The organism is Streptomyces sp. NPDC015144 (assembly GCF_043079735.1).
Lineage (GTDB): Bacteria > Actinomycetota > Actinomycetes > Streptomycetales > Streptomycetaceae > Streptomyces.
This window is the reverse complement of record NZ_JBIBUU010000010.1, coordinates 228,455-270,554: the sequence shown is the minus strand read 5'-3', so window position 1 is coordinate 270,554 and position 42,100 is coordinate 228,455. Positions and strand designations below refer to the sequence as shown.

32 protein-coding genes (1 of these 32 only partly in view) are annotated in these 42,100 nt (G+C 72.6%); 12 read left to right on the top strand and 20 right to left on the bottom strand.

Translation table 11 applies throughout. From position 1 onward, the window contains the following. Nucleotides 1-594 (top strand): ketol-acid reductoisomerase (ilvC, locus tag ACF08W_RS19590; RefSeq protein ID WP_392279968.1); only part of this gene is annotated, 594 nt, incomplete at its 5' end. 45 nt (nucleotides 595-639) lie between these two features. Here the strand turns inward: ilvC and ACF08W_RS19585 are convergent. The 6 genes from ACF08W_RS19585 to ACF08W_RS19560 form a co-directional block, all read right to left on the bottom strand. Continuing rightward, nucleotides 640-4,014: a pyruvate carboxylase gene (locus ACF08W_RS19585; RefSeq protein ID WP_392279967.1), complete on the bottom strand. Its 3,375-nt coding sequence runs from the start codon at nucleotides 4,012-4,014 to the stop codon at nucleotides 640-642. Nucleotides 4,015-4,138: 124 nt separating this feature from the next. After that, a complete protein-coding gene (locus ACF08W_RS19580) occupies nucleotides 4,139-4,927 on the bottom strand; it encodes an SDR family oxidoreductase (protein WP_392279966.1) in 789 nt (262 codons plus the stop codon). Between the two features lie 62 nt (nucleotides 4,928-4,989). Then, the gene (locus tag ACF08W_RS19575) at nucleotides 4,990-6,060 is read right to left on the bottom strand and encodes an acyl-CoA dehydrogenase family protein (protein WP_392279965.1); all 1,071 of its coding nucleotides are present in this window, start codon (nucleotides 6,058-6,060) and stop codon (nucleotides 4,990-4,992) included. 24 nt (nucleotides 6,061-6,084) lie between these two features. Further along, nucleotides 6,085-7,074, bottom strand: a complete 990-nt coding sequence (locus ACF08W_RS19570; RefSeq protein WP_392279964.1) for an acyl-CoA dehydrogenase family protein — start codon at nucleotides 7,072-7,074, stop codon at nucleotides 6,085-6,087. Next, on the bottom strand, nucleotides 7,074-8,243 hold the full coding sequence (locus tag ACF08W_RS19565) for an acyl-CoA dehydrogenase family protein (RefSeq protein WP_385216623.1): 1,170 nt from the start codon (nucleotides 8,241-8,243) through the stop codon (nucleotides 7,074-7,076). Before ACF08W_RS19565 ends, ACF08W_RS19570 begins: the two co-directional genes overlap by 1 nt. Further along, nucleotides 8,243-9,091, bottom strand: a complete 849-nt coding sequence (locus ACF08W_RS19560; RefSeq protein ID WP_352274247.1) for an enoyl-CoA hydratase — start codon at nucleotides 9,089-9,091, stop codon at nucleotides 8,243-8,245. Before ACF08W_RS19560 ends, ACF08W_RS19565 begins: the two co-directional genes overlap by 1 nt. Before the next feature lie 46 nt (nucleotides 9,092-9,137). Here ACF08W_RS19560 and ACF08W_RS19555 point away from each other — a divergent pair, with 46 nt between their 5' ends. The 3 genes from ACF08W_RS19555 (at nucleotide 9,138) to ACF08W_RS19545 (ending at nucleotide 12,305) form a co-directional block, all read left to right on the top strand. Continuing rightward, nucleotides 9,138-10,304 (top strand): acyl-CoA dehydrogenase family protein, encoded by a 1,167-nt coding sequence (locus tag ACF08W_RS19555; RefSeq protein WP_385216619.1) that lies wholly within the window; start codon nucleotides 9,138-9,140, stop codon nucleotides 10,302-10,304. Next, complete coding sequence (locus ACF08W_RS19550; protein WP_385216616.1) at nucleotides 10,301-11,086, top strand: SDR family oxidoreductase; 786 nt, start codon at nucleotides 10,301-10,303, stop codon at nucleotides 11,084-11,086. Before ACF08W_RS19555 ends, ACF08W_RS19550 begins: the two co-directional genes overlap by 4 nt. Before the next feature lie 61 nt (nucleotides 11,087-11,147). Beyond that, nucleotides 11,148-12,305, top strand: a complete 1,158-nt coding sequence (locus tag ACF08W_RS19545; RefSeq protein WP_392279963.1) for an acetyl-CoA C-acetyltransferase — start codon at nucleotides 11,148-11,150, stop codon at nucleotides 12,303-12,305. Nucleotides 12,306-12,345: 40 nt separating this feature from the next. On the opposite strand, the gene ACF08W_RS19540 is transcribed toward ACF08W_RS19545, so the two are convergent. Genes ACF08W_RS19540 through ACF08W_RS19525 form a run of 4 tightly spaced genes read right to left on the bottom strand, consistent with a single transcriptional unit; the run spans nucleotide 12,346 to nucleotide 15,795 of the window. After that, the gene (locus ACF08W_RS19540; protein WP_392279971.1) at nucleotides 12,346-13,392 is read right to left on the bottom strand and encodes an NAD(P)H-dependent flavin oxidoreductase; all 1,047 of its coding nucleotides are present in this window, start codon (nucleotides 13,390-13,392) and stop codon (nucleotides 12,346-12,348) included. A gap of 14 nt (nucleotides 13,393-13,406) precedes the next feature. Beyond that, nucleotides 13,407-14,174 (bottom strand): CoA-transferase subunit beta, encoded by a 768-nt coding sequence (locus ACF08W_RS19535; RefSeq protein ID WP_385216609.1) that lies wholly within the window; start codon nucleotides 14,172-14,174, stop codon nucleotides 13,407-13,409. After that, complete coding sequence (locus ACF08W_RS19530) at nucleotides 14,171-15,019, bottom strand: CoA transferase subunit A (protein WP_392279970.1); 849 nt, start codon at nucleotides 15,017-15,019, stop codon at nucleotides 14,171-14,173. Before ACF08W_RS19530 ends, ACF08W_RS19535 begins: the two co-directional genes overlap by 4 nt. A gap of 14 nt (nucleotides 15,020-15,033) precedes the next feature. After that, nucleotides 15,034-15,795, bottom strand: coding sequence for an enoyl-CoA hydratase family protein (locus tag ACF08W_RS19525; protein ID WP_392279962.1), 762 nt, complete (start codon nucleotides 15,793-15,795; stop codon nucleotides 15,034-15,036). A gap of 138 nt (nucleotides 15,796-15,933) precedes the next feature. On the opposite strand from ACF08W_RS19525, the gene ACF08W_RS19520 reads away from it, so the two are divergent. After that, entirely contained in the window at nucleotides 15,934-16,854 is a 921-nt protein-coding gene (locus ACF08W_RS19520) for an SDR family oxidoreductase (protein ID WP_392279961.1), read from the top strand. A 43-nt stretch (nucleotides 16,855-16,897) separates the two neighbouring features. Next, complete coding sequence (locus ACF08W_RS19515) at nucleotides 16,898-18,124, top strand: NADH:flavin oxidoreductase (RefSeq protein WP_392279960.1); 1,227 nt, start codon at nucleotides 16,898-16,900, stop codon at nucleotides 18,122-18,124. Here the strand turns inward: ACF08W_RS19515 and ACF08W_RS19510 are convergent. Then, entirely contained in the window at nucleotides 18,112-19,620 is a 1,509-nt protein-coding gene (locus tag ACF08W_RS19510; RefSeq protein ID WP_392279959.1) for an amidase, read from the bottom strand. The genes ACF08W_RS19515 and ACF08W_RS19510 overlap by 13 nt on opposite strands. 542 nt (nucleotides 19,621-20,162) lie before the next feature. Beyond that, on the bottom strand, nucleotides 20,163-21,371 hold the full coding sequence (locus ACF08W_RS19505) for an MFS transporter (RefSeq protein ID WP_392279958.1): 1,209 nt from the start codon (nucleotides 21,369-21,371) through the stop codon (nucleotides 20,163-20,165). 59 nt (nucleotides 21,372-21,430) lie between these two features. On the opposite strand from ACF08W_RS19505, the gene ACF08W_RS19500 reads away from it, so the two are divergent. Next, nucleotides 21,431-22,117, top strand: coding sequence for an FCD domain-containing protein (locus ACF08W_RS19500; protein WP_352274258.1), 687 nt, complete (start codon nucleotides 21,431-21,433; stop codon nucleotides 22,115-22,117). Between the two features lie 234 nt (nucleotides 22,118-22,351). Here ACF08W_RS19500 and ACF08W_RS19495 read toward each other — a convergent pair whose 3' ends face one another. The 4 genes from ACF08W_RS19495 to ACF08W_RS19480 all read right to left on the bottom strand — a co-directional run bounded on the left by ACF08W_RS19495 (nucleotide 22,352) and on the right by ACF08W_RS19480 (nucleotide 25,813). Continuing rightward, the gene (locus ACF08W_RS19495; RefSeq protein WP_385217786.1) at nucleotides 22,352-23,071 is read right to left on the bottom strand and encodes an anti-sigma factor family protein; all 720 of its coding nucleotides are present in this window, start codon (nucleotides 23,069-23,071) and stop codon (nucleotides 22,352-22,354) included. Next, on the bottom strand, nucleotides 23,068-23,640 hold the full coding sequence (locus ACF08W_RS19490; RefSeq protein WP_352274260.1) for a sigma-70 family RNA polymerase sigma factor: 573 nt from the start codon (nucleotides 23,638-23,640) through the stop codon (nucleotides 23,068-23,070). The genes ACF08W_RS19495 and ACF08W_RS19490 overlap by 4 nt, the downstream gene beginning before the upstream one ends. Nucleotides 23,641-23,761: 121 nt before the next feature. Then, nucleotides 23,762-24,760 (bottom strand): DUF1996 domain-containing protein, encoded by a 999-nt coding sequence (locus ACF08W_RS19485; protein ID WP_385217783.1) that lies wholly within the window; start codon nucleotides 24,758-24,760, stop codon nucleotides 23,762-23,764. A gap of 87 nt (nucleotides 24,761-24,847) precedes the next feature. Further along, nucleotides 24,848-25,813, bottom strand: a complete 966-nt coding sequence (locus ACF08W_RS19480) for a CHRD domain-containing protein (protein WP_392279957.1) — start codon at nucleotides 25,811-25,813, stop codon at nucleotides 24,848-24,850. Between the two features lie 203 nt (nucleotides 25,814-26,016). Here ACF08W_RS19480 and ACF08W_RS19475 point away from each other — a divergent pair, with 203 nt between their 5' ends. From ACF08W_RS19475 to ACF08W_RS19465, 3 genes are all read left to right on the top strand, one after another. After that, entirely contained in the window at nucleotides 26,017-26,487 is a 471-nt protein-coding gene (locus ACF08W_RS19475; RefSeq protein WP_392279956.1) for a hypothetical protein, read from the top strand. A gap of 141 nt (nucleotides 26,488-26,628) precedes the next feature. After that, nucleotides 26,629-26,964 (top strand): hypothetical protein, encoded by a 336-nt coding sequence (locus ACF08W_RS19470; protein WP_352274264.1) that lies wholly within the window; start codon nucleotides 26,629-26,631, stop codon nucleotides 26,962-26,964. A gap of 79 nt (nucleotides 26,965-27,043) precedes the next feature. Further along, nucleotides 27,044-27,670, top strand: a complete 627-nt coding sequence (locus tag ACF08W_RS19465) for a hypothetical protein (protein WP_392279955.1) — start codon at nucleotides 27,044-27,046, stop codon at nucleotides 27,668-27,670. Between the two features lie 181 nt (nucleotides 27,671-27,851). On the opposite strand, the gene ACF08W_RS19460 is transcribed toward ACF08W_RS19465, so the two are convergent. The 3 genes from ACF08W_RS19460 to ACF08W_RS19450 form a co-directional block, all read right to left on the bottom strand. Then, on the bottom strand, nucleotides 27,852-32,240 hold the full coding sequence (locus ACF08W_RS19460) for an FtsK/SpoIIIE domain-containing protein (RefSeq protein ID WP_392279954.1): 4,389 nt from the start codon (nucleotides 32,238-32,240) through the stop codon (nucleotides 27,852-27,854). A gap of 102 nt (nucleotides 32,241-32,342) precedes the next feature. Beyond that, nucleotides 32,343-32,639, bottom strand: coding sequence for a hypothetical protein (locus tag ACF08W_RS19455; protein WP_382300325.1), 297 nt, complete (start codon nucleotides 32,637-32,639; stop codon nucleotides 32,343-32,345). Nucleotides 32,640-32,737: 98 nt separating this feature from the next. Further along, nucleotides 32,738-38,821: a hypothetical protein gene (locus ACF08W_RS19450; protein ID WP_392279953.1), complete on the bottom strand. Its 6,084-nt coding sequence runs from the start codon at nucleotides 38,819-38,821 to the stop codon at nucleotides 32,738-32,740. Between the two features lie 158 nt (nucleotides 38,822-38,979). Between ACF08W_RS19450 and ACF08W_RS19445 the strand changes: the two genes are divergently transcribed. Next, a complete protein-coding gene (locus tag ACF08W_RS19445; RefSeq protein ID WP_392279952.1) occupies nucleotides 38,980-40,557 on the top strand; it encodes a hypothetical protein in 1,578 nt (525 codons plus the stop codon). A gap of 339 nt (nucleotides 40,558-40,896) precedes the next feature. Continuing rightward, entirely contained in the window at nucleotides 40,897-41,775 is an 879-nt protein-coding gene (locus ACF08W_RS19440; RefSeq protein ID WP_392279951.1) for an SCO0930 family lipoprotein, read from the top strand. A gap of 276 nt (nucleotides 41,776-42,051) precedes the next feature. On the opposite strand, the gene ACF08W_RS19435 is transcribed toward ACF08W_RS19440, so the two are convergent. Then, nucleotides 42,052-42,100: the end of a hypothetical protein gene (locus ACF08W_RS19435; RefSeq protein WP_385217753.1), read on the bottom strand. It continues 179 nt past the right edge of the window; the window shows 49 of its 228 coding nt (coding positions 180-228); its start codon lies beyond the right edge, outside the window; it ends in the stop codon at nucleotides 42,052-42,054.

Sequence of the window (42,100 nt, the reverse complement as noted above, 5' to 3'; positions counted from 1 at the left end):
GTGCGGCGTCAGTACGAGGAGGGGCGCGGGGTTCCGTGCATCGTGGCGGTCGAGCAGGACCCCACGGGCAACGGACTGGCGCTGGCGCTGTCGTACGCGAAGGCGATCGGCGGGACGCGGGCCGGGGTCATCAAGACCACGTTCACCGAGGAGACCGAGACCGACCTGTTCGGTGAGCAGGCCGTTCTCTGCGGTGGTACGGCGGCGCTGGTGAAGGCCGGTTTCGAGACGCTGACCGAGGCGGGTTACCAGCCGGAGATCGCGTACTTCGAGTGCCTCCACGAGCTGAAGCTCATCGTGGACCTGATGTACGAGGGCGGTCTGGAGAAGATGCGCTGGTCGATCTCGGAGACCGCCGAGTGGGGCGACTACGTGACCGGGCCGCGGATCATCACGGACGCGACCAAGGCCGAGATGAAGAAGGTCCTCGCGGAGATCCAGGACGGCACCTTCGCGAAGAACTGGATGGCCGAGTACCACAACGGCCTGCCCAAGTACAACGAGTACAAGAAGGCCGACAGCGACCACCTCCTGGAGACCACCGGCCGCGAGCTGCGCAAGCTCATGAGCTGGGTCAACGACGAGGACGCGTAACACCCACGCCCCGGGGGCGGGCCCACCCGCCCGCCCCCCGGCCGCTCAGCCGATCTCCAGCAGGAGATCGCCCGCCTCGACCTGCTGGACGGAGCCGATCGCCAGCCGCCGCACGGTCCCGGCGGTCTGGGCGGTGATCGACGCCTCCATCTTCATCGCCTCGATGGTGGCCACGGTCTGACCGGCCGCCACCTGCGCCCCCTGCTCCACCTGGAGGGTGACGACCCCGGCGAACGGCGCCGCGACCTGTCCCGCGTCGCCCCGGTCCGCCTTCTCCGCCGCCTTCACCTCCGTGGCGACCGACCGGTCCCGCACCGACACCGGCCGCAACTGCCCGTTGAGCGTGGCCAGAACGCTCCGGAACCCGCGCTCGTCCGGCTCGGAGACGGCCTCCAGCTCGATCAGCAGCGTCACCCCCGGCTCCAGGGTCACGGTGTGCTCGGTCTCCGGCTCCAGCCCGTACAGGAAATCCCGGGTCGGCAGCACCGACGTGTCGCCGTACGCCTCCCGGTGCGCCTCGAACTCCTTGGTCGGGCCCGGGAAGAGCAGCCGGTTCAGCGTCGCGCGTGGCGACTTCCGCAGCCCCTCGCGGTCCTCCTCGGACAGCCGGGCCAACCGCTCCTTCGCCGGACGGCCCCGCAGCGCCCGGGTCCGGAACGGCTCGGGCCAGCCGCCGGGCGGATCGCCCAGCTCCCCGTGGAGGAAGCCGATCACGGAGTCCGGAACGTCGAACCGGCCCGGGTCGGCCTCGAAGTCCGCCGCCGTCACCCCCGCGCCCACCAGGTGCAGCGCCAGATCGCCCACCACCTTCGACGAGGGCGTCACCTTCACCAGCCGGCCGAGCATCCGGTCCGCCGCCGCGTAGCAGTCCTCGATCAGCTCGAACCGGTCGCCCAGACCGAGCGCGATGGCCTGCTGACGCAGATTGGACAGCTGCCCGCCGGGGATCTCGTGGCGGTAGATCCGGCCGGTCGGCGAGGTGAGCCCGGACTCGAACGGGGCGTACACCTTGCGGGTCGCCTCCCAGTACGGTTCCAGGTCGTTGACCGCCGCCAGCGACAGGCCCGTGGCCCGCTCGGTGTGGTCGGTGGCGGCCACCAGCGCCGACAGCGGGGGCTGACTGGTCGTCCCGGCCATCGAGGCGACCGCCGCGTCGACCGCGTCCACCCCCGCGTCGATCGCGGCGACCAGCGTGCCGAGCTGCCCGCCCGCGGTGTCGTGGGTGTGCAGATGGACCGGCAGGTCGAACCGCTCGCGCAACGCCGTGACCAGGGTGCGGGCGGCCGGCGGGCGCAGCAGCCCCGCCATGTCCTTGATGGCCAGCACATGGGCGCCCGCGTCCACGATCCGCTCGGCCAGCCGCAGGTAGTAGTCCAGGGTGTACAGGGTCTCGCCCGGGTCGGAGAGATCGGCGGTGTAGCAGAGCGCCACCTCGGCGAGCGAGGTGCCGGTGGCGCGCACCGCGTCGATCGCCGGGCGCATCTGGTCCACGTCGTTGAGGGCGTCGAAGATCCGGAAGATGTCCATCCCGCCCGCCGCGGCCTCGGCGACGAACGCCTCGGTGACCTCGGTGGGGTAGGGGGTGTAGCCGACCGTGTTGCGGCCGCGCAGCAGCATCTGGGTGCAGATGTTGGGCACCGCCTCCCGGAGCTTCACCAGCCGCTCCCACGGGTCCTCGGCCAGGAAGCGCAGTGCCACGTCGTAGGTGGCGCCGCCCCAGCATTCGAGGCTGAGCAGCTCCGGCGCGGTCCGCGCGACGTACGGTGCGACGGTCAGCAGGTCCCGGGTGCGCACCCGGGTGGCCAGCAGCGACTGGTGGGCGTCGCGGAACGTCGTGTCGGTTACGGCGAGGGCGGTCTGTGCGCGCAGCTCGGCGGCGAACGCCTCCGGGCCCAGGGCCGCGAGCCGCTGCCGGGAGCCGGCCGGCGGGGTGCCCGGCGGCAGCGGGGGCAGCTTGTCCGCCGGGTCGATCACGGCGGGGCGGGGCCCGTACGGGCGGTTGACGGTGGTCTCGGCGAGGTAGCCCAGCATGCGGCTGCCCCGGTCGGCCGACGGTCGGGCCCGGATCAGCTCCGGGTGCGCGTCGATGAAGCCGGTCGTGACGTGCCCCGCCCGGAAGTCGGGATGGTCCAGCACGGCGCCCAGGAACGGCAGGTTGGTCGCCACGCCCCGGATGCGGAACTCCGCGATGGCCCGCCGGGCCCGGCGGGCCGCGTTGGCGAAGTCGTGCCCGTGGCAGGTGAGCTTGACCAGCATCGAGTCGAAGTGCGCGGAGACCTCCGCACCGGTGTGGACGGTGCCGCCGTCCAGCCGGACCCCCGGGCCGCCGGGGGAGCGGTACGCGGAGATGGTGCCGGTGTCCGGCCGGAAGCCGTTCGCCGGGTCCTCCGTGGTGATCCGGCACTGGAGCGCCGTGCCGGTGAGGGTGATGTCGTCCTGGGTGAGGCGCAGTTGGGGCAGGGTCATGCCGGCGGCGATGCGCAGCTGGGCGATGACCAGGTCGCGCCCGGTGACCTGCTCGGTCACGGTGTGCTCCACCTGGATGCGCGGGTTCATCTCGATGAAGACGTGATGGCCGTCGCGGTCCACCAGGAACTCGACGGTGCCCGCGTTCACGTACCCGATGTGGCGGGCGAAGGCGACGGCATCGGCGCAGATCCGCTCCCGCAGCGCCGGGTCGAGGTGCGGGGCGGGCGCGATCTCGACGACCTTCTGGTGGCGGCGCTGCAACGAGCAGTCCCGCTCGTACAGATGCACCACGTTTCCCTCGGCGTCGGCGAGGATCTGCACCTCGATGTGGCGGGGGTCGATCACCGCCTGTTCCAGGAAGACCGTCGCGTCGCCGAACGCGGAGCGCGCCTCGCGCATGGCCGCGTCGATGGCCTCCCGCAGCTCCGCCGGTTCGGCGACCCGGCGCATGCCGCGCCCGCCGCCGCCCGCGACGGCCTTCACGAAGACCGGGAAGCCGATGCCGTCCGCCGCCGCCACGAGCGCGTCCACGTCCGTGGAGGGCTCGGAGGACTTCAGGACGGGCACCCCGGCCTCCCGGGCCGCCGCGACCGCCCGGGACTTGTTCCCGGTCAGGTGCAGCACCGGGGCGGGCGGGCCGACGAAGGTGATCCCGGCCTCCGTGCACGCCGCCGCGAGGTCCGGGTTCTCCGACAGGAAGCCGTAGCCGGGGTAGACCGCGTCGGCCCCCGCCCGGCGGGCCGCGCCGATCACCTCGTCCACCGAGAGGTAGGCGCGTACGGGATGGCCGCGCTCCCCGATCAGATAGGCCTCGTCGGCCTTGGCCCGGTGGAGCGAGTTGCGGTCCTCGTAGGGGAACACGGCGACGGTGGAGACGCCGAGCTCGAACGCCGCGCGAAAGGCGCGGATCGCGATCTCGCCACGGTTGGCGACCAGTACCTTCTCGAACATCGGACTCCCCAGTCGTGTCACGGGTGTGGCGTCAGGACGGGCGATGCGGTTCTCGGGCGCGAAGCGTTCGCCACCGTACCGGAGTCCCGCCCCGTTGATCGCGGACGCCTGCGTGACGTCGGCCTCACACCGCCCCGTCGGCCGCCCGCACCGCCAGGTAGCGGGCGGGGAACTCGCCGCCGCCGTGCACCGCCAGGTCCGCCCCGCTCACATGGCCGGACAGGCCGCTGGCGAGGAACAGGCAGGCCCGCGCCACGTCGTCCGGCTCGGCCAGCCGCCGCGTCGCGATCACCGCCGCCACCGCCGCCACCCCCTCCGCGCCGTAGACCGCCGCCGCGTCCGGGGTGCGGACCGGGCCCGTCGTGATGTGGTTCACCCGGACCGCGGGCGCCCACTCCAGCGCCAGCGCCCGGGTGAGGGCCAGCAGCCCCGCCTTGGCCGCCGAGTAGGCGGCGGTGCCGGGCTGCGGGTCGTGGGCGGAGACGCTGCCGATGTTGACGATCGCGCCCCCGCCCTCCTGGGCCCGCATGACGCGGCACGCCGCCTGCGACACGTAGAACGGAGCCAGCAGGTTGAGCGCGACGACCTTCTCCACGAACCGGGGCGAGACGGTGGCCGCGTCGGCGTCCGGCGAGCCGCCCGCGTTGTTGACCAGCACGTCGAGCCGGCCGTACCGCTCCACCGCCGCCGTCACCGGGGCCCCCGCCGCCACCGGGTCGCGTACGTCGGCCGGGACGAAGACCGCGGAGCGCCCCCCGGCCGACGGCGGGGCCCCGGGCGCGCTCCGGCCGCAGACCACCACCTCGGCCCCGGCGCCGAGGAACGCCTCCGCGATGGCAGCCCCGATGCCCCTGGTACCGCCGGTGACCAGCACCACCCGCCCCGTGAAGTCCCATCCGTCACCGGTGTCCATGCCGTGCGCCTCCTGCCCGAAAATACGCCGTCAGCCCGTCAGCCCGTCAGCCCGTCAGCCCGTCAGCCCGTCAGCCCGAGCCCGGCGGCGAGCCGCGCCCGGTGGTGCGCGGGCGCGCCGAACAGCTCGCCCGCTCCGTGCGCCCGCTTGAAGTAGCGGTGCGCATCGTGCTCCCAGGTGATCCCGATCCCGCCGTGCAGCTGGATCGTCTCGCCCGCCACCGCCGAGAACGCCTCGGAGCAGACGGACTTGGCGACGGCGGCCGCCCTCGGCAGCGCCGCCGGGTCGGTGTCGGCGGCGTACGCGGCCCCGAGCGCCGCCGAACGCGCCGACTCCACCAGGACGTAGGCGTCCGCCAGCCGGTGCTTCACCGCCTGGAACGAGCCGATGGGCCGCCCGAACTGGACCCGGTCACGGGCATGGGCGACGGTGAGCTCCAGACAGCGCGCGGCCGCGCCCGCCTGCTCCGCGGCGAGGGCCGCGCACGCCAGGTCCCGCACCCGCTCCAGGCACCGGCCGCCGTCGCCGTCCGCGCCCAGCAACCGCCCCTCGGCGCCGGTGAGCACCCATCGGGCCTGGGCCCGGGTGGTGTCCATCGTCACCACGGGCTCCCGGCGCACCCCGGCGGCGCCGGGCGCCACCTCGAAGAGCGAGAGCCCCGCCCCGGTCCGGGCAGCGACGACCAGGACGTCGATCTCCGGCCAGTCCAGGACGTGCTCCTTGACCCCGGTGAGCCGCCAGCCGTCTCCCGGGCCCGGCACCGCCGCCGCGCGGACCGCCGCCCCGTCCCAGGATCCGCCCTCGGCCCAGGCCAGGGCGCCCACCGAGGTGCCCTCGGCGAACCCGGGGAGCAGCCGCCCGCAGGCCGCCCGGTCACCGGTGGCCAGCAGCGCCCCGGCGGTGAGCACCGCCGAGCCGAGGAACGGTACCGGGCTCAGACACCCGCCCAGCTCCTCCATCACCACGTGGACGTCCCGGGCACCGCCGCCCAGCCCGCCGTGCTCCTCCGGAACGGTCAGCCCGGCCACGCCGATCTGCCCGGTCAACGGGGTCCACGCCGCGTCGCCCTGATGCTTCGTCAGCAGCGTGGCCACCGCCGACCTCAGCTGCTCCTGCTCCTCGGTCGGCCTCATCGGACCGCTCCTCCCCGCATCCGGTCAGGCACCTTCCAGGACCCGGGCCCGGCAGGCGGCCGGTGTGCCCCAGGCGTCGCGCAGCGGCCGGGCCTTGCGGATCCACAGCGACAGGTCCAGCTCGTCGGTGTAGCCCACCGCCCCGTGCAGTTGGAGGGCGGTGCGGGCCGCCCCGTACGCGGCCTCGCCCGCCGCGACCTTGGCCGCGGCGATCTCCCGGGCCGCCGCACCGTCGTCGGCGGCCAGCGCCAGCGCGGCGCCGTGCACCAGCGGCTCGGCGAACTCCAGGGCCAGCAGGGTGTCGGCCAGCCGGTGCTTGACCGCCTGGAAGGACCCGATCGCCGCCCCGAACTGGGTGCGCTGCTGGGCGTAGGCGACGGTACGGGTCAGCAGGGTGCGGCCGACCCCGAGCGCCTGGGCCGCCGTGAGGAGCGCCGCCACCCCGGCCGCGTACCCGGCGGCCCGGGTCACCGCCGGGCCCCGGGCCAGGACGGTCCCGCCCGTGGGCCGGGCCAGACGCCGCGCCGGATCGGCCGAGGGCTGCACGGGCCCCGCCCCGGCCGCGAGGCCCAACGCGTCGCCGTTTACCACGAGGACCGCCTCCGCCGCGTCGGCGTCCAGGGCGTACGGGCTCAGCACGGTCAGACAGAGCGACAGCTCCGACGCCCCCGAGGCGACCCGGGGCAGCCACTCGGCGGCCGGCCCCTCGTCGCCGAGCCGGCCGAGCAGGGCCGCCGCCGCGACCGTCTCGACCAGCGGCCCGGGTACGGCGTGCCGCCCCAGCACCTCGAAGGCGACGGCCAGCTCCAGCGGCAGCGGGCCGAGCCCGTCGTGCTCGGGCGCCACCGCCAGCGCGAACAGCCCGGCCTCGGCGAGCCCGTCCCGCAGCTCCCGCCCCGGTTTGTGGTCCCCGGCCGCCCAGGACCGGACCGCGGCCGGGACGTCGCCGGAGGCGAGCCGCGCATCGAGGGAGCGGGCGAACTCCCGCTGCTCGGCGTCGAGGAGGAAGCGCATCAGCGGCGTCCCTTCGGCAGGCCGAGCAGCCGCTCGGCGACGATGTCGCGCTGGATCTCGTTGGTGCCCGCGTAGACCGGACCGGCCAGCGAGAAGGTGTACCCCTCCGCCCAGCCGCCGGGCGGGGCGTCCGCCGCGTGGTCGGCGAGTTCGCCGTACGGGCCCAGCAGGTCGAGCGCCGTCTCGTGGAGCGCGATGTCCAGCTCGGACCAGTAGAGCTTGTTGAGGCTGGAGGCTGCGGCCGGGGCGTCCTCGCCGTGCAGCACCCGGGAGGCGCCCGCGTAGGAGAACAGCCGGTAGGCGCGGGCCGCGATCACCGCGTCGGCGACCCGGTCGCGCAGCGCCGTGTCCCCGGGGTCGCCGTGGGCCCGCCACAGCGCGGTCAGCCGTTCGGCGGCGGCCGTGAACCGGCCGGGGCTGCGCAGGGTCAGCCCGCGCTCGTTGCCGGTGGTGCTCATCGCCACCCGCCAGCCCTGCCCCGGCTCGCCGATCACGTCCGCGTCCGGGACGAACACCCCGTCCAGGAAGAGCTCGGCGAAGGCGGGCTTCCCGTCGAGCCGCCCGATGGGCCGCACCGTGACCCCCTCCGCGTCCAGCGGGAACATCAGATACGTCAGCCCCCGGTGCGGCCGGTCCGCGTCCGGGTCGCTGCGGAAGAGGCCGAACGCCCGGTCGGCGAAGGCGGCCCGGGAGGACCAGGTCTTCTGGCCGTGGAGCAGCCAGCCGCCGTCGGCCCGTACGGCCGTCGAGCGCAGCGAGGCCAGGTCCGAGCCGGCCTCCGGCTCCGACCACGCCTGCGCCCAGACGAGTTCGCCGCTCGCCGTCGGGGGCAGCAGCCGGGCCCGCTGCTCGTCGGTGCCGTACTCGAAGAGGGTGGGGGCCAGCAGATTGATCCCGTTCTGGCCGACCCGGCCGGGCGCCCCGGCCGCGTAGTACTCCTCCTCGAAGAGCAGCCAGCGCAGCAGCGAGGCGCCGCGCCCGCCGTACTCCTCGGGCCAGGAGACCACCGACCAGCGGTCCGCGGCCAGTACGGCCTCCCACTCCCGGTGGGCGGCGAAGCCCTCGGCGGTCTCCAGGGACGGCAGGGGGACGGCGGGGACGTGCGCGGCCAGCCAGGCGCGGGCCTCGTCGCGGAACGCCTCGTCGGCGGCGTCGAGAGCGAGGTCCATCAGGAGCCCGCCTTCTTCATCGCCCGGATGTCCATGCCGCCGAGCGCGTCGGAGGCGGTTTCGGCGTTGTGGGCGTGGGCCAGGTGGTGCAGGCCGAACACCGAGTCCATCCCGGTGTGCATCCCCTGGAGGTCCTCGGCCTGGTTGACGGCGCGCTTGGTCAGGGCCAGGCCCATCCGCGGCATCTCGGCGATGCGCAGCGCCAGCTCCCTCGTGCGCTCGGCCAGTTCCTCCCGGGGCACGACCCGGTTGACCATGCCGACCTCGTACGCCCGTTGCGCGCTCATCCGGTCGCCGGTGAAGAGGAACTCCTTGGCGATCCTCGGCGGCATCACCCAGGGGTGGGCGAAGTACTCGACCCCGGGGATGCCCATCCGGACCACCGGGTCGGCGAAGAAGGCGTCCTCGCTCGCCACGATCAGGTCGCAGATCCAGGCGAGCATCAGCCCCCCGGCCACACACGCGCCCTGCACCGAGGCGACGACCGGCTTCGGCAGCTCCCGCCAGCGGCGGCACATGCCCAGGTACACCTCGGACTCGCGGGCGAAGCGGCTCTCCGCGCCCGCCTTGTCCGAGTGGTCCCACCAGAGCCCGGCCCGGCGCTCGAAGGGGAGGTGCGCGTCCCGCTCGGGGGTGCCGATGTCGTGCCCGGCGGAGAAGTGCCTGCCCGCCCCGGCCAGGACGACGGCCTTCACCTCGTCGTCCTCCGCCGCGCGGTAGAACGCCCGGTCCAGGGCGTAGGTCATCGCGGAGTTCTGGGCGTTGCGGTAGTCGGGCCGGTTCATGGTCACCGTGGCGACCGGGCCCCGCGTCTCGTAGCGCACCGGCTCGTCGTGGGCAGTGGACATCCGCCCCTCCTTCCCTAACAAGTGTTTGGTAGATTAACGTACCGTCATGAGCAGCGTCGAGGCGTTCCGCACCGAGATCCGCGGCTGGCTGGCCGCCAACCTCACCGGTTCCTTCGCGGACCTGCGCGGCCGCGGCGGACCCGGGCGCGAGCACGAGGCGTTCGACGAACGCCTGGGCTGGGAGCGGCACATGGCGGCCGCCGGCTGGACGTGCGTGGGCTGGCCCGAGGAGTACGGCGGGCGCGGCGCGAGCATCGAGCAGCAGATCGCCTTCCACGAGGAGTACGCCCTGGCCGACGCCCCGGCCCGGGTCAACCACATCGGCGAGCAACTGCTCGGGCCGACGCTGGTGGCCTTCGGCACCCCCGCGCAGCGGGCCAGGTTCCTGCCGCCGATCGCCGCCGTCCAGGAGCTGTGGTGCCAGGGTTACAGCGAGCCGGACGCCGGCTCCGACCTGGCGAACGTACGGACCAGGGCCGAGCGGGACGGCCCCGACTGGGTCGTCACCGGACAGAAGATCTGGACGTCGATGGCCCACGAGGCCCAGTGGTGCTTCGTGGTCGCCCGCACCGAGCCCGGCTCGACGCGCCACCACGGCCTGTCCTACCTGCTGGTCCCGCTGGACGGCCCCGGGGTGGAGATCCGGCCGATCACCCAGCTCACCGGCGACCACGAGTTCAACGAGGTCTTCTTCGACGGCGCCCGCACGCGCGCCGAGCACGTCGTGGGGGAGCCGGGCGACGGCTGGCGCGTCGCCATGGCCACTCTCGGCTTCGAGCGCGGCGTCTCCACCCTGGGCCAGCAGGTCGGCTTCCGGCGCGAACTGGAGGCCCTCGTCGCCCTGGCCCGGCGCAACGGCGCGGCGAAGGACCCGCTCGTCCGCGACCGGCTCGCCCGCGCCTGGACCGGGCTGGAGACCATCCGCTGGAACGCCCTGCGGATGCTCGACGGCGTCGCGGCCGGCGCGCCCGGCCCCGAGGCGTCCATCGGCAAGATCTTCTGGGCCACCTGGCACCGGGAACTGGGCGAACTCGCCATGGCCGTCCTGGGCGCCGGAGGCATGACCGCCGCCGAGGCCCCGTACGGACTCGACCGGTGGCAGCGGCTGTTCCTCTTCTCCCGCGCCGACACCATCTACGCCGGGTCCAACGAGATCCAGCGGAACATCATCGCCGAGCGCGTCCTCGGCCTGCCGAAGGAGCCCCGCCCGTGACCCACCGGCCGACCTACGTACCGGGCCACTCCCTCCTGGACGGCCGCACCGCGGTGATCACCGCCGCCGCGGGCGCCGGGATCGGCGGCGCGACCGCCCGCCGGTTCCTGGAGGAGGGGGCGAGGATCGTCATCGGCGACGCCCACGAGCGCCGCCTGGCCGAGAGCGCCGCCGCGCTCGCCGGGGAGTTCGGCGCGGACCGGGTCGCCGCCCTGCCCTGCGACGTCACCGACCAGGACCAGGTCGACGCCCTCTTCGCGTACGCCGCCGAACGCCACGGCGGCCTCGACGTCGTCGTCAACAACGCGGGCCTCGGCGGCACCGCCGATCTCGTCGACATGACCGACGAGCAGTGGACGAAGGTCCTCGACGTCACCCTGGGCGGCACCTTCCGCTGCACCCGCACCGCCCTGCGCCACCTCAGGGACGGCGGCAACGGCGGGGTCGTCGTCAACAACGCCTCGGTCGTCGGCTGGCGCGCCCAGCGCGGCCAGGCCCACTACGCCGCCGCCAAGGCCGGGGTCATGGCCCTCACCCGGTGCGCCGCCCTGGAGGCCGCCGACTTCGGGGTACGCGTCAACGCCGTCGCCCCGAGCCTGGCCATGCACCCGCACCTGGTGAAGGTCACCACCCCGGAACTGCTCGCCGAACTCACCGGGCGCGAGGCGTACGGCCGGTACGCCGAGCCCTGGGAGGTCGCCAACGTCATCGTCTTCCTGGCCAGCGGCTACTCCGCGTACATGACCGGGGAGACCGTCTCCGTCAGCAGCCAGCGGGCGTGAAGCCCAGGGCGGGTCCGCCCGTTACCCGACACACCACCCACTCTCCCGTGGAGGAGCAGTCATGGCCGAGGCCTACATCGTCGAAGCGGTACGCACCCCGGTCGGCCGCCGCAGGGGCGGACTCGCCGCCGTCCACCCCGCCGACCTCGGCGCCCACGTCCTCAAGGCGCTGGTGGAGCGCGCCGGCGTCGACCCGGCCGCCGTCGACGACGTCGTGTTCGGCTGCCTGGACACCGTCGGCCCGCAGGCCGGGAACATCGCCCGCACCGCCTGGCTCGCCGCGGGCCTCCCCGAGGAGGTGCCCGGCACCACCGTCGACCGGCAGTGCGGCTCCTCCCAGCAGGCCGCCCACTTCGCCGCCCAGGGCGTCCTCTCCGGCACCCAGGACCTGGTCGCCGCGGGCGGCACCCAGAACATGTCCATGATCCCCATCGCCTTCGCCTCCCGCCAGGCCGCCGACCCCCTCGGGCTCACCGAGGGCCCCTACGCGGGCTCCGAGGGCTGGCGCGCCCGCTACGGCGACGCACCCGTCAACCAGTTCCACGGCGCCGAACTCATCGCCCGGAAGTGGGACATCACCCGCGAGGCCATGGAGGAGTTCGCCCTGCGCTCGCACCAGCGGGCGGCGCGCGCCATCGACGAGGGCCGCTTCGACCGGGAGACCGTCCCGTACGGCGAGGTGACGGTGGACGAGGGGCCGCGCCGGGACACCACCGTCGAGAAGATGGCCGCCCTGAAACCGGTGGTCGAGGGCGGTCTGCTCACCGCCGCCGTCTCCTCGCAGGTCTCCGACGGCGCCTCCGCGCTGCTCATCGCGTCGGAACGGGCCGTCGCGGAGCACGGACTGACCCCCCGGGCCCGCGTCCACCACCTCTCGGTGCGCGGCGAGGACCCGATCCGGATGCTCTCCGCGCCCATCCCGGCGACCGCGCACGCCCTGAAGAAGACCGGCATGTCCATCCACGACATGGACCTGGTTGAGATCAACGAGGCGTTCGCCCCGGTCGTCCTGGCCTGGCTGAAGGAGACCGGCGCCGACCCGGACCGGGTCAACGTCAACGGCGGCGCCATCGCGCTCGGCCACCCGCTCGGCGCCACCGGCACCCGGCTGATGACCACCCTGCTGCACGAACTGGAGCGCACCGGCGGCCGCTACGGCCTCCAGACCATGTGCGAGGGCGGCGGCCTCGCCAACGTCACCGTCATCGAACGCCTCTGACCGCTCCGGCGCCCTCGGGGAACGCCGGAGCGGGCCGTTCTCAGAGGGCGCCGAGCTCCTTCAGCGCCGCCCGCGCCTCCGCCATGATCCGCTCGACCAGCTCCGCGCAGGACGGCAGGTCCCCGATCACCCCCGCCACCTGACCCGAGGCCATCACCCCGAGATCGGTACGCCCCTCGACCAGGGCGGCCTTGAGCAGCATCGGGGTGTTGGCGGCCAGCAGCACCTGGCTCCAGGTCAGCTCCTTGCCGTGCTTCATCGCCAGCCCGTCCCGGACCAGCCGGGGCCAGCTCGTCCCCGACTCCCTGCGGAAGGCGGCCGCGTGCCGCACCGCCCGCAGCAGCGAGGCCGCCCGGCCCGAGCGCTCCAGGGCGTCGACCATGGGGGTGCGCAGCATCCGGTGCGGCAGCCCGTCGAGCCGGTCCGTCACCGTGACGTCCTTGACCGAGGCGGCCAGGTAACGCGCCTTGACCGGGTCCGGGACGGTGCTGTCGGAGGTGAGCAGGAAGCGCGTGCCCATCCCGATCCCGGCCGCCCGGTAGGCGAGCGCGGCGACCAGCCCCCGGCCGTCGTGGAAACCGCCCGCCGCGACGACCGGGATGTCCACGGCGTCCACGACCTGGGGGAGCAGCACGGTGGTGGCCACGTTCCCGGTGTGTCCGCCGCCCTCCCCGCCCTGCACCATCACCGCGTCGGCCCCCCACGCGGCGACCTTCTCCGCGTGCCGCCGGGCCCCCACGGACGGCATGACGACGACCCCCGCGTCCTTGAGCCGGGCGATCAGCTCCTTCGACGGGGCGAGCGCGAACGACGCCACCCGGACCCCCTCGTCGATCATGATCCGGACCCGCTCGGCGGCGTCCCCCGCGTCCGCCCGCAGATTGACGCCGAACGGCGCGTCCGTGCGGGACTTCACCTCCCGGACCGCGGCGCGCAACTGCTCGACGGTCATCGTCGCCGAGGCCAGGATGCCGAGCGCGCCCGCGTTCGCGGTGGCGGAGACCAGCCGGGGACCGGCCACCCAGCCCATCCCCGTCTGCACGATCGGGTACCGCACCCCGGTCAGCTCGGTGAGCGCGGTCGGCAGCGGCGCGGGCCCGGTCATGCCGGCACCTCGCGCCCGCGCAGCCCGTCCGGGTCGAGGACCTCCCGGATCAGCCGCAGCTCCGCCCCGGTGGGCTCCCGGGTGAACGGGACCTCGGCGGGGACCGTGAGGGCGAAGCCGGTGGCGGCGGCGACCTGTTCGACGCTCACCCCCGGGTGCAGGGAGCGCAGCCGCATCGTCCGGTCGGGCGTCTCGAAGTCGAAGACCCCCAGATCGCTGATGACCTCGGGGATGCGGTGGTACCGGCTCGCGGCCGGACCGGCTTGCGCGGCCCGGTCGTAGCCGACCCCGCTGACCATGTCGACCCGCTCCACGAAGACCCGCGGCGAATGCCTCGGGATCCAGTAACTCGTCGGGTTGTTCAGGGTGTTGACGGGGGCGCCGCGCACCCCGAGCAGTTGCCGCGCGGGCCGGGCCCAGTCGCCGATGCAGGAGATGTTCTGGTTGCCGTACCGGTCGATCTGGCTGGCGCCCATCATCACGTGGCGCCGCCCGGTGGCGGTGAGCGTCAGATGCTGTCGGAACGGCAGCCACCCCTCGACGCTCCCCGGGGCCGTCCCCATCGCCGGGGTGTCGCCCATCAGCAGCGCCTCCCCGTCGGTCAGCAGCAGCGCGGGGGAGAAGGTGAGCCGCGCCAGCCGCGCCCCGATGGCCGGGACGGTGCCCATCGGGCTGGCGAGGACCTCGCCCGCGCCGCGCCACGCCTCGGCGCAGGCCACCACGCAGTACTCCGCCCGGCTCGGCGGTGCGACGACGGTGCTCATGCTTCCTCCTGGTGGAACGCGGCGACGGCGGACTGGTAGGCGGCCTCGTCCCCGGACAGGAACCGTGCGACGAAGGCGGGCCACGCCTCCGGATCGCGGGCGGCCCGGACGTAGGCGCGCTGGAAGGCCTCGTCCCGGTCGTGGTCGGGCACGCAGGAGGTGAAGTGCGCACCGTTCGGCGTCTCGATCACCCCGGTCACGAACGGCCGCTTGACCAGCAGGGTCTGCGGGCCGTGCTCCTTCAGCAGCTCCGAGGTCTCCACGATCCGCTCGCAGGAGACGTACGCCTGGTCGGCGGCCTCGCAGAACAGGTCGTCGAAGTACGGATCGGGGCCCAGGTACTGCCCGTTGCCCTGGGCGTCCGCCCGGTTGAGGTGGACCAGCGCCGCGTCCATCCGCAGCGCGGGCGCCGCGACCAGCACCTCCCCGTCGTCGTACGGCGAGGTGACCGTGCGCAGCGCCGGGTTGACCTTCATCAGGTCCGAGCCCAGCCCCGCCCGTACCGGCATGAACGGCAACCGCTGCGCGCCCGCCGTCAGCCCCCACATCAGCATCGCCTCGTCCAGCTCGGCCATCTCGAACGCGCCGCGCTGGCGGGCCGCCGTGAAGTGCGGCTCCAGCGGGACCGAGTCCAGCGTCCCGAACGCCGTGACCAGTTTCCGGATCCGGCCCGCCGCGGCCAGCAGCCCGACATCGGGACCGCCGTACGACACCACGGTCAGGTCCGTGACGTCCGACCGCAGCAGCGCCCGGACCAGCGCCATCGGCTTGCGGCGCGAACCCCAGCCGCCGATGCCGACCGTCATGCCGCTCTCCAGCCGGCCGGCCACCTCGTCGGCCGTCATCCTCTTGTCCTGGCTCACGCGCCCCGCTCCTTGTCCGCGTCCGTGCCGAAGGTGTCGCGCACCCGCCCGGCGACACCGCTGAGGTTGGCCTCGAAGGTGAAGCCCTGTTCGAAGCGGTAGCTGCGGCGTACGTCGACCGGGTCGATGCCGTTGATGGCGGCCTTGGCCAGCCGGATCAGCGAGCCGTCCTTCGCGGCGATCTCCCGGGCCAGCTCCAGGGCGGCCCCGGCCAGCCGTTCGCGCGGGACGACGCGCCACACCGAACCGTGCCCGTGCAGCTCCCGGGCCGTCACGGTGCGCGAGGTGTAGTACAGGGCCCGCATCAGGTGCGCCGGGACCAGCCGGGCCAGATGGGTGGCCGCGCCGAGCGCGCCCCGGTCCAGCTCCGGCAGCCCGAAGACCGCGTCCTCGCTGGCCACGATCGCGTCCGCGTTGCCCACCAGGCCGATGCCGCCGCCGAGGCAGAAGCCGTGCACGGCGGCGACCACCGGGACCTCGCACTCGTAGACCGCGGCGAACGCCTCGAAGCATCCCCGGTTGGCCCCGAGGAGCGCGTCGTGCCCCTCCGCGCGCTGCATCTCCTTGATGTCCACGCCCGCGTTGAAGCCGCGTCCCTGGGCGCCGAGGACCACGCACCGGATCTGCGGATCGGCCCCGGCGGCGCGCACCGCGGCGGCGAGGTCGTACCAGCCGCGTACCGGCAGGGCGTTGACCGGAGGGAAGTCGACGGTGACGACGGCGACGCCCTCTTCCGGGGCGGAGGTGGAGACACCCATGAGCAGATCAGCTACCTTTCCACCTAACGTTTGTTTGGTTCAACGTAGCAGTGATACGGACACCGCGGGAGGGCACCGCCCGCTTCGGCGGGCGCCCGCTCCGGCCGCCGGACCCCGCCCAGCGAAAGGACCTCCGCCATGAGCTCACCGACCGCCCTGTGCGCCGGACGCGTCGCCGTCGTCACCGGCGCGGGCCGCGGACTCGGCCGCGCCCACGCCCTGGCCCTCGCCGCCGAGGGCGCCCGGGTCGTGGTCAACGACCTCGGCGTCGGCCTCGACGGTTCGGGCGGCGCCACCGCACCCGCCCAGCAGGTCGTCGAGGAGATCCGCGCGGCCGGCGGCGAGGCCGTCGCACACTGCGCGGACATCGCCACCGCCGAGGGCGCCGCCTCCCTCGTCGCGACCGCGCTCGACGCCTTCGGCGGGCTCGACACCCTGGTCAACAACGCCGGCTTCCTCCGCGACCGGATGCTGGTCAACCTGGACGAGGACGACTGGGACGCGGTGACCCGGGTCCATCTCAGGGGCCACTTCCTGCCGCTCAAACACGCCGCGGCGCACTGGCGGTCGGAGGCGAAGGCGGGCCGGGTGCCCGAGGCCCGGGTCGTCAACACCTCGTCCGGGGCCGGGCTGCTGGGCAGCGTCGGCCAGGTCTGCTACTCCGCCGCCAAGGCCGGGATCGTCGCCCTGACCCTGGTGGCCGCCGCCGAACTCGGCCGCTACGGGGTCCAGGTCAACGCGATCGCCCCGGCCGCCCGCACCCGGATGACCGAGGAGACCTTCGCCGCGACCATGGCGGCGCCCGCCGCGGGCGCGTTCGACGCGATGGCCCCGGAGAACGTCTCGCCGCTCGTCGCCTGGCTCGGCTCGGCCGCCAGCGCCGGGGTCAGCGGCCGGGTCTTCGAGGCCGAGGCCGGACGGATCACGGTGATGGAGGGCTGGCGCCCCGGCCCCACCGCGGACAAGGGCGCCCGGTGGAGCCCGGCCGAGGCGGGGGAGGCCGCCACCGCACTGCTCGCCCGGGCCGAACCGCCGCAGCCGGTGTACGGGGCGCGCTGAAACGTATCCCCGTACGTCCCGACGCACCGAGGAGGAACCGTCCATGACCACCACCGAGGTACCCGACGTCCTGGCCCCCGCCCGGCTGGGCCCGGTCCGGCTCCGCAACCGGGTCATCAAGGCAGCCACCTACGAGGGTCTCGGCCACCGCTCCCTGGTCACCCGGGACCTGGTCGACTTCCACGTCGCCTACGCGCGCGGCGGCGTCGGCATGACCACCGTCGCCTACTGCGCCGTCAGCCGGGACGGGCGCACCGACCGGCACCAGATCCACTGGACCGACGAGGCCCTGCCCGGACTGCGCGCCCTCACCGAAGCCGTGCACGCCGAAGGCGCCGCCGTCGCCGCGCAGATCGGCCACGCCGGCCCCGTCGCCGGAGCCCGCGCCAACCGGGCCCCCGCCCTCGCCCCGTCCGCCTTCTTCCACACCACCGCCTTCACCCGGGCCCGGGAGGCGTCCCCCGACGACATCCGGCGCATCACCGAGGCGCACGCCGAGGCCGCCCGCCGCGCCGCCGCCACGGGCTTCGACGCCGTCGAGGTCCACCTGGGCCACAACTACCTGGCCAGCTCCTTCCTCAGCCCCCGCATCAACCGCCGCACCGACCGCTACGGCGGCAGTCTGGAGAACCGGGCCAGATTCGCCCGGGAGATCATGCGCGCCATCCACGACGCGGTCGGCGGCCGGATCGCCGTCCTCGCCAAGATGAACATGGACGACGGAGTGCCCGGCGGCTTCTGGCTCGACGAGGCCATCGCGGTGGCCCGGTGGCTGGAGGAGGACGGCACCGTCGACGCCCTGGAGATGACCGCGGGCAGCTCCCTGCTCAACCCGATGTACCTCTTCAAGGGCGACGCCCCGCTCCACGAGTTCGCCGCGGTCATGCCCCAACCCGCCCGGCTCGGGGTGAAGGCGGTCGGCGGCCGGTTCCTGCGCAGCTACCCCTACCGGGACGCCTACCTGCTGGAGGACGCCCGGCAGATCCGCGCCGCCGTGAAGCTGCCGATGATCCTGCTCGGCGGTATCACCACGAAACCGGTCATGGACCGGGCGATGCGCGAGGGCTTCGGATTCGTGGCCATGGCCCGCGCCCTGCTCCGCGAACCCGACCTGGTCAACCGGCTCCGCGAGGACGCCGCCACCCCGTCCCTCTGCATCCACTGCAACAAGTGCATGCCCACCAACTTCACCGGCACCCGCTGCGTCCTCGTCGACCGCACCACCACCCGCGGCGCCACCTGGGGCAGCCCCGAGGGCTACGTGGGCTGACCGGCACCCGACGCCCCCCGGGCTCCGGCACGGGCCTCCGGGCCCTGTTCCGGTGCCCGGAAGCCACCGATCTCCCGCTCCAGCAGCTCGGCCAGCCGCAGCGGAGTGCGGTCCTCGAACATCGGACCGATGATCTGCACTCCCACCGGCAGCCCCTCCGGCGACCGGCCCGCCGGCACGGCGGTGGCGGGCAGACCGGGCATCGTGGCCAGCCCGGCCCAGACGAACTGGTCGACGTACGGGTACGCGACGCCGTCGATGTCGAGCCGACGCTTCAGCAGGTCGGGTTCGTGGTCGTGCGGGAACGCGGGAGTGGGCGTGACGGGGCACACCACGGCGTCGAACTCGGCGAACAGCCGCCGCCAGCCGTGGCGGTGGAGCTCGCGCAGACCGTTCAGCTCGAGCCAGTCGCTGTGGCTGAGCACCATGCCGCGCAGCCGCGCCGCGTCGAGGCTCTCGTCGTCCGCGCCCAACCGGGCTGCGCGGGCCCGCAGTTGTTCGTACGCCTCGACGGGAAAACGCGCGACGGAACCCGAGAACAGGAACTTCGTGTAGAGCACCGCGGCCTCGGCCAGACCGGGCAGCAGCGGACTGTCCCGCTCGACGCGGGCACCGCCACCCGCCAGCGCGTCGGCCACCCGGCCCACGGCCGCCCGCACGGCGGCCCCGGTCGGGATGAGCGGATGCTCCTCCAGGACCAGGACCCGGAAGTCGCCGAGCCGTTCATGGCGCGCGGGCGGCAGCGACAGACCGTACGCCGCGCCGAGCGTCAGCGGGTCCGGCCCGGCCATGACGTCGAGCAGGAGCGCGAGATCGCGGGCGCTGCGCGCCATAGGGCCGACGACGGCGAGGTCGTGCTCGACCGGCAGCGCCGGACCGGGCGGCGGGACCATGCCACGGGCCGCCACCAGCCCGAGCGTCGGCTTGTGCGCGTAGACGCCGCAGAAGTGCGCGGGGGTGCGCAGCGAACCGGCGAGGTCGGAGCCGATGGACAGCGCACCGAATCCGGACGCCAGGGCCGCCGCCGAGCCGCCGGAGGAGCCGCCCGACGTACGGCGGTGGTCCCACGGGTTGGTGGTGGTGCCGTAGATCTCGTTGAAGGTCTGGATGTCCTGCAGCCCGACGGGCACGTTGGTCTTGCCGAGCACCACCGCGCCCGCGGCCCTGAGCCGGGACACCTGCACCGCGTCCTCGGCCGGTACGAAGTCCCGGTGCTGCGGCAGGCCCCAGGTCGTGGGCAGCCCCGCGATGTCGTACGACTCCTTGACCGTCACCGGGATGCCCAGCAGCGGCCGGTCCTCACCGCGGGCCCGCGCCCGGTCGGCGTCGCACGCGGCGGCCCGCGCCCGGGCGAAGTCCGGCACACAGATCGCGTTGACCACCTCGTCGTCCCGTTCGATACGGGCGATCGCCTCGTCGGTCAGCTCCGCCGACGTCACGTCACCGGCCCGCAGGGCAGCCGTGAGTTGTCCCGCCGTCAAAAGATTCAGCTCCATGAATCCGACCGTAGGGGCAGGGGGGAGGGGGCACGAAACGCCGCTTTCCACAACGCAGCCCGTCGGCCAGTCCTTGCTTCTCTCCTCACGCGTGCGGCGCCGACCGGATCCGCGGCGGAGTACGCCCACGGCGGTGGACGGGGGCATCGTCCGACGACACCGCCGTCCACGGCCGGTACCGGCCGCTCGACCCGCCGTTCACGCGCTCGCGCGAAGGCCGCCGCCCCTGCCCCGGCCCCCGACGGACGGTGCGGCGCGCGGATGGCGGGGGAACGGCCCGGTATCCGCCTCGCGCGGCGGTGCCATGGGCCCGTCGCCCCGTCGCCCCGTCGGACCATGGCCGGATCCCGCCCGGATGAACAGGGCGGATTCCGAAGGAGAGACATGAAGGCTGCACGGTTCCACGGCAAGGAAGACCTCCGTATCCCCGCGAGTTCCCGGCGGCGCCCGGCGCCCGCCGCGCGACCCGGGCGGGTAGGAGCGGGACGACGACGCAGGCGGAGAGGGCGGGGCGGCTCACCGCCGGCTCCGTGCCGGGACGGTCAGTGCCGCTGGGCGGTAAGAGCCATTCCCACGGCAAGTTGCGCGGCAGCCGTGACGAGCAGCGCTGCCATCGGCACGGTCCAGCCGCCGGAGGCGCTGCGCAGCAGGCCGATGGCGAAGGGGCCGGCGGCTGCGACCAGGTAGCCGAGGGACTGGGAGAGGCTGGAGAGCGCGGTGGTCTCGCCGGGGCTGGTCCCGCTGTTGCCGATCACGGCCAGTACCAGGGGGAAGGAGCACAGCCCGAACCCGATCAGCAGGGCCCAGGCGACGGGCAGGGCGAGCGGGGCCAGGAGGAGCCCGACGAGACCGGCGAGCATGGCGGCGGAGATCGCCGTGAAGGCACGTCGCAGCCGGTGCGGCGCGCGGGCGACGGCGAGCACCAGGAAGGTGGCCGGGATTCCGACGGCCTGTGTCACCGCGAGGATGCCGCCCGCGCCGCCGCTCGACATGCCCTGTTCGGACAGCATCGTGGGCAGCCAGCCGATGATGGCGTAGCAGTTCAGCGCCTGGAGTGCGAAGTACGCGGTGACCAGCGCTCCGAGCCGGGTGCGCGCCATCGCCCACGGCGACACGTACGTCCCGCGCCGGGCGTCCGAGGGGGCAGCGGACTGCGCCGCGGGTGGGCGGACGAACGCCCACACGAGCGTGGCGAGGAGCGCGGGCACGGCCCACGCGGCGAGCCCGAGGGACGGGGAGCCCACCCGGGCGGCCAGCGGTACGGCGACAGCCGCACCCAGGGTCGAGCCGAGCGCCATCACCGTGGTGTAGACGCTGGTGAGGAGCGTGACCCGGGCGGGGAAGTGGGCGCGGAGCAGGGTGGGCAGCAGGACGTTGCACAGGGCGAGGCCGGACATGCCGAGGACGGTGCCGGTGAGCAGCGCCCAGGTGGTGTGGATGCCCCGCAGGGCGAGCCCGGCCGTGAGGGCCGCGAGCGCGAGCAGAACGGTCCGCTCGGTCCCGAGCCGGCCGGCGATGCGGCCGGTGAAGAACCCCGCCGCCGCGAAACTCAGGGTGGGCAGGGCGGGCAGGGCGGCGGCAGCCGCCGAACCGAATCCGAGATCGGTCCGCAGGGCTTCGAGCAGGGCGGAGGCGCTGCTGATGCCGAGGCGGAGATTGAGCGCGATGAGGACCACGCCGATTCCCGCGAGCCAGGCAGCGCGGGTGCGGCCGAGAAGCCTGCCGGAGGCGAGGACGGCGGTAGCAGTCATAGGTCGAACGTAAAACGTCTAACGTTTGGTGGTCAAATCATCGGTTGTATGATGCGGGCATGAGTCTGGATCCAGTACGTCGCCCCACACTGGCCGCCGAAGTACTCAGCACGTTCCGTCGGCAGATCACCGACGGCGCCTGGCCCGTGGGCACCCGGATCCCGCCGGAGCCGGAGCTGATGCGCCAGCTCGGAGTCGCCCGCGGAACCGTCCGCGAAGCCATCCGCGCGCTTGCCCACGCCGGTCTCCTGGAAGTCCGCCAGGGCGATGGCACCTACGTACGGGCGGTCAACGAGCTCTCCGGCGCCGTCCGGCGCCTCTACGCCGACCGCGCCTCCACCGAACTCCTCGACGTCCGCGCCGCCCTCGAAGCCAAAGCCGCCCACCTCGCCGCCACCCACGCCACCGACGAAGACCTCGCGGCCATGGGCCTCGCACTGGAACGCCGCGCACAGGCCTGGGCCGCCCGGGACTTCGACGGCTGGGTCGGCGCCGACTGGGAATTCCACACCCGCGTCGCAGACGCTTCGGGCAACGCGCTGCTCGCCGAGCTGTACCGCAGCCTCACCGAACCGCTCCGCGCGTCGATGTCCGGCTTCTGGGAGCGGCCCGGGTTCAACGGCGCCGACCCCGCCGGACACGAGGACCTCCTGGCCGCCCTGCGCGGCAAGGACCCCACCGAAGCGGCACGCCAGGCCGACACCAACATCGACGCCACCGCCGAATGGCACCGCGGCACAAGGTGATGTGCGACCACCACTTGGCCCTGGCGCGCACTGCCCTGTGAGGTGGCCGACCCGCCAGGATCCACCCGGCGGCGGACGACCGCTGCCGTCCTCCGCACTTCCACCACAGACCCGGGCAGGCGGGTGACGCGCGCCGCCCTCGCACACGTCATGGCGCGTCCGCAGGCACGCCGATGCGCCCCGGTTACGTCCGCGGCGCGGCAAGGGCATGCGCTGTGCGGGCCCGGCGCGTACTCAGATCCTGACCTGTACGTACTCCTTGCCCTTGTCGTTCTCGACCACGACCTTCTCGACGTCGTCCATGGGGACGGCTGCCGAGCCGTCGAGGTTCGCGCCCTTCTCCTTGTCGGCGACCAGCCAGCTGCCGGCGATCTCGCGCTTGCCGCCCTTCGCCACCACCACGATGCGGCAGCGCTCTCCCGCCGGGATGCCGGTGACCGAGGCATTGAGGCGGATCCAGTCGACCGCAGGGGTCACCTTCAGGCGCATCTCACTGCCGGTCCTGGTGTTGTGGCCCTCGACGACCCTCACGCTCCCCGGGGGCGTGGCCGGTGCGGTGGCCGTGACCGAGGGGGCCGGCGGGTGGGCCTCCAGGGCGCGGCCGGCGCCCGTGTTCTGCCCGATCAGTATGCCGCCACCGAGCACGGCGCCCGCCGCGACCGCCGCGACCGCGCCCAGGGCAGCTCTTCGCCGCAGCGTCTGCCCGGCACGTTCGCTGCGGGCCTGCCTCAGCGTGCGTTGAAGCAGCAGGTCACCGCCTTCCGGGGGCCCGTCGAGGAACGCCTCCGGAGGCACTTCGCCGAGAGCGGACTCCATGTCCCTCAACTCGCCCAGTTCGTCACGGCACTTCTCGCACGACGCAACGTGTTCGTCGACGGTTCGCACCTCCCGCTCATCGAGCGCGCCGAGGACGTAGGCGCCGAGCAGTTCGCTGTCATGCTCCTTGATGCTCATACCGCCACCCCCTTCAACGCCACGAGATCCACTGCCTTCGGTCTGTCCGCGTACATGTCCCGCAGGGCCTTCAACGCATAGTGTGACCGGGACTTGACCGTCCCGGGTGGTATCCCGAGCCTGTTCGCCGCCTCGGCGACGCTCCTGCCCTGGAAGTAGATTTCCATGAGTACGTCCCGGTGGTCCGGGGAGAGCCGGTCGAGCGCCTCCATGACGACCATCGAGTCGACCACGGCGTCCGCGTGGTCCTGCTCGACGGGCTGGGTGGTCACCGACTCGGCGACTTCCGGGGGGCGCGCGGCCTTGGCCCGGTACCGGTCCGTGACGATGTTGCGGGCCACGGTGAGCAGCCAGCCACGTACCGAGCCCTTGCCGTTGACCAGCGCGTCCGGGTGCTTCCAGGCCCGGATCAGGGTTTCCTGGACCACGTCCTCGGCGGCGCTGCGATCGCCGGTCAGACGTTGCGCGTACGCGAGCAGGGCTCTGCCGTGTTCCTCGTAGAGGGACCGGATCAGTGCCTCGTCACCGGTGTCCTGTCTCTGCCGGCTGCGGGACCACAATGCCGCCATCCATCTTCTCCGTCCTCTCCTGGGCCGATGCGCTGAACACGGACGGCGGGCCGGGCCGGTTCAATCCCCAGTGCGTGTGAGCTGAATCACAGGCTGGCCGGGGTTCTGCGAGGGGCCCTGGTCACCCCGCCTTGCACTGCCGGTCCTCGTTGATGCAGTGCACCAGCTCCGCCATGCGGTCCCCGGTCATCACGTTCACGAACATCGCGTGGTCGGTGATCGGATCGCGTAGCTGCTCCGGAAAGGAGTCGACGGCGAACGGTGTGCCCTCCGGGAGCTCATAGGTGAGGGTGACGCGCAGTTGCGGCACGGGGAACGTGGCCCGCGGGCAGGTGCCGTCGGCGGCGGGGAACTGCGCGTGCGCGCGGTGGTCGGGGCTGTCGGTGGCGAGGCCGTTCCAGCAGCTCGGGAAGTCCAGGGTGCGGGTCGGTCCGCTGCCCTGCGGGCAGCGCACGTAGTTGCGGGTGAACCGGTCCGGGTAGCCGGAACAGCCCCACTGGGCGCGGACGTTCGCACTCTCCGTGGTGGCCGCGACCGGGTCGCCCGTCATCAGCCGCAGGAAGCGGGGCATGCCGACGACCGAGCTGACCGTATTGCCGCGGAACTCCACCCGCACCGAGGAGGCCGTGACGGCCTCACCGGTGTTGCCGTGGGCGCCTACGCCGGCCTTGTGGGCCTCGCCGGTGCGGTCCAGGCGGCGCAGCACCGGCCAGTAGTACGTGGACCGGTCGCCGCCCGCACAGGTGGTCCCGGCGGCGGCCAGAGTCCGGTCGGTGGACAAGGCATTGGTGGAGAGATTGCCGACGTAGTCGTGGGTGTGGTGGGCGCCGTTCACGACGCCCGGGGAGGTCACGACGTTGTCCATGTTGTAGTGGCCCTGTTCGTTGCGGCCGCAGTCGACGGTGTACGAGCCGGTGGACGCGTCGGGTCCGGTCGTGGGCGCCCGTGTCGGCGCGACGGTCCCGAGGTCCACGTACTTCTCGTCGGCGGGTGCGCCGGACACCGTGGCGGCCCTGTCGGCGCCGAACGTCATGAGGGCCAGGATCACGGTCAGCCCGAGCGTCACGGGCAGTATCCCCCAGTAGAGAAGGGAGTTGGGGAAGGGCAGCTTGATCCGCACGGAGGCAGGGTGTCACCAGGGGCCGGGGCAATCAAGATTGCTCACAAGCCACCCGCGAAACCTCCGTCAGCCTCTTGTCGGTCAACGTCAGCGGAACAACTGCCCTCGTACGGCGCCGTCGGGGAACTCCCGGGTGTGCACGTTCGAGTAGAAGGTGGTCGGGCTCCCCTTGAGACGTGCGATCAGCTCGGCGTCGGGGGTGCTGACGCTGCCGGAGATCGCGAAGATGTTTTTCGGTACGGGAGTGACGAACAACGGGAGACGTACGTCGCCGTTCTCCCCGAGCACGCCTTCGTGGATGTGTCCGGCCAACGGCGCCCCGATGTTCACCCAGGCCATGGAGTAGTCGACGCGGTCCGGCCTCGGGTGCAGGAACGTGGTGCTGTGCCCGTCCGGGTCGCCCGCCTTCCCGGCGTCGTCTGCCGGGATCTCCTGGCCGCCGTCCGCGAGCGCGCGCAACTTGCCGCCCCTGATGATGCTGAGCGGGTTCACCGGCCTCTCCAAGAGCCGGAGCTGTCCGCGCACCGCGCCGCCGGGGGGCTCCTCGGAGTGCAGGTCGACGGAGAAGCCGCCGGGGTCGGTGCGCAGCCGCCGGGCGAGCGCGGCGGAGGGGACCGAGGTCTGCCCGGCGGCGGAATTGACCGAGGCGGGCATGGCCGTGCCGAACAGCTCGGCCTTCACTCCGCCCTCGCTGCCGGCCTGGCCCTGGTGGAGATGGCCACGTGTCGGCCTGCCGATGCCGTTCCAGGTGAGGGCGAAGGTGACGCGGTCGCCCTTGACCTTGATGAGCACGACGGCCTTGCCGTCCTGGGCGCCCTCGGTGGACCCGTCCTTCTTCCGCGCTGCCAGGTCGCCGGTGAGCCGGGCGATCAGGGAGACGGCCGGTGCCCGCGCCGCTTCGGCGGCGGCCGTCGAGACCCGGGCATCATCGGATCCCCCGGGGCCGGGGCCGGGGCCGGGGCCGTTCTCGGCCGACGCCGGGGCCGTACCGGCGAAACCGGTGAGACCGGCGAGGAGCACGGCGACGCCCGCCGCGACAGTGAGCCTGCGCATGTCTTTCGTCCTTCCGGGAGTTGGGCTTCCAGGGCCCTTCGCGTCGACCAACGGACGCACGGACCGAACGGTTCAACGCCGTCCGCGATCCGGGGCGTCGGCAGACGGGACGGCGCTCGCTGAACCCGTACGGCGGCCGGCACGTGTGGGCCGCGGGGAACTCACCCCGCCGCTTTTCACGACGTACGAGAGAGGTCATCACCATGCGCGCACGCAAGGCTCTGTTCGCGATCCCGCTGGTCCTGGGACTTGTCGCCTGCGGTATCGGGAGCGACGGCGACACCGGCGCGGACAGGAAACCGGTCAAGGCGGCGCCCGGCACCGAGGTCACCGTGGCGGACGTCGGGCTCGGCTCCATCCTGGTCGACGGCCAGGGCCGCACCCTGTACGCCTTCACCAAGGACAAGGAGGCCACCAGCAACTGCGACGCGGAGTGCATCGCCGTGTGGCCCGCGCTGACCAGCCCTTCCCCTGCCGACGCGGGCAAGGGCGTCAAGAAGTCGCTGCTGCGCGAGGCGAAGCAGTCGGGGGGTGCCGTGCACGTCACGTACGGGGACTGGCCGCTGTACTACTACGTCGGCGACATGGTGCCCGGGGACGTCAACGGGCAGGGCCTCGACGGCGAGTGGTTCGCCGTATCGCCCGACGGGAAACTCGTCCGCGAGTCCGCGTGACCGTCTCCGGGGGCCGGTCCCGTACCGCTCCGACTCCCGCATGCCCCTGATCCGGCGGGTCGTTGAACCGTCCCGTGTCCACGGCCGTTCCTGGAGCGGGGCGGGACGCGCCCGCCGCACGACGCGTACGAGGGAGGAGCCTTGGCCGAGATCGAGATGCCGGGAGACGAGGTGCAACGTCTCGGTGAGCTGCTGGGCCGGGTGGTGGATCTCATCGACACCCGGCCGTCGGGCTACAACCCCGAGGACGTCGGCCCGCCACTGGTGCGCCCCGGCACGAACTTCGACGAAGCGTGGAAGGACGGGCGCGTGCAGGTCAAGCGGAACAGCAAGGATCTCAAGGACGGCTGCGATGCCATCGTGAAGGCCTTCGCCGAATTCGACACCAACATGGGCTCTTCGCTCAAGGAGAGCGGCAGCCAGGGCGGTGGCGGCGACGCGACACCCGCCAGGGGTGCCGCCCGGCCGTCGTCCTAGGACGACGGCCGCATCGCTTCCCCCTGTCCGCCCGGCCCGGCACGGGCCCGGCCCGGAACGAACTGAGGAGAACGGTCCCATGACCGCTGGTTCGCACACCTTCGGGATCGCCATCCCGGAGAACTGGACGGAGTACGACCTGCACGGCGACACGCTCGCCGAGCGCCGCGCCGAGATGCTGCGGCAGGCTCCGCAGAAGGAGACCCGGGACGCCATCAACCACACGTTCCGCACCGCGCGGCGCATCATGGAGGGCGCCCGCATGCGCGGCGCCGTCTATGCGGCGGGCACCACCGCCATGTACGAGGACGGCCTGCTGATGGCCGGGCTCATGGTGTTCAGCGTGAATCCGCCGCCCGGTGAGGACTTCTCCGCCAAGGGCATCGCCGAACAGTTCTCGGCCGCCGGGGGCCGCCGACGCGAGGGCACCACCCGGACCCTCACGACGGCGACGCTGCCGGGTGTCGGTCCGGTCGGCCGGATGACCGGCATCGAGGAGACGGAGATCGCCGACGGCATCTCGTACAAGATGGTGGTGACGCACACGTTCGTGCCGGTTCCCTGTGGTGAGCGGGTCCTGATCATCACCTGCTTCAGTCCGAACATTCCGCTCGCCGAGCCGCTGTGCGACCTCTTCGACGCCATCACCTCGACGTTCGCCTTCGGTGAGGAGGCGCCGGTGGCCGCCGGCGCGGCGGCCACCTGACCGACGCCGGCCCCGCACAGGGCCTGGCCGTTCCCGGGGGAACGGCCAGGCCCTCTTCTTCGTGCGTGCCGAAGGCCGGAAGGCCCCCGCTCCCCCCCCCGGCCGCCGGGGGGGGGAGCGGAGGCCTTCCGGCCTTGCTCTGTGGTGCGGTGCGACGTGGTGGGGTACGCCGTACTGCCGGTCAGTCCACCGTCGTCGCGGGCACGCGGACCGTGGTGAAGCGGCCGTCGCCGAGCTGTAGATGAGCGCGGCCGGGTTCGCTGTCCTGGCCCATCAGGCCGCGTGGCAGACGCGCGCCGACGAGTTCGCCGTCGCTCATCAGGCGTGGCGCGAGCAGGGCGCCGCAGCGGTTGCGGCGTACGGCGGCCTGCCAGCCGCCGATGCCACCGAGCAACGCCTCGTTGTTGCCGGCCACGATCAGGCCCCAGCCGTCCCCGGCGCTGCCGCGGGCGAGCGCGACGAAGTCGGTGTCGAGCTCGGAGTTGATCATCATTTCCGCGTCGTCGACGAGGATGGCTCCGGCGGGGCTGTCCACCTTGCCGAGTGCGGCGCGGAAGTCCGCGACCGCGACGTCCGCGTCGGTGAAGACCTGCACGACGCCGGGCTGTCCGGCGAGGCCGCGCAGCGGTGAATTGCGCGGCGCGATTATCACGATCTTCGTGCCGGAATCGGTCAGCGACTTCGCCATGGTGAGCAGCACAGTGCTGCGGCCCGACCTCGGCGGGCCGGCGACCACGAAGGACGGCACCTGTGACAAGTCGGTTCCGATGGCGGCGAGTTCGTCGCCGCCGACGCCGATCATCGCCCACAACGGGGAGACGCGGCGCGGCTTGCGGGCGAGGGCGTCCGCGAAGTCCAGCTCGTCGGGCAGGATGTCCACGCGGAACGGCCTGCGCCCGGCGGGCACGTCGGCGTCCCGTTCCCCGACCCGTTCGGCGAGTGCGTCGAGTGCCTGGGCCTGACCCGCGCCGGTGGCGTCGGCGCCGTGGGTGCCGGGGATCAACGCGACCTGGGCGCTGTTGATGTCCTTGGCGAGGACACCGCGGCCGGCCGGGAGGTCCTCCGGGACACTGCGGGCGTTGAGGCCCACCATGGAGTAGTCGGAGCGGTCGTTGAGGCGCAGGACCAGCTTGTCCTCGGTGGAGGCGGAGAACCGGCTCTGGCCGAGGATGCGGTCGCCGGACAGGAGCAGGTGCACGCCGACGCTCGCGCCCTCGCGCATCAGAAGGGTCATGGCGTCCATCAGGCTGCCCTGGTCGTAGTTGGCGAAGTCCCGCTCGAAGGCCTCGAACCGGTCGACGAGCAGCAGGATGTGCGGGGGCCGCTCCGCCTCGGGCAGGGCGCGGCGCAGCTCGGTGAGGTCGGCGACGCCCCGTCTGCCGAGGAGTTCACGGCGCCGCCCGACCTCGGCGACCAGGCGGTTCAGGAGGCGGGCCACCCGCTCGACCTGGCCCCGGTCCACCACGGCACCGCAGTGCGGCAGTCCGCTGAGGGCCTGGAGGGCTCCGTTGCCGCAGTCGAGTCCGTACAGGTGGACGTCGGCGCAGCCGTGCGCGCCGACGAGAGCGGCGGCGAGGGTGCGCAGCGTCTGGGACCGGCCGCTGCGCGGCGAGCCGACGATGTACAGATGCCCCATCTCATCGGGGTCGAAAGCCAGTTGCCGCTGGGCCTGTTCGGTGGGTACGTCCACGAGGCCGTACGCCACCGGGACGAGCCGGCCGTCCTCGGCCGCCTCTGGAGGCGCGGGCAGGTCGGCGAGCGTGAGGATGTCGGGCAGCGGGGGCAGCCAGGGGCGGCGGGCGGCCGGCACGGAGAGATGGGTGGCCGCGTCGCGTACCGCGCCGACCAGGGCCGACAGGTCGGTGACCGGCTGGAAGGTGTCCTCCTGGGCGTCCGGCCTGGGTATCGGGGCGCCGAGGGCCTCCCAGTGGAGTTCGGTGAGCACCGGCGCCGGGCGGTTCTCGACCGTGTCCGAGGCGTCGAGGCGCCGGCCGCCGATCCGGCCGGTCTGGAACGGCAGCAGCGCCGCGTGGCCGAGCCTGGCGTGGGCGCGGCCAGGGGTGCGGGGCGAGAGCTGCCCGGAGTCGGGGGCGTCGATGATGTCGCGGCTCTCGCTGGTGTCGGTGGTGCGCAGCGCGATCCGCAGGTTGGTGTTGGCGCGGATGTCGGCGGTGACCGCGCCGGAGGGCCGCTGGGTGGCGAGGATCAGGTGGATGCCGAGTGAGCGGCCCCGCTGGGCGATGTTGACGAGTCCGGAGACGAAGTCGGGGAGTTCCCGCACCATCGAAGCGAACTCGTCGATGACGAGGACGAGCCGGGCCATGGGGGCGAGTTCGGGGCGGCGGGTGCGCTTTTCGGTGTAGTCGTCGATGTCCTTGGCACCGGCCTCGGCGAGTATGTGTTCGCGTCGCTTGAGTTCGGCGCCGAGGGAGACCAGGGCCCGGCCCACGAGGTGGGTGTCCAGGTCGGTGACCATGCCGACGGTGTGCGGCAGGTCCTCGCACTCGGCGAAGGCGCTGCCGCCCTTGTAGTCGACGAGGACGAAGTTCAGCTCGTCCGGCCGGTTGGCGACGGCGAGGCTCGCCACCAGGGACTGGAGCAGTTCGGACTTGCCGGATCCGGTGGTGCCCGCGATCAGGCCGTGCGGCCCGTCGGCGGCCAGGTCGATGGCGAACGGACCGTCCACGCCCTCGCCGATCACGGCGCGGGTGCTGCGGGCGGCGATCACCCAGCGTGCGGCCACGGCGTCGGGGGTGGGCGGTTCGAGGCCGAGTACGTCGAGGAGCCGGGCGGAGGCGGGCAGCAGGTTCTCGTCGGCGTCGTCGCCCACGTCGCGGATCGGCGCGAGTGCGCGGGCCACGCCCACGCACCAGGAGCGGTTCGGCGCATCCGCGCGGACCTCGTCGACGGGGTCCGCGTTGTCCTGCTCGGCACGCAGCCACTTCGGCCCGGCCACGGCCACGGCGCGGCACTCCTCGGGCAGGAGCCGGGCCTCGTCGTCCACGCACAGCGCGTACACGCCGACGGCCGGCCCGTCACGGAGGATCTGGATGACGCCGGGCAGGGAGCGCAGTCTGCGGGCACCGTCGAGGACGACCAGGACGTCGGGTTCGCCCACGGCTCCGCCGCGCGGCGCCCGGTCGCCGGCCGCCTGCCGGGCGGCGATCACGGTGGTGAGTTCGGCGATGCGGCGGCCCACGGATTCGGCGCTCGCGCCGACCAGGGAGATGGTGTCCTCGCCGAGCGGCGCGCAGTGCGGCAGCCAGTGCACCCAGGACCAGCGGTCCGCGCCGCCCGTGCCGGACAGTACGCAGATCCGCAGGTCGGAGGGGCTGTGCAGGACGGCGGCCTGGGCGATCAGCCAGCGCACCAGCGGCTCGGCGGTGTCGCCTCCGGCAACGCCCATGACGCCGCAGGCACGCAGCGGCACGGTCACGGGTACGGCGTGCGTGGTGCGGTCGACCCTGCGGCGGTGTTCCGGCTCGGCGGGGTCCTGAAGCTCCACGTAGGCCGGGCGGTCGGCGACACCGAGCCGCATCAGCAGGAAGTCGTCATCGCGCCAGCGGCGCTCCCACAGCCGCTGCCGCGGGCCGGTGGCGATCAGGAGGGCCGACGCCGGGTCCGGGGCGGCGAGGCGCCGGGCGTGCTGTTCGGCGAGCACCGCCTCGTCCACGTCCTGTTCCAGGACGGCCTTCTTCTCCTCGTACTCCTTGAGCTGATCCTCGTAGCTCTCCTTGCCGCGGCGCTTGTTGGAGAACTGGGAGACGAGGGCGACGACCGGGGAGAGGACGCCGAAGATCAGGAACCTGGGGTTGTTGAAGAGGACGAACGAGACACTGGCCATCATCAACGGCGCGAAGATCAGCATGAGCTGAAGCCTGTTGCGGGTGGGTTTGCCGGGCGGTACGGGGAGCTGGAAGCGATTGTTGACCGGCGGGGGCAGCAGCCGGGGCGGCCGGTTGTAGTCCAGTCCCACGCCGTCGTCGGAGGGCTGGAGGGCGGCGTCGGGCACGGACGGCGCGGCCAGTTCGAGCAGGGCCGGGCCGACGGTGAGTACGCCGCCGAGCGGCCAGTCCGTCCAGTCCCGCGCCTCGGTCCCGTCCCGTGTGACGCCGTCCTGGTCGACGGAGCATACGGTCGCGGTGGAGTCGGCGTGCACCTTCAGGCGCGCCGCGGTCTTCGCGAGCCCTTCGGCGCGGAGCTGGATGCGGCAGGACGCGGCGGAGCCGATTTCGTAGTCGCCGGGCGACAGCCGGAACACCAGCCCGGCGTCGGCGCCGCCGATGCCGCGCAGTTCCACGACGCCGTCCGGCTCCGGGCCCGCCTCGGGTGCGGGGGCGTCCAGGGACAGCAGGCTGCCGGAGCGCAGGGCGGCAGCGGCCATCGGCTGGTCGGGGGCCAGCGGGGTGGCCCCGTGGTACAGGACGGGCGGTGTGTCCGGGGTGCCGCCGCGCAGCCGCCGGTGCAGTTGCTCGGCGAGCTCGCCGGCGGGGGCCTCGGGGTCGGCCTCGATCATGATGTCCGCGGTCTGACCCTGCTCCGGGTCGACGGCGGTGACGGTCAGACGCATCGTCAGTGCTCCTTGGGCACGGGGGTCACCAGAGGTTGCCGGGGGTGCGGGGAGGCCGGCCGGGCCGGAGAGGGGACCGGCCCGGCCGGCCTCCGGGCGGGGTCACTTGCGGAGACTGGAACCCATCTCGGAGTCGAACTGGGTCATGCCCTCTCCGTACTTCTTGATGTACTCGGAGATGCCCGTGAGGCCCTCGGTGACCTTGCCGTAGTTGTCCGTGTACTCCTGCACGAAGGGCTGGAAGTCGTTCCTCGCCGACGGAGTGTTGTAGCCGTCGGCGGTGAGCGCGTCCAGGTCGGACTTGATCTTGTTGAGCTGGGCGACCGCGATCTCGTACTCGTTCATGGTCTGGGTGGCGGCGGCGTTGGTCTTCTCGTCGTTGACGATGTAATCGGCCATGGGAATATCTCCTTATTCCAAGTCGGTGGTGCGGACGGTTGTTTCATGGACCGTTTCGTGGACCCGCGCCCTACACACGAGGGGGGCGGCAGATCGGTTCAGACCTTGATGGGGGCTTCTTCCGGTGGATTCGCCAATTCGGTGTCCTGGTTGGAGTTGACGGCGCCGATGGTTTTCGTGGGAATCGAGGAGAGAGGCACCTCGGGGCCCTTGGTCTTGAATCCGTGGTCGTTCTCGACCTTCTTTCCGGCCAGCGAATTGCCCACGCCGTAGCCGAGTTTGATGCCCGCGTTCTCCAGGGTGGTCTGCGCGTCGGCGCCCTTGGCGCCCACCTCGTAGCCGACACTGACGGCCTGGCCGACGGCACCCTTGAGGATGCTGGTGAGGGCCTCGTAGCCGTATTCATGCAGTTCGGTGACGGAGGTGGGGCCGCCCGCGTAGGCGTGGTAGTCGTGGATCGGGGTGTGCTGCTCGTTGAAGGAGCCGTTCGCGTCGACCTCGGTGAGGGTCTTGCCGTTGGCGTCCTTCACCTGCACGGAGCCGTTGTTGTTGACCTTGACGTCGAACGTGACCGGGTTGCCGTTGTTGTCGGTCGTGGTGACGGTGCCCTCCGCACCGTCCTTGGTGACGGTGAACGTGGTGTTCTCGCCGCCCGCGGTGTTGCTGAACGAGGTGCTGCCGTCCGGGTTCTGCGTGATGGTGACGTTGCCCGCCTGGCCGGTGGTGGTGGCGGCGCCGTTGGCGAACGTGGTGGTGGCACCGCCCCCGTGGGGGGTGACGACGGGCGCCGTGCCCGGGCCGCCGGTGACGGTGGTGTTGTTGCTGAAGGTGACCTGCGGGGGCCCGACGGGCCCCTCCTGTCCTGCTCCGGGTTGCGCCGCAGGAACCACCCCGGGGCCGGTGAGGCTGCCGTCCGGACCGACGGTGACCGTGTCGCCCGGCTGGGTGCTGCCGGGTACGGAGACGTCGAAGGTGCCGTCGCCGTTGGCCTTCACGTCGAACGGGCCGCCGTGGACGGTGGAGACGCCCTTGCCGCCGACCGGGATGTCCGCGGAGGGACCGCCGCCGGTGCCGCCGACGGTGAAGGTCTCGGGGCCCGGCGCGGGGTCACGGTTGAAGGGGTTGTGCGGTCCGTCCAGGATGTCGGACTTCTGGCCCGGCGTACCAGCGTTCTCCACCTCGCCGGGGCTCTTGCCGAAGGTGGTGTTGTTGGTGTCCACGCTGGTGTTTCCGCCGAAGAAGCCGTCGTGGTGCACGACGGGGCCGCCCCCGGGCGTGGGCACGGTGATGCCGCTGTTGCCGTCGCCGGTGACGGTGCTGATGGGGGTCTCGCCGGGGTTGTTGCCGATGGGGTTGCCCGCCGTGTCGATGGGAAGGTTGGTGACCGGGTCGACGTGGGTGCCGGAGGGGCCGAGGCCGGTGACGCCGCCGGGCGCGAAGGTGCCGGTGGCCGGTCCGTACGTGACGGAGAACTCACCGTCGGGTCCGCCCGCGTTCGGGCCGTGCACGACGGTGCTGCCGGGCTCATGCACCGGGTCGGCACCGTGCGTGGTGATCGTGGGTCCGTTCGGGCCGTTGGACAGGGTGTTCTGGCCACCGGTCATCTCCGGTGAGCCGAACAGGCCCCAGCCCTCCTGCTGCGGGGTGTTCACCGTCACCTGGGTATGGGTGCCGGTGATGACGGCGCCGCTCGGCGAGTTGTTGACCGTGGCCTGGCCGTTGTTGTCGATGGTGTGGCTGACGCCGGAGTCGTGGTGGACGGTGGTGGTGGCCGGGCCGTTGCCGTCGTTGCCGATGGTGGTCGTGAACCCGTCGCTGATGAAGGTGGTGGTCTGTCCGTCCGACGAGATGGTGGCGCCGTTGTTGTTGGTGATCGTGCTGGGGGCCGGTGCGGGCACCGGCCCGCCGCCCGGGGCGTTCGGGGGTGGGGGCGGCACCTTCGCCTCGGCCCCGTCGGGGGTCTGTGCGGTGATCGTGCCGTCGGCGCCCGAGTTGACGGTCGTGGGGGGACCGCCGGGTGTCTGGCTGTGCGTGAAGGTGACGTCGCCGCCCGGGTTGACCGTGGTGTTGACGCCCTGGGTGTTGACGTCGTTGGTGCCGACATCGGCCCTCGCACCGGCGGCTGAGGTGTCGGTGAAGGTGGCCACGGAGTTGTTGCCGGCGTCGGTGTTGGCGGTGATGGTGATCGGGCCGTTGGTGACGGTGCCGGTGTTGTCCACGCTGAAGTTGCCGTTGTTGTCGGCGACGATGGTGCCGTTCGCTCCGGTGGTGACGGTGCTGTTGGGGCCTGCCGGGGCATTGTTGCTGATGGTGCCGTCGTTGTTGATCGTGCTGTTCGCCGTGTTGTTGCCGTTGATGTCTGTCCGGGCACCGTTCCCCGTCAGGGTGGTGGTGCTGCCGCCGGAGGTGGTGACCTGTGTCGGGTTGCCACCGTCGGCCGGTTTGACGGTGACCGAGGCGGGCCCGCCCTGCGGTCCGACCGTGGTCGGGCCGTTCACGCCCGTGCTCACCGACGTACCGTTCTGACTCACGGTCGTGACACCGGCCGGGCTCTGGCCGGCCTGGACCGGGTTGATGGTGCCCACGCTGCCGCTGATTCCGTTCGGGCCGTGACTTGCCTGGATCGGGCCATGGCTGACGGTCGTGGTGCCGTTGTTGCCGACCGTGACCGTGGTGTTGTCCGGACCGCCCGTGTTGACCGTCTGGCTGCCGGCTCCCGCGGGCGCGGACTTGGTGACGGTGCCGTCCTGGTGGACGCTGGTGGTGCTGCCGTCGGCGGTGGTGACCTGGGCGGGGTCGCCGCCCGAGGGCGGTTTGACGGTGACCGAGGCGGGCCCGCCCTCCGGTCCGACCGTGGTCGGGCCGTTCACGCCCGTGCTCACCGACGTACCGTTCTGACTCACGGTCGTGACACCGTTCGGACCCTGGCTGACCTGGACCGGGTTGGCGGTGCCCACGCTGCCGCTGATTCCGTTCGGGCCGTGACTCGCCTGGATCGGGCCATGGCTGATGGTCGTGGTGCCGCTGTTGTCGACGGTCACGGTGGCGCCGTTCGGGCCGTGGACGGTGACCGAGTGGCCGCCGCCGTTGTCCACGGAGACGGTGGTGTTGCCCGCGTTCACCGGATTTCCGGGGGTCGGCTGCGGCACGGCCGGCGGGACCGGGTTGCCCTGCGCGTCGTTGGCGGTGATGGTGCCGTCGGCAGTGACGTGGATCTCCTGGTCGCCGTGGGCGATGCTCGCCGATCCGTCGTTGTTGACCGTGGTCGAGCCGCCGATGGTGACGCCGTCCGCGCCGTGGCTGATCCCGTCGACGTGGAACTTGCCGTTGGGGTTGATGGTGAACGTCGTGCCGTCCGGGGAGCTGAACTTGATGTCGAGCGGCGAGAAGTCGACCTTGCCGCCGGGGCCCGTGGCCGTACCGCCGCCGTTGCCGTCCGTGGTGATCCCGTTGACGGTGACGCCGCCGTTCGGGCCTGCCGAGACCTGTGGCTGGCCGCCGGGCGGGGTCACGTCGAGGCCGCCGCCGGGCTTGATGGTGACGGCGGTTCCGTCGGGGCCGTTGAAGGTGACCGGGACTATGTCGCTCGGGCCCACGGCGATGTCCCCGTTCGGGTTGACCGTGACCGGCGGCTGGGCGCCGGAGGGGTTCAGGTCGAACTGCCCCTGCGGGTTGACGGTGATCGTTCCGCCCTCGGGCGTGCTGAACTTGATGTCGATGGGCGAGAACTCGACGTTCCCCCCGCCGCCGGTGGCCGTACCGCCGCCACCGCCGTCGGTCTTGATGTTGCCGGCGGTGATGGAGCCGTCCGGGCCGACCGAGACTTGTGGCTGGCCGCCCGGCGGGGTGACGTCGAGAGAGTTGCCCAGACCGTTGAACTGCACTGTGTCGGGGGTGGGGCCGCCGGTGGTCACCGTGAACCCCGTGTTGTCGAGTGTGGTGGCGGGGCCGCCCGGCGTGGTGATGGTGGCGCCGCCTCCCGGGGGGATGCTGGTGTTCACGTTGGTGTCGGTGAAGGTGACCGGGCCGCCCGCGTTGGCCGGGGGCAGATTGACGTTCTGGCCGCCGCCGTCGCCGTTGACGACGCTCACGTTGCCGTTGCTGCCGACGTGGGCCTGCGTGCCGTCCGGCAGGGCGAATCCGCCCCCGGGGATCCCCGTGTTGCCGTTGAGCGTGGTGTTGCCGAAGTTGATGGCGACGTTGCCGTCGGCGGGGTTGTGGGTCGCCACCGGCTGGCCCGTCGGGGGGCCGTTGAAGACCGAGTTGACGCCGTTCGTGTTGTCCGTGGTGAGCCCGCCACCGCCCACCGTCGTGGAGCCGCCGTTGTCGGTCAGGGTGAGCCCGTTCGGGGTGGAGACCGTGTTGTTGTTCACGGTGAACTCCGGTGTGGGACCGCCGTCGCCGGGAGAGCTGAACGTCGTGACGCCGCCCGGCCCCTTGGAGACCTCGCCGAACGGTCCCGAGGTCGTGAAGCCACCGTTCGGGCCCAGCTCCGTGGAGAGTGCGGGCTTCTCCGACTGCGCGGGCGCGAACTCGCCGCCGAGCCCGCCGGTGATCTTCTCCTTCGTGGTCGGGCCCTGGATCGGGGTGTCGATCGTCGTCGTAATGCCGTTCGAGGTGATGACGTCGCCGTCCGGGCTCTTGATGGTGTTCGTGCCGTCCGCGGTCGTCGAGGTGAACCCGTCGGGTGTCGTGGTGGTCGTAGACGTCTGGGGCGGCGCGACTGCGAAGGGCAGGTCATCGGGGGCCTGGTCGGCCTTGGGACCGGGCGGGGTGATCTTCGTCTCGGTCTTTGCGCCGTCCGGGGTCGTGACCTTCGTCTTGACCTCGCCCGTGGTGGGGTCCGACTTGGTCGTGCCGTTGATGCCGTGGAAGCCGGTCTTCTGCGCGCCCTTGGTTTCGGAGAACAGGACGTTGGTGGGTTTGAACTTGCCGTCGACGACACCGAGGCTGTTCACGGAGAACGCCTTGTCGATGTTGCTCTTGAACTTGCCCTTGGTGGTGAAGGCGTCCTTGATGCTGGTGGCGAACTTCGTCCCGCCGAACAGCGTGAAGGCACCGGCCGTGGCGGCGCCGAGCGCGGCGCCCGTGGCGGCCGAGGCCGCGTCGAACTTCTTCCCGTCGACCAGCGCCGTGATTCCGCTCGCCAGGAAGCCGAGGGAGAACTCGGTGGTCACGTCGATCGCGAACTTGGCGCCGAGGGCCAGGCCGGGGGACGTCTTGAGGCCCACAAGGCCCTTGGCCAGCGGGTCGATGATCTTGCGGACGAACGTCGAGTTCTTCAGCGCAGCCGATACCGCCCCCGAAGCCGTCCCGACGCCCTTGCCCACCTTGGCCAGGAAGGGCGCGAACTTCGCCAGCTTGCCCGCCGCCCCGACGATCTTCCCGAGCCCGCCGAGCAGCACACCACCGGGTACGAGGGTGAGCAGGCCGATGATGATCTCACCGGCGTCGATCTTGCCCTGCGACACCATCCGGATCACCGACACGGCGAACAGGATCGCGCCCAGGATGAGACCCACGACCGGGAAGAACACGGCGACGATGCCGATGATGACACCGGCGATGATCTCCACCAGCGGGTTGTCCGCGAGGAAGTCACCGAACTGCTTCACGAAGTCCCGTGCGGGGATGGCCTGTTCCGCGGCCTCGTCGAGGATGATCGTGGCCTTGTCGGATCCGTCCTCGCGCATCCGCCGCGCCGCGCGGCCGAGCTCTTCGGCGGCCGACAGCGCCTCCTTCGCGGCGTTCACCTCGCCTTGCTGCGTCTGGTGGGTCTCGGCCTGCTCCGGGGTGGCGTCCGCCGCGAGGGCCGGGACCTCCGTCTTCGCGGTGGCCGCGACCTCCTGGCCCTGGTCGATGGCCCGGTCCAGCAGGTCCTGGGCGTCGGTCAGGGTGTTCGCGTACTCGTCGTAGGCACCCGCGGCGGTACGGAAGGAGTCCCTGGTCTTCTCCAGGAGCCCCGGCAGATCCTTGGTGATGCGCGTCTTCAGGGCGTCCATCGCCTGGCCCTTGCCGCGGCGCAGCGCCCCGTCGTCGCGCAGCAGGTCGACCGCCTCGCCCGCTCCGTCGCCCAGCTCCAGATAGGTCCTGGCCAGTATTCTGATCACCTCCGGGTTCCCGGGGGTCGGGTCCTCCCCGAACCCGAGCACCTCCCAGCCCGTGGTGTGCCGACGCGCCATTTCCAACTCCTCACGGCTACAAGCCTGTTCGGCACCTCCTAACGGGACCGTCGACGTTTCGGTTCAGCTCGTTGAACCGACCCGGGGTTCCGCGCGTGTGACGGCCGACGCATCAGCAGTGCGCGTCACCAGGCCCCGTACGGAGGAGGACGAGAAAGATGCGCGACGCCCCGAGGACGACGAACGAAGCGCGGCGGCCGGCGCCGTGGCGCACGACGGCACGGGTGACGGCGGTGTGCGGCCTGGCGGCCGCCACCTGGCTGGCGCTGCCCGCACCGGCGCAGGCGCTGGGTTCCATACGGGCTCTGGACTCCGCACCGCCACTGGCGGCTGTGCGGATGCAGTCTCCCCGGGCGCTGCGGGCCGACGAGGTGACGAAGTACTACGTGGTCAAGTCCGCGCAGGAGAACGGAGGCGAGCAGGAGACGCTGTTCGGGATCGCCCAGCGCACCCTCGGCGACGGCGACCGGTTCGAGGAGATCCTGGTCCTCAACAGCGGGCGCCAGCTGCCGGACGGTTCGGCCTTCGTGAGCCCCGACCAGCTGACCCCGGGCTTCCCGCTGATCCTGCCGGAGGATGCGGACGGGCCCGGCGTGGAGTTCGGTGTCCTGCCCGAGGAGAACGCCGACGCGGCGAAGCCCCCCGCACGGAGTGCCTCCCCCGCGCCCCGCGCCGCGGCTGGCCGGGGCTCTGGGCAGTTCGCCGGGCTCGGCGACCGGCTCGGGTCGCCGTGGCTGATCGGGGGTGTCGCCGGCGCCGCCGTACTCACCGTGGTGATCGTCGCGCGGCGTCCGATCGGCCGGGCCGTACGGGCCACCGGCTCCGGGACCGTCCGGGTCGCCCGGGTGCTGCGGCCGCGACTGCCGCGCCGCCTGGCGCTCGCGCTGCGGCGGCGTCGGCGGGGCGCGCTCGCGCGGCGGCTCGCGGCGGACATCCGTACGCCGGTAATGGTGCGGCAGGCCATGCGCGAACTGATCCCCGCCGACGCGGCGGAGGCGGAGCGTCCGGTACGGGTCTACAGCGTCCTCGCGGAACCCACGAAGCTGCTCGCGTCGGTGTCGGGGGCGCGCACGGCGCCCGCCCCGTGGACCGCGCTCGAACCGAATCGCTGGGAGCGCACCGGGCTGACCCCCGTCATCGAGGGCGATCCGACGGCTGACGTGACGCTGGCACTGCCGCACCTCGCCCGGATCGGGGTGAGCGAGCGGGGCGCGCAGGTCATGGTGGACCTCGGGCAGATCAACGGTGCGCTCAGCATCAGCGGTGATCTCGTCGTCGCGCAGGACACGGTGGCGGCCCTGGTCCGCGGTCTCCTCGAACTCCCGCGGCAGAGCACGGTGGTGGTTTCGGTGGACCCGAGCGCAAGCGCCTTGCCCGGCCTCAACGGCCTGGTTCGGGTCCGCTCGGTCACCGATGTGCAGGGCAAGGCGCCGGACGAGATCCTCAACTCGGCAGAGGAACTGGGCATCGGCCTGGTACGCGGCGCGGCCCGTACCGGCGAGGTCACGGGCTTCGTCGTCCTCCAGGACGCCCCGACGGCGGACGAGGCACGGGCCCTCGCAGGCCTTTCTTCACCGGAGGGCGGCAGCTGGACAGTCCTCACCGTCGGCGACATCCCCGGCGCGCACTGGCGGTGGTACGCGGAGAGCGACGGAAGCGTGGACCTGGGCGTGCTCGGCATCCAAGTGGTCGTTCCGACACAGACGTTGGTCGGGGCGGGCACGGGGCGAGTGTGACGCGCCCCGTACGACGGGGCGTGTGGCCGCGCGCGTACAGCCGGGCGCTTGGTGGTGGCACGCGAGCACATGTCCATAGAGGCGACCCGAGGAAAGAATTCCCCCGGCATTGAACCGTTCCGCAGCCGAAGCCGTGTTCACGCTGACCGGCCGGACGGGTTCCGGGTCCAGAAACTCCGCTCCGGCAGTCGGCCGGCCTCCTCCCCGGCTGCCGGAGCGGGCCTTCCAGGCGCGCATCGAGCAAATTGAAGGATGGCGGGAAGGCCGCAGGACAACCTGGGCAATCAGCTCAGCAATTCATTTCACGCATTCGTCGAGAGTTCCGAAAGAGGGATCCCCATGCGCAAATTCGCCTACGTCCCGGTCGCGATCACCCTTGCCGCGGTCCTGAGCACAGCCGCGTGCGGCGGCTCCCGGAGCACGGCGGCAACAACCGCTGGCTCCCCGGAGCTCTCCGCCTCGAAGGCCAGCGGGGCGCAGCCCGAGGAAGCAGGCCGCCTGAGCGTGTGGAAGAGCGCGAATCTGGGCTCGGTCGTGACGGACGGAGCCGGCTTCACCCTGTACCGCTTCGACGAGGACACGGCCTCGCCCTCCGCGTCCAACTGCGCGGGCGACTGTGCCGCCGCCTGGCCTCCGGTGCTCGCCGACAGTGCGAAGGCGGGCCGCGGCCTCGCCCCGTCGCTGCTGGGCTCGGTCGAACGCCCCGACGGCACCAGGCAGCTCACGCTTGCCGGCCAGCCGCTCTACCGCTACGCGCAGGACACACAGCCCCGGCAGACCCGCGGCCAGGGCGTCGGCGGCACATGGTTCGCGGCCGCACCCGACGGGTCGAAGGCGAAGCAGACGGCGAGCGCCCCGAAGGCACTTCCCGCGCTGTCGACGGTCGAGGACCAGGAACTCGGCGAGATCGTCCGCGACGGCAAGGGCCGCACGCTCTACCGCTTCACCAAGGACACGGCCTGGCCGATGAAGTCGAACTGTCAGGGCGACTGCCTCAAGCAGTGGAAGCCGGCCAAGCTCGTCGACAAGAAGAACATCAAGGGCATCGCCCCCAAGCTCCTCATCAAGTACACCCGCCCCGACGGCACCGAGCAGCTCACCATCGACTGCTGGCCGCTCTACTGGTACGCCGGTGACGAGCAGCCCGGAGAGACCAACGGGCAGGCGGTGAACGGCACGTGGTTCGCCGTGCGGGCGGACGGCAAGCTCGCCAAGTGACTGACCTCAGGCATGCGTCGACCGGCGTTGCGTTGTTTCCCGATCGCCGCCGCCCGCGGCGCCGCCATCCGCCAGCAACTCGTCGAACTGCCCGCACCCGTCGTCGCCCACGCGCTCGGCCACCACGACAAGACCACCAGCCACCTCCGGAACGAGACCGGAGGAAACTGGAGCCGATGCACCCCAGGGGGGAACGCAGGGTCACCAGCAGCCCGGTTCTCGTGTGGCCACGGCCAGATGGTGTGTAGCGCAGAGTGACGTTTGAGACCGCCGCCCTCACGCGTCGCCAGGCGTACGGGTCGGCGTCTGCCCGTACAGGACCTTC

Bases quoted from the DNA above. Each gene is read 5' to 3' on its own strand.
- ACF08W_RS19580 (WP_392279966.1), bottom strand. From the start codon at position 4,927: ATGGACACCGGTGACGGATGGGACTTCACGGGGCGGGTGGTGCTGGTC.
- ACF08W_RS19465 (WP_392279955.1), top strand. From the start codon at position 27,044: ATGACCGCTGGTTCGCACACCTTCGGGATCGCCATCCCGGAGAACTGG.
- ACF08W_RS19460 (WP_392279954.1), bottom strand. From the start codon at position 32,240: ATGCGTCTGACCGTCACCGCCGTCGACCCGGAGCAGGGTCAGACCGCG.
- ACF08W_RS19445 (WP_392279952.1), top strand. From the start codon at position 38,980: ATGCGCGACGCCCCGAGGACGACGAACGAAGCGCGGCGGCCGGCGCCG.
- ACF08W_RS19575 (WP_392279965.1), bottom strand. From the start codon at position 6,060: ATGAGGCCGACCGAGGAGCAGGAGCAGCTGAGGTCGGCGGTGGCCACG.
- ACF08W_RS19475 (WP_392279956.1), top strand. From the start codon at position 26,017: ATGCGCGCACGCAAGGCTCTGTTCGCGATCCCGCTGGTCCTGGGACTT.
- ACF08W_RS19490 (WP_352274260.1), bottom strand. From the start codon at position 23,640: ATGGCGGCATTGTGGTCCCGCAGCCGGCAGAGACAGGACACCGGTGAC.
- ACF08W_RS19440 (WP_392279951.1), top strand. From the start codon at position 40,897: ATGCGCAAATTCGCCTACGTCCCGGTCGCGATCACCCTTGCCGCGGTC.
- ACF08W_RS19455 (WP_382300325.1), bottom strand. From the start codon at position 32,639: ATGGCCGATTACATCGTCAACGACGAGAAGACCAACGCCGCCGCCACC.
- ACF08W_RS19495 (WP_385217786.1), bottom strand. From the start codon at position 23,071: ATGAGCATCAAGGAGCATGACAGCGAACTGCTCGGCGCCTACGTCCTC.
- ACF08W_RS19505 (WP_392279958.1), bottom strand. From the start codon at position 21,371: ATGACTGCTACCGCCGTCCTCGCCTCCGGCAGGCTTCTCGGCCGCACC.
- ACF08W_RS19535 (WP_385216609.1), bottom strand. From the start codon at position 14,174: ATGAGCACCGTCGTCGCACCGCCGAGCCGGGCGGAGTACTGCGTGGTG.
- ACF08W_RS19450 (WP_392279953.1), bottom strand. From the start codon at position 38,821: ATGGCGCGTCGGCACACCACGGGCTGGGAGGTGCTCGGGTTCGGGGAG.
- ACF08W_RS19510 (WP_392279959.1), bottom strand. From the start codon at position 19,620: ATGGAGCTGAATCTTTTGACGGCGGGACAACTCACGGCTGCCCTGCGG.
- ACF08W_RS19555 (WP_385216619.1), top strand. From the start codon at position 9,138: ATGAGCAGCGTCGAGGCGTTCCGCACCGAGATCCGCGGCTGGCTGGCC.
- ACF08W_RS19515 (WP_392279960.1), top strand. From the start codon at position 16,898: ATGACCACCACCGAGGTACCCGACGTCCTGGCCCCCGCCCGGCTGGGC.
- ACF08W_RS19525 (WP_392279962.1), bottom strand. From the start codon at position 15,795: ATGGGTGTCTCCACCTCCGCCCCGGAAGAGGGCGTCGCCGTCGTCACC.
- ACF08W_RS19480 (WP_392279957.1), bottom strand. From the start codon at position 25,813: ATGCGCAGGCTCACTGTCGCGGCGGGCGTCGCCGTGCTCCTCGCCGGT.
- ACF08W_RS19545 (WP_392279963.1), top strand. From the start codon at position 11,148: ATGGCCGAGGCCTACATCGTCGAAGCGGTACGCACCCCGGTCGGCCGC.
- ACF08W_RS19560 (WP_352274247.1), bottom strand. From the start codon at position 9,091: ATGTCCACTGCCCACGACGAGCCGGTGCGCTACGAGACGCGGGGCCCG.
- ACF08W_RS19520 (WP_392279961.1), top strand. From the start codon at position 15,934: ATGAGCTCACCGACCGCCCTGTGCGCCGGACGCGTCGCCGTCGTCACC.
- ACF08W_RS19500 (WP_352274258.1), top strand. From the start codon at position 21,431: ATGAGTCTGGATCCAGTACGTCGCCCCACACTGGCCGCCGAAGTACTC.
- ACF08W_RS19565 (WP_385216623.1), bottom strand. From the start codon at position 8,243: ATGGACCTCGCTCTCGACGCCGCCGACGAGGCGTTCCGCGACGAGGCC.
- ACF08W_RS19570 (WP_392279964.1), bottom strand. From the start codon at position 7,074: ATGCGCTTCCTCCTCGACGCCGAGCAGCGGGAGTTCGCCCGCTCCCTC.
- ACF08W_RS19530 (WP_392279970.1), bottom strand. From the start codon at position 15,019: ATGACGGCCGACGAGGTGGCCGGCCGGCTGGAGAGCGGCATGACGGTC.
- ACF08W_RS19585 (WP_392279967.1), bottom strand. From the start codon at position 4,014: ATGTTCGAGAAGGTACTGGTCGCCAACCGTGGCGAGATCGCGATCCGC.